The 51,411-nt window shown below is 70.7% G+C and carries 45 protein-coding genes; 25 read left to right on the forward strand and 20 right to left on the reverse strand.

What is annotated here, in order from left to right:
• From VFQ84_RS07765 to VFQ84_RS07775, 3 genes are all read right to left on the reverse strand, one after another.
• Positions 1 to 2,004: M3 family metallopeptidase (locus tag VFQ84_RS07765; RefSeq protein ID WP_325130912.1), on the reverse strand; the 2,004-nt coding region annotated here is incomplete at its 3' end.
• A 39-nt stretch (positions 2,005 to 2,043) separates the two neighbouring features.
• A complete protein-coding gene (locus VFQ84_RS07770; protein ID WP_325130915.1) occupies positions 2,044 to 2,517 on the reverse strand; it encodes a protease inhibitor I42 family protein in 474 nt (157 codons plus the stop codon).
• Complete coding sequence (locus VFQ84_RS07775) at positions 2,514 to 3,932, reverse strand: coniferyl aldehyde dehydrogenase (RefSeq protein WP_325130917.1); 1,419 nt, start codon at positions 3,930 to 3,932, stop codon at positions 2,514 to 2,516. The genes VFQ84_RS07770 and VFQ84_RS07775 overlap by 4 nt, the downstream gene beginning before the upstream one ends.
• Positions 3,933 to 3,992: 60 nt before the next feature.
• Between VFQ84_RS07775 and VFQ84_RS07780 the strand changes: the two genes are divergently transcribed.
• Together VFQ84_RS07780 and VFQ84_RS07785 are read left to right on the forward strand one after the other, a co-directional pair.
• Entirely contained in the window at positions 3,993 to 4,523 is a 531-nt protein-coding gene (locus VFQ84_RS07780) for a gamma carbonic anhydrase family protein (protein ID WP_325130918.1), read from the forward strand.
• A gap of 119 nt (positions 4,524 to 4,642) precedes the next feature.
• A complete protein-coding gene (locus tag VFQ84_RS07785) occupies positions 4,643 to 5,026 on the forward strand; it encodes a hypothetical protein (RefSeq protein WP_325130920.1) in 384 nt (127 codons plus the stop codon).
• Between the two features lie 15 nt (positions 5,027 to 5,041).
• Here the strand turns inward: VFQ84_RS07785 and VFQ84_RS07790 are convergent, their stop codons facing one another.
• The 4 genes from VFQ84_RS07790 to hemB are packed head-to-tail and all read right to left on the reverse strand — an operon-like array spanning position 5,042 to position 7,931.
• Positions 5,042 to 5,866 carry a transglutaminase domain-containing protein gene (locus VFQ84_RS07790; RefSeq protein WP_325130922.1) on the reverse strand — a complete coding sequence of 275 codons (825 nt, stop codon included), beginning with the start codon at positions 5,864 to 5,866 and terminating at the stop codon, positions 5,042 to 5,044.
• Positions 5,863 to 6,093, reverse strand: a complete 231-nt coding sequence (locus VFQ84_RS07795; RefSeq protein ID WP_325130924.1) for a DUF350 domain-containing protein — start codon at positions 6,091 to 6,093, stop codon at positions 5,863 to 5,865. The genes VFQ84_RS07790 and VFQ84_RS07795 overlap by 4 nt, the downstream gene beginning before the upstream one ends.
• A gap of 4 nt (positions 6,094 to 6,097) precedes the next feature.
• Complete coding sequence (aroE, locus tag VFQ84_RS07800; RefSeq protein ID WP_325130926.1) at positions 6,098 to 6,940, reverse strand: shikimate dehydrogenase; 843 nt, start codon at positions 6,938 to 6,940, stop codon at positions 6,098 to 6,100.
• Between the two features lies 1 nt (position 6,941).
• Entirely contained in the window at positions 6,942 to 7,931 is a 990-nt protein-coding gene (gene hemB / locus VFQ84_RS07805) for a porphobilinogen synthase (protein ID WP_325130928.1), read from the reverse strand.
• 67 nt (positions 7,932 to 7,998) lie between these two features.
• Between hemB and VFQ84_RS07810 the strand changes: the two genes are divergently transcribed.
• The 4 genes from VFQ84_RS07810 (at position 7,999) to VFQ84_RS07825 (ending at position 13,862) form a co-directional block, all read left to right on the forward strand.
• Positions 7,999 to 8,829, forward strand: coding sequence for an ABC transporter permease (locus tag VFQ84_RS07810; RefSeq protein ID WP_325130930.1), 831 nt, complete (start codon positions 7,999 to 8,001; stop codon positions 8,827 to 8,829).
• Entirely contained in the window at positions 8,826 to 10,328 is a 1,503-nt protein-coding gene (locus VFQ84_RS07815; protein WP_325130932.1) for an ABC transporter ATP-binding protein, read from the forward strand. The genes VFQ84_RS07810 and VFQ84_RS07815 overlap by 4 nt, the downstream gene beginning before the upstream one ends.
• 81 nt (positions 10,329 to 10,409) lie before the next feature.
• Positions 10,410 to 13,004, forward strand: coding sequence for a bifunctional diguanylate cyclase/phosphodiesterase (locus tag VFQ84_RS07820; protein ID WP_325130934.1), 2,595 nt, complete (start codon positions 10,410 to 10,412; stop codon positions 13,002 to 13,004).
• A gap of 54 nt (positions 13,005 to 13,058) precedes the next feature.
• A complete protein-coding gene (locus VFQ84_RS07825) occupies positions 13,059 to 13,862 on the forward strand; it encodes a DUF3617 domain-containing protein (RefSeq protein WP_325130938.1) in 804 nt (267 codons plus the stop codon).
• 25 nt (positions 13,863 to 13,887) lie between these two features.
• Here VFQ84_RS07825 and VFQ84_RS07830 read toward each other — a convergent pair whose 3' ends face one another.
• The gene (locus tag VFQ84_RS07830; RefSeq protein ID WP_325130940.1) at positions 13,888 to 14,862 is read right to left on the reverse strand and encodes an NAD-dependent epimerase/dehydratase family protein; all 975 of its coding nucleotides are present in this window, start codon (positions 14,860 to 14,862) and stop codon (positions 13,888 to 13,890) included.
• A 101-nt stretch (positions 14,863 to 14,963) separates the two neighbouring features.
• Positions 14,964 to 15,770 (reverse strand): hypothetical protein, encoded by an 807-nt coding sequence (locus VFQ84_RS07835; protein ID WP_325130942.1) that lies wholly within the window; start codon positions 15,768 to 15,770, stop codon positions 14,964 to 14,966.
• A gap of 43 nt (positions 15,771 to 15,813) precedes the next feature.
• Between VFQ84_RS07835 and VFQ84_RS07840 the strand changes: the two genes are divergently transcribed.
• The 9 genes from VFQ84_RS07840 to rpmG all read left to right on the forward strand — a co-directional run bounded on the left by VFQ84_RS07840 (position 15,814) and on the right by rpmG (position 22,471).
• Positions 15,814 to 17,439, forward strand: coding sequence for a PAS domain-containing protein (locus VFQ84_RS07840; protein ID WP_325130944.1), 1,626 nt, complete (start codon positions 15,814 to 15,816; stop codon positions 17,437 to 17,439).
• A 127-nt stretch (positions 17,440 to 17,566) separates the two neighbouring features.
• Positions 17,567 to 17,992, forward strand: coding sequence for a hypothetical protein (locus VFQ84_RS07845; protein WP_325130947.1), 426 nt, complete (start codon positions 17,567 to 17,569; stop codon positions 17,990 to 17,992).
• A gap of 107 nt (positions 17,993 to 18,099) precedes the next feature.
• On the forward strand, positions 18,100 to 18,747 hold the full coding sequence (rsmG, locus tag VFQ84_RS07850; RefSeq protein WP_325130949.1) for a 16S rRNA (guanine(527)-N(7))-methyltransferase RsmG: 648 nt from the start codon (positions 18,100 to 18,102) through the stop codon (positions 18,745 to 18,747).
• Between the two features lie 82 nt (positions 18,748 to 18,829).
• Positions 18,830 to 19,612: a ParA family protein gene (locus tag VFQ84_RS07855; protein ID WP_325130951.1), complete on the forward strand. Its 783-nt coding sequence runs from the start codon at positions 18,830 to 18,832 to the stop codon at positions 19,610 to 19,612.
• Positions 19,609 to 20,523: a ParB/RepB/Spo0J family partition protein gene (locus VFQ84_RS07860; RefSeq protein WP_325130953.1), complete on the forward strand. Its 915-nt coding sequence runs from the start codon at positions 19,609 to 19,611 to the stop codon at positions 20,521 to 20,523. Before VFQ84_RS07855 ends, VFQ84_RS07860 begins: the two co-directional genes overlap by 4 nt.
• 95 nt (positions 20,524 to 20,618) lie before the next feature.
• The gene (locus tag VFQ84_RS07865) at positions 20,619 to 21,344 is read left to right on the forward strand and encodes a glycosyltransferase family 2 protein (protein ID WP_325130955.1); all 726 of its coding nucleotides are present in this window, start codon (positions 20,619 to 20,621) and stop codon (positions 21,342 to 21,344) included.
• A gap of 4 nt (positions 21,345 to 21,348) precedes the next feature.
• Positions 21,349 to 21,675, forward strand: coding sequence for a lipid-A-disaccharide synthase N-terminal domain-containing protein (locus VFQ84_RS07870; RefSeq protein WP_325130957.1), 327 nt, complete (start codon positions 21,349 to 21,351; stop codon positions 21,673 to 21,675).
• 381 nt (positions 21,676 to 22,056) lie between these two features.
• A complete protein-coding gene (rpmB, locus tag VFQ84_RS07875) occupies positions 22,057 to 22,293 on the forward strand; it encodes a 50S ribosomal protein L28 (protein ID WP_034212687.1) in 237 nt (78 codons plus the stop codon).
• A 13-nt stretch (positions 22,294 to 22,306) separates the two neighbouring features.
• The gene (gene rpmG, locus VFQ84_RS07880) at positions 22,307 to 22,471 is read left to right on the forward strand and encodes a 50S ribosomal protein L33 (RefSeq protein WP_034224346.1); all 165 of its coding nucleotides are present in this window, start codon (positions 22,307 to 22,309) and stop codon (positions 22,469 to 22,471) included.
• Between the two features lie 160 nt (positions 22,472 to 22,631).
• On the opposite strand, the gene VFQ84_RS07885 is transcribed toward rpmG, so the two are convergent.
• The 6 genes from VFQ84_RS07885 to VFQ84_RS07910 all read right to left on the reverse strand — a co-directional run bounded on the left by VFQ84_RS07885 (position 22,632) and on the right by VFQ84_RS07910 (position 30,887).
• The gene (locus VFQ84_RS07885; RefSeq protein WP_325130965.1) at positions 22,632 to 25,715 is read right to left on the reverse strand and encodes an EAL domain-containing protein; all 3,084 of its coding nucleotides are present in this window, start codon (positions 25,713 to 25,715) and stop codon (positions 22,632 to 22,634) included.
• Positions 25,712 to 26,812 carry a sensor histidine kinase gene (locus VFQ84_RS07890; protein ID WP_325130967.1) on the reverse strand — a complete coding sequence of 367 codons (1,101 nt, stop codon included), beginning with the start codon at positions 26,810 to 26,812 and terminating at the stop codon, positions 25,712 to 25,714. Before VFQ84_RS07890 ends, VFQ84_RS07885 begins: the two co-directional genes overlap by 4 nt.
• A gap of 139 nt (positions 26,813 to 26,951) precedes the next feature.
• The gene (locus tag VFQ84_RS07895; protein WP_325130969.1) at positions 26,952 to 27,554 is read right to left on the reverse strand and encodes an exonuclease domain-containing protein; all 603 of its coding nucleotides are present in this window, start codon (positions 27,552 to 27,554) and stop codon (positions 26,952 to 26,954) included.
• 52 nt (positions 27,555 to 27,606) lie between these two features.
• A complete protein-coding gene (locus VFQ84_RS07900; protein WP_325130972.1) occupies positions 27,607 to 29,427 on the reverse strand; it encodes a DUF294 nucleotidyltransferase-like domain-containing protein in 1,821 nt (606 codons plus the stop codon).
• A gap of 87 nt (positions 29,428 to 29,514) precedes the next feature.
• A complete protein-coding gene (locus VFQ84_RS07905) occupies positions 29,515 to 30,399 on the reverse strand; it encodes a sterol desaturase family protein (protein WP_325130974.1) in 885 nt (294 codons plus the stop codon).
• The gene (locus VFQ84_RS07910; RefSeq protein WP_325130976.1) at positions 30,399 to 30,887 is read right to left on the reverse strand and encodes an SRPBCC family protein; all 489 of its coding nucleotides are present in this window, start codon (positions 30,885 to 30,887) and stop codon (positions 30,399 to 30,401) included. The genes VFQ84_RS07905 and VFQ84_RS07910 overlap by 1 nt, the downstream gene beginning before the upstream one ends.
• Positions 30,888 to 31,109: 222 nt before the next feature.
• Between VFQ84_RS07910 and VFQ84_RS07915 the strand changes: the two genes are divergently transcribed.
• Positions 31,110 to 34,565, forward strand: a complete 3,456-nt coding sequence (locus VFQ84_RS07915) for a PAS domain-containing hybrid sensor histidine kinase/response regulator (RefSeq protein ID WP_325130978.1) — start codon at positions 31,110 to 31,112, stop codon at positions 34,563 to 34,565.
• Positions 34,566 to 34,663: 98 nt separating this feature from the next.
• A complete protein-coding gene (locus VFQ84_RS07920) occupies positions 34,664 to 35,323 on the forward strand; it encodes a glutathione S-transferase family protein (RefSeq protein ID WP_325130980.1) in 660 nt (219 codons plus the stop codon).
• Positions 35,324 to 35,377: 54 nt separating this feature from the next.
• Here VFQ84_RS07920 and VFQ84_RS07925 read toward each other — a convergent pair whose 3' ends face one another.
• Positions 35,378 to 35,923 (reverse strand): DUF805 domain-containing protein, encoded by a 546-nt coding sequence (locus VFQ84_RS07925; protein WP_325130982.1) that lies wholly within the window; start codon positions 35,921 to 35,923, stop codon positions 35,378 to 35,380.
• Between the two features lie 250 nt (positions 35,924 to 36,173).
• On the opposite strand from VFQ84_RS07925, the gene VFQ84_RS07930 reads away from it, so the two are divergent.
• From VFQ84_RS07930 to VFQ84_RS07940, 3 genes are all read left to right on the forward strand, one after another.
• Positions 36,174 to 37,235, forward strand: coding sequence for a catalase family peroxidase (locus VFQ84_RS07930; RefSeq protein ID WP_325130983.1), 1,062 nt, complete (start codon positions 36,174 to 36,176; stop codon positions 37,233 to 37,235).
• Positions 37,235 to 37,756, forward strand: a complete 522-nt coding sequence (locus VFQ84_RS07935; RefSeq protein WP_325130985.1) for a cytochrome b — start codon at positions 37,235 to 37,237, stop codon at positions 37,754 to 37,756. Before VFQ84_RS07930 ends, VFQ84_RS07935 begins: the two co-directional genes overlap by 1 nt.
• A gap of 141 nt (positions 37,757 to 37,897) precedes the next feature.
• On the forward strand, positions 37,898 to 38,587 hold the full coding sequence (locus VFQ84_RS07940) for a transposase (protein WP_325130987.1): 690 nt from the start codon (positions 37,898 to 37,900) through the stop codon (positions 38,585 to 38,587).
• Positions 38,588 to 38,609: 22 nt separating this feature from the next.
• On the opposite strand, the gene VFQ84_RS07945 is transcribed toward VFQ84_RS07940, so the two are convergent.
• A complete protein-coding gene (locus tag VFQ84_RS07945) occupies positions 38,610 to 39,251 on the reverse strand; it encodes a response regulator transcription factor (RefSeq protein ID WP_325130989.1) in 642 nt (213 codons plus the stop codon).
• Between the two features lies 1 nt (position 39,252).
• Positions 39,253 to 41,214 (reverse strand): acetate--CoA ligase, encoded by a 1,962-nt coding sequence (acs, locus tag VFQ84_RS07950; protein ID WP_325130991.1) that lies wholly within the window; start codon positions 41,212 to 41,214, stop codon positions 39,253 to 39,255.
• A 217-nt stretch (positions 41,215 to 41,431) separates the two neighbouring features.
• Between acs and VFQ84_RS07955 the strand changes: the two genes are divergently transcribed.
• The 4 genes from VFQ84_RS07955 to VFQ84_RS07970 all read left to right on the forward strand — a co-directional run bounded on the left by VFQ84_RS07955 (position 41,432) and on the right by VFQ84_RS07970 (position 45,234).
• Positions 41,432 to 42,769, forward strand: a complete 1,338-nt coding sequence (locus tag VFQ84_RS07955) for a DcaP family trimeric outer membrane transporter (protein ID WP_325130992.1) — start codon at positions 41,432 to 41,434, stop codon at positions 42,767 to 42,769.
• A gap of 19 nt (positions 42,770 to 42,788) precedes the next feature.
• Positions 42,789 to 43,058, forward strand: coding sequence for a DUF4212 domain-containing protein (locus VFQ84_RS07960; protein WP_325130994.1), 270 nt, complete (start codon positions 42,789 to 42,791; stop codon positions 43,056 to 43,058).
• 3 nt (positions 43,059 to 43,061) lie between these two features.
• Positions 43,062 to 44,834, forward strand: a complete 1,773-nt coding sequence (locus VFQ84_RS07965) for a sodium:solute symporter family protein (protein WP_325130996.1) — start codon at positions 43,062 to 43,064, stop codon at positions 44,832 to 44,834.
• A 106-nt stretch (positions 44,835 to 44,940) separates the two neighbouring features.
• Positions 44,941 to 45,234 carry a hypothetical protein gene (locus tag VFQ84_RS07970; protein ID WP_325130998.1) on the forward strand — a complete coding sequence of 98 codons (294 nt, stop codon included), beginning with the start codon at positions 44,941 to 44,943 and terminating at the stop codon, positions 45,232 to 45,234.
• Between the two features lie 203 nt (positions 45,235 to 45,437).
• On the opposite strand, the gene VFQ84_RS07975 is transcribed toward VFQ84_RS07970, so the two are convergent.
• Both VFQ84_RS07975 and VFQ84_RS07980 read right to left on the reverse strand, forming a co-directional pair.
• Positions 45,438 to 46,985 carry an SDR family oxidoreductase gene (locus VFQ84_RS07975; RefSeq protein ID WP_325130999.1) on the reverse strand — a complete coding sequence of 516 codons (1,548 nt, stop codon included), beginning with the start codon at positions 46,983 to 46,985 and terminating at the stop codon, positions 45,438 to 45,440.
• Between the two features lie 105 nt (positions 46,986 to 47,090).
• Positions 47,091 to 50,510 carry a mechanosensitive ion channel domain-containing protein gene (locus VFQ84_RS07980; protein WP_325131000.1) on the reverse strand — a complete coding sequence of 1,140 codons (3,420 nt, stop codon included), beginning with the start codon at positions 50,508 to 50,510 and terminating at the stop codon, positions 47,091 to 47,093.
• A 75-nt stretch (positions 50,511 to 50,585) separates the two neighbouring features.
• Here VFQ84_RS07980 and mutM point away from each other — a divergent pair, with 75 nt between their 5' ends.
• Positions 50,586 to 51,398 (forward strand): bifunctional DNA-formamidopyrimidine glycosylase/DNA-(apurinic or apyrimidinic site) lyase, encoded by an 813-nt coding sequence (gene mutM, locus VFQ84_RS07985; RefSeq protein ID WP_325131001.1) that lies wholly within the window; start codon positions 50,586 to 50,588, stop codon positions 51,396 to 51,398.
• The last annotated feature ends 13 nt before the right edge of the window (positions 51,399 to 51,411 follow it).

Genomic DNA, 51,411 nt, shown 5'->3' on the forward strand with positions numbered 1-51,411 from the left:
GCCGCCGACGGAGAGGATCTCGCGGCGATAGCGGGCGCCGGTGGTGGCGTCGAACACACCGGCCTCCTCGAAGGCCGCAAACGCGTCGGCGCTGAGCACTTCGGCCCACAGGTAGCTGTAGTAGCCCGCCGCGTAGCCGCCCGAGAAGATGTGGGTGAAGGCATGCGGGCCGCGGTGCCAGGCCGGGGGCGGCAGCACGGCGACTTCGTCGCGCACCTCGCCGACGACCTCGAGCGCGCGCGCGCCGCGGGCCGGGTCGAATTCCAGGTGCAGGCGGAAGTCGAACAGCGCGAACTCCAGCTGCCGCACGAGGAACAGCCCGGCGTGGAAGTGCCGCGCCTGCAGCATCTTCGCGTACAGGTCGTCGGGCAGGCGCTCGCCGGTCTGCCAGTGGCGCGCGAACAGGTCCAGCGCCTCGCGCTGCCAGGCGAAGTTCTCCATGAACTGGCTGGGCAGCTCTACCGCGTCCCACTCCACGCCGCTGATGCCGCCGATGCTGGGCCAGTCCACCTCGGTGAGCAGGTGGTGGATGCCGTGGCCGAACTCGTGGAACAGAGTGATGACGTCGTCGTGCGTCAGCAAGGCAGGCTTGCCTTCACCCGCGGGCCGCTCTTGCGCATCCTGCGCCCGCGGCACTTGGCCATCCCTGGCCGGCGGCGCGAAATTGCAGGTCAGGTACGCCACCGGCTTGAACAGTGACTCGCCGTCGTCCATGCGCGAGCGGCACACGTCCATCCAGGCGCCGCCGCGCTTGCCGGCGCGGGCGTAGTGGTCGAGGTAGACGCCGGCGCGCACGGTGCCGTCGTGGTCGACCACGTCGAAGTAGTGCACGTCGGGATGCCAGGTATCGACGCCGTGGCGCTCGACCAGCTTCACGCCGAACACGCGCTCGGCCACGGTGAACAGCCCCTGCATCACGGCCGGCAGCGGGAAGTAGGGCTTGAGGTCTTCCTCGCTGAAGGCGAAGCGCTGCTCGCGCAGCTTCTCGGCCGCGTAGCCGACATCCCAGGGCTGCAGGTCGGCGATGCCGAGCTCGTTCGCGGCGAAGTCGCGCAGTTCGTCGAGCTCGCGCGCGGCGACCGGCTTCGCCTTGGCCGCGAGCTCGCGCAGGAAGCCCAGCACGCGCGCCGGGGTGCCGGCCATCTTGTCGGCCAGCGACAGGTGCGCGCTGGAGTCGAAGCCCAGCAGCGCCGCGGCCTCGTGGCGCAGCGCCATGATCCGTTCGATGCGCGCGCTGTTGTCGCGGGTGCCGGCCTGCGGGCCCTGGTCGGAGGCGCGCGTGTTGTAGGCGGTGTAGAGCTGCTCGCGCAGCGCACGGTCGTCGGCGAAGGTGAGGATGGCCTGCACCACCGGCCCCTTGAGCGTGGCGAGGTAGCCGTCGACGCCCTTCTCCTTCGCCATCGTGCGCAGCATGTCGCGCGCGGAGTCGGGCAGGCCGGCGAGCTCGGCCTCGGTGACGGGGCGCGTCCACGCGTCGGTGGCGTCGAGCACCGCCTCCTCGAACTCGGTCTCGAGCTTGCTCAGCTGGGTCTGGATGTCCTTGAAGCGCGAGCGTGCCGGCTCTTCCAGCGCCACGCCCGAGAGCCGGAAGCCGCGCAGGCTGTCCTCGACCACGGTGCGGCGCGCGCGATCCATGGCGTCGAAGCCCGGCGCCTCGCGCACGGCCTTCACTGCTTCGTAGAGGTCGCGGTCCTGGCCCAGCTCGGTGCCGTGCTCGGTCAGCTTTTCCAGCGCGGCCGAGTACGCGGCGCGCAGTTCGGGCGAATCCTTCACGCCGTGCAGGTGCGAGACCGGCGCGAAGCAGCGGCCGAGCCGTTCTTCCCAGCGCTCCAGCGGCGCCATCAGGCGGGCGAAATCGCGCGCCTGCGGGTCGGCGACCAGGCGCGCGACCTCGGCGCGGAAACCGGCGAGCACCTCGTCGATCGCCGGATTGACGTGTTCCGGCGTGATGGCGGAGAAGGCGGGCAGTTCGCCCGCGGCAAGCAGGGGGTTTTGAGTGTCCATGCAGTTCCAGATGGTGTTTCGGGCCGGCGATTCCAAGCGTCAGCCGGCCGGCGTGACGGTCACATCGAGGGTGAAATGGCTCCAGGCCGTGGACTCGGGGTCCCAGGCGCGGCCATAGAACAGGTAGAAAAAGGCGCGGCCCGGCGCGGCGGCGCGGAAGCAGAAGCTGGCCATCGTGCCGGTGCCGACCGGCGGCGCGGGCTCGCCGGGCTTCACCAGCGGCTCCCGCACGATGCCTTCGCACGGGACGGATTCGAACACGGCGCCGAAGGCGTCGCGCCGCTGCCATTCGGCGCCGGTGCTGTAGTTGGCGTCCAGGTCCACGCGCAGCACGGTGCCCACCGGCAAGGCCATCGCGCGACCGCTGTCGGAGATGGCGAGGCGCAGGGGCGTCGCGGCGGCGGCGGCCGGCGCCTCGGCGGCAAGCGGCGAGGCGGTGGCGACCGGCGCCAGCGCCGCACCGGCCGCGAACGCCAGCCCCGACACCGCGACCAGGGCGAGGCGCACGCTCATCGCGTGAACAGCTTCACCACGAAATCGGCGAGCTTGCCGAACGGCGGGTCGAACACCGACATGCCGTTGAGGCGGGACTGGTACAGCACCGGCATGGATTTGCTGAAGGCCAGGAAGCCCGCATGCCCGTGATAATGGCCCATGCCGCTGGGACCCACGCCGCCGACCGGCAGCGAGTGCTGGCCGAACTGGATCAGGCAGTCGTTCACGCAGACGCCGCCGGCGACCACGGCGTCGAGCGTGCGCCGCAGGCGCGCCCGGTTCCGGTCGAAGGGATAGAAGGCCAGCGGCCGGTCGCGGCCGTTGATGTAGGCGATGGCCGCGTCATGGTCGTCGTAGGACTTCACGGGCAGCAGCGGGCCGAAGATTTCTTCCTGCATCACCCGCGCCTCGTCCGGCGGATCGAGCAGCACGGTGGGCGGGATCACTTCCACGCCCGGCGGCGGCGGCTCGGCGTCGGGGCGGTACTGGATCACCGACACGCCGCGGTCGCGGGCGTCGTCGATCCAGTCGCGCAGGCGGTCGGCCTGGCGGTGGTTCACCACCGCGGTGTAGTCGGGGTTGGCGGCCAGCGTGGGATAGCGGCGGCGCACGCTGGCCAGGTAGGCACGCACGAACTCGTCGCGCTGGTCGCGCGGCACCAGCACGTAGTCGGGCGCGACGCAGGTCTGGCCGGCGTTGAAGCACTTGCCGGCGGCAATGCGGTCGGCCGCCTGCTCGATCGGGTAGCCCGGGGCGACCAGGGCCGGCGACTTGCCGCCCAGCTCCAGGGTCAGCGGGGTCAGGTGGTCGGCAGCGGCCGACATCACGGCGCGGCCGACGGCGGTCGAGCCGGTGAACACCAGGTGGTCGAAGGGCAATCGGGTGAAGGCGGCGCCCACCGCGGCATCGCCCTGCACCACGGTGACCCGCTCGGCCGGGAAGGCCTCGGCTAGCAGCCGGGCCAGCAGGGCCGAGGTGCGCGGGGTGTGTTCGGACGGCTTCACCAGCGCGTGGTTGCCGGCGGCAATGGCGTCGGCCAGCGGGATCAGGGCCAGCTGGATCGGGTAGTTCCAGGGCGCGACGATGCCGACCACGCCCAGCGGCTGGTGGCGGATTTCGCCGCGGGCAGGCAGGAAGGCCAGGTTCAGGCCGCGCCGCTCGGGACGCATCCAGCCGCGCAGCTTGCTGCGCAAGTACTTGATTTCATCGAGGGTGACCATGACGTCGGCGGCCAGGGTCTCGTGCCGGGAGCGCCGGCCGAAGTCGGCCGAGACGGTCTTCACCAGCTCGTCCCGGTGCGACCGGACCACCTCGCCCAGCCGGGCCAGGTCGTCCATGCGCTGCCGGTACGAGGGCGGCTGGCGGCGGTGGGCGGCGCGGACCTGCTCGAGCAGGGGCCGCAGGTCGTGGTCGGGGTGCGCAGGGGTGTCCATGGCCCGCAGTTTATGCCCAACCCGGCAGGGACGGCGCGAAGGCGTGGTTAGAATGGCGCCATGCACATCCGACCCTTCCGGGGCATCGTCCCCACCCTCGGCGCCCGCGCCTACGTCGACCCCGCCGCCTGCGTCATCGGCGACGTCCGCCTGGGCGAGGACAGCTCGGTCTGGCCCGGCTGCGTGGTCCGCGGCGACGTCAACCACATCCGCATCGGCGCCCGCACCAATATCCAGGACGGCACCATCGTCCACGTCACCCACGAAGGCCCGTACACGCGGCCGGGCGGCTGGCCGACCCTGATCGGCGACGACGTCACCATCGGCCACGGCGCCATCATCCACGCCTGCACCATCGGCAACGCGGTCCTGGTCGGCATGGGCGCCACCGTGCTCGACGGCGCCGTGGTCGAACAGCATGGCTTCGTCGGCGCCGGCGCCGTGGTGCCGCCCGGCAAGACCGTGCGCAGCGGCGAGCTCTGGCTGGGCAACCCCGCCAAGCCCGTGCGCCAGCTAAGCGACAAGGAAATCGAGCAGCTGTACTACAGCGCCAAACACTACGTCCGCCTGAAAGACGAATACCTCGCCTGATCGAAAAAGGGGTCAGAGTGAATATTTGTTTGAATCGCAGTGCGGACCGCCGTGATTCAAACAAATATTCACTCTGACCCCTTTTTCGATCCCCGCCCTGCAATCCGGAGGCCGCCCGCATGCGCCATCCCGCCCGCCAACTCGCTGCCCTCGCCCTCGCCCTGCTGCTGGCTTCCGGCAGCGTGCTGGCCAAGCCCTCGAACAAGTGGCGCCTGGAGTTCAGCGGTGCGGCCGAATCGCCGGGCGAGATCGTGCTGCGCATCGCGCCGATCGGGGGCGAGCCGATCGACGTGACCGTGGCGATCGAAGGCAACGACGGCGAGAACCGCATCGCCGGAAAAGTGCGCGATGCGCTCAAGGCCGCGCTGAAGGCGGACTACCGGCTGGAGCGCGACGACGGCGAAGACGTGCTCGTCAAGCGCCGCTGGGGTCGCCCGCTGTTCGAGGTGAGCCTGGCCAGCAGCACCGTCAAGGCCGTGCGGATCCACTTCGACCGCGAGTAATCCGCCGGCCGCGGCTCAGTCGCGGTGGAAGCCCGAACGCAGCGCCCAGGCGCCACCGGTGTAGTCGGTGGTCAGGGGCGTGCCGGTGTTCACCCAGTAGCTCTCGCGATTGAACATCGCCTCGGGCCGGTAGTCGGGCAGCTGGCTGGCCAGCGGCAGCGCGCGGCCGGGGCGCTTGTGGGTGGCCTCGAGCAGGTAGGTGCGGGCGCCATCCATCACCACCACCCAGGCGTGGCCGTCGTCGCGCAGCCGGCCCAGCACCACGCGTGCGTCCAGGCCCAGGCCGATCAGCCAGTCGGCCAGCGCGATGGCATGGTCCTCGCAGTCGCCCTGCGGGTAGAAGAACGCCTCGCGCGAGGTCTGCCAGAGCTCGGGCGCGCCCGGATACTGGTCGTGGTCGTAGGCATAGGTCTTGCGCTGGGCCAGGGACGCCAGCGGCACCCAGGCCTCGACGCCCTCGAACGGCACGTAGCCGACCAGGTAGGCATTGGCGAAGTGGTGGCGGCGGTCCAGCCCGGGCGCCACCGTGGTGACGGTCTGGTCGCCCAGCAGCCAGCCGAAGGACATCCAGGTCTCGGCATGGCCGGCCTCGCGCAGGGACTGGGCGATCTGGCCCTCGTGGATGCGCAGGCCGTTGGCCAGCTCGATCGCGCGGGTTTCCGGCGGCGCGGCGAAGTCCTGGCCCGGGGCGTCGGGCGCGGGGAAGGCCGGCAGCCCTTCGGCCGACGGTCCCGGGCCGTCGACCGGCCCCGGCGGACGGTCGCAGGCGCGCAGCGACATCAGCCCCAGTCCAATCGCCAGCATCCAGGCCCAGGCCGCGCTCGAGCCGCCGCGATTCACCCGCGCAGGCCGAACACCGTGACCAGGGCGACGAACAGCAGGATGGTGGACGCGAAGATCGCGACCGCCAGGTTGCCCTTCTGCAGCTCCTGCTCGATGTCGATGTGCTTGAGCAGCTTGCGGTCGATGAACTGCAGGCCCAGCACCGCCACCACCAGCGCGATCAGCGTCTGGACGATGTTCAGGCCGAGGTTGAAGAAGGTGGCGATCAGGAAGTCGGTGGTCATGGGCTCAGTCGGCGGTGTGGAGGGCGTCGGCGTGGGCGCGGAGCTCGGCGTAGACCTCGTCGGTCTCGGGCCGGTGGCCGTGCCAGAGCGCGAAGCTTTCGGCGGCCTGCTCGACCAGCATGCCCAGGCCGTCGATGCGCGGCTCGCAGCCGGCGGCCTTGGCCCAGGCCAGGAACGGGATCGCCGCCTCGCCATAGCTCAGGTCCACCGCCAGGGCACGCGCCTCGGCCAGGCGGAAGGGCAGCTTCAGCGCTCCGTCGCCGCGGCCCGCCGAGGTGGCGTTGACGATCATGTCGTAGTTGCCCAGGTTCGGCAGGTCGTCGAGGTAGCGCGTGTGCACGCGGTCCGGCTCGCCCAGGGCGTCGGCCAGGGCGTCGGCCTTCTCGGGCGTGCGGTTGACGATCCAGAGCTCCTGGATGCCGGCATCCAGCAGCGCCGGCGCCACGCCGCGGGCGGCGCCGCCGGCGCCGAGCAGCAGCACGCGCCGGGCGCGCAGGTCCTGGCCGTGGCGGCCGGTGAGGTCGCGCACCAAGCCCTCGCCGTCGGTGTTGTCGCCGTGCCAGGCCAGGCCGACGCGGGTCAGCGTGTTCACGGCGCCGGCGCGGCGGGCGCGGGCGCTGAGCTCGCTGCACAGGGCCAGCGCGCGCTCCTTGTGCGGCAGGGTGACGTTGGCGCCGCGGCCGCCGACGGTGGCGAAGGCGCTGACCGCGCTGGCGAAATCCAGCGAGCTGGCGTCGATGGCGACGTACTCCATCGCGATGCCGGCCTGCTTCGCGAAGGCCGCGTGGATCCGCGGCGACAGCGAATGCGATACCGGGTGTCCGAAGACGGCGTAATGCGCGGTCATGTCATTCCTCCTTGAGCCAACGCGCCGCGTCGAGCGCGAAATAGGTCAGCACGCCGTCGGCGCCGGCGCGCTTGATCGACACCAGCGCCTCCAGCATGCAGGCGCGCTCGTCCAGCCAGCCGTTGAGCGCGGCCGCCTTGAGCATCGCGTACTCGCCGCTGACCTGGTAGACGAAGGTCGGCGCGCCGTAGTGGTCCTTCACCCGCCGGACGATGTCCAGGTAGGGCAGGCCCGGCTTGATCATCACCATGTCGGCGCCTTCCTCGAGGTCGAGGCCGACTTCGCGCAGCGCCTCGTCGGAATTGGCCGGGTCCATCTGGTAGGTGTACTTGTTGCCCTTGCCCAGCGCGCCGGCGCTGCCGACCGCATCGCGGAACGGGCCGTAGAAGCTGGAGGCGTACTTGGCGGAATAGGCCAGGATGCGGGTGCTGAGGTGGCCGTGTTCCTCCAGCGCCTCGCGGATGGCGCCAATGCGGCCGTCCATCATGTCGCTGGGCGCCACCACGTCGGCGCCGGCGTCGGCGTGCGAGAGCGCCTGCAGCACCAGCGCCTCGACCGTTTCGTCGTTCACCACGTAGCCGCCCTCGTCCACCAGGCCGTCCTGGCCGTGCGTGGTGTAGGGGTCGAGCGCCACGTCGGTGATCACGCCCAGCTCGGGGAAGCGCTGCTTGAGCGCGCGGATGGCGCGCTGGGCCAGGCCGTTTTCGTCCCAGGCCGCGGCGGCGTCGAGCGACTTGGCCTCGGGCGCGGTGACCGGGAACAGCACGATGGCCGGGATCTTCAGCGCCACCGCCTGCTCGGCCGTGCGCAGCAGCTCGTCGATCGACAGGCGCTCGACGCCCGGCATCGACGCGACCGGCGTCCGCCCCTGCAGCTCGTGGATGAAGACCGGCAGGATCAGGTCGTCGGCGCCGAGCCGGTTTTCGCGCATCAGGCGCCGGGAGAAATCATCGCGGCGCATGCGCCGGGGACGGGTGTACGGGAATGCCATGGAAAGTCTCTGTGCCGTTGGCCTGCCGCCATGATACGCCCGCCGCGCGGCCGCTAAGATGCAGGCCATGTCATCGCGCCCCCCCTTGCCCGTCGCCGTTCGCGCCTGCCTGCTGCTGATCGGGCTGCTGGCGGCCGCCTGCTGGCTGGCCTTGCTGCTGCCCGGCCACGACCCGCACCGGCCCGACTGGAGCGCGCTGTCGGTGCCGCCGACGCTGGCCGGCGGCCACTGGTTCGGTACCGATGCCATCGGCCGCGACATCCTGGCGCGCACCCTGGCCGGCGGCCGGCTGTCGCTGACCGTGGGCGCGCTGGCCACGGTGATGGCCCTGGTGATCGGCCTGGCCTACGGCGCGATCGCGGGCTACGCCGGCGGCCGCGTCGAGCGGGCGATGGTGCGCGTGCTCGACCTGCTCTCGGCCCTGCCCTTCCTGCTGATCGTGATCCTGCTGCTGGCGCTGTTCGGGCGCTCGCTGTGGCTGCTGCTGGCGGCGATCGGCGGCTACGTGTGGATCGACCTGGCGCGCGTGGTGCGCGCCGAAGCGGCACGCCTGCGCGAAGCGCCGTTCGTGCTGGCGGCGCGCGCGGCCGGGGCGCGCTTCGACCAGGTGCTGCGCTGGCACCTGCTGCCCAACCTGATGCCGCTGGCCCTGGTGTACCTGGGCCTGATCCTGCCGCAGGCCATCCTGGTCGAAAGCTTCCTCGGCTTCCTCGGCCTGGGCGTGGACGAACCCGCCGCCAGCTGGGGCAGCCTGCTGCACGAAGGCAGCCAGGAGCTCGACACCGCCCCGTGGTCGCTGCTGTTCCCGGCCGGCTTCCTGGTCGCGACCCTGGCCAGCTTCCAGTTCCTGGGCGACGGCCTGCGCGACTGGCTCGACGTCCGCGGGTCGGCGCGATGACGGCACTGCTTTCACTGCGTGGCCTGCAGGTGGCCGTCGGCGAACGCCGGCTGCTGGGCCCGCTGGACCTGGACCTGGCCGAAGGCGACTGCCTGGGCCTGGTCGGCGAAAGCGGCAGCGGCAAGAGCCTCACCGTGCTGTCGCTGCTGGGGCTGCTGCCGCCGGGTCTGGCCGCGCGCGGCACGCTGGCCTGGCAGGGCCGCGACGTGCCGCTGGGCAGCGGCGTCCACGCCGCGCTGCGCGGCCGCGCCATCGCCTGGATGCCGCAGGACCCGCAGGCCAGCCTGCATCCACTGCGCCGCGTCGGCGCCCCGCTGGTGGAAAGCCTGCGCCTGCTGCGCGGCCTCGACGCCGCCGCCGCACGGCACGAAGCATTGGCCCTGTTCGAACGCCTGCAGCTGCCGACCCCGGCACGCCTGATGGACCGCTACCCGCACCAGCTGTCCGGCGGCCAGCGGCAGCGCGTGCTGCTGGCGCTGGCCCTGGCCGGCGCGCCGAAGCTGCTGCTCGCCGATGAGCCCACCTCCGCCCTGGACCCGCGCCTGGCCCGGGAGTCGCTGCGCCTGGTCGACGAACTGCGGCAGGCGCTGGGCCTGGCCGTGCTGCTGGTCAGCCACGACCTGCCGCTGGTGGCCGCGCACGCGCAGCGGGTCGCGATCCTGCTCCGCGGCGAATGCGTCGAATCCGGCGACGCCGACCGCGTGTTCGCCGCGCCGGCGCACGCCTACACCCGCGAACTGCTGGCCGCCGACCAACTGCCCGCCCCCGCGCCGGCCGCGCCGGGCCCGCGCCTGCTGCAGGTGGACGGGCTCGGCGTGCACTACCCGCGCGCGCCCGCCGCCGCCCTGCAGGACGCCAGCCTCACCCTGCACCGCGGCGAATGCCTGGCCCTGGTCGGCGAAAGCGGCAGCGGCAAGAGCACGCTGGGCCGCGCCCTGCTGCGCCTGGTCGGCCGCGGCACCCGCGGCCGCATCCTGCTCGACGGCGAAGACCTGCTGCAGGCCGGCCCCGGCCGGCTGCGGGCACTGCGGCGGCGCATTGGCGTGGTGTTCCAGGACCCTTACGCCTCGCTGGACCCGCGCCTGCGGGTCGCCGACATCGTCGCCGAGCCCCTGCGCATCCACGGGATGGGCCCCCGCGCCAGCCATCCGGCGCGGGTGGCCGCGCTGCTGGCGGCCGTCGGCCTGGACCCGGCCCTGGCCACCCGCTGGCCGCACCAGCTCTCCGGCGGACAGCGCCAGCGCGTCGCCATTGCCCGCGCCCTGGCCACCGACCCCGACCTGCTGGTCTGCGACGAAGCGGTGTCGGCGCTCGACGCCCACCACCGCGCCGGGGTGCTGGCCCTGCTGGCCCGGCTCAAGCGCGAGCGCGGCCTGGCCCTGCTGTTCATCACCCACGACTTCGGCGCCGCGCGGGCCCTGGCCGAGCGGACCGCGGTGATCGCCGACGGCCGACTGCAGGCCTGCGGGGACACCGCGTCGGTGCTCGGGGCAGCGTGAAGATCGGCTGATACACTCCGGGCATTCCCCCGGGGAGGGGAAGGAAACCCGATGCCGCAAACGCCACTAGCGCCCGAATTCGTGCCCAGCCCCGTCCAGGGGACGGTCCGCGGCGACGAGGCCTCCGCCCTGGCGGCCGAGGTCCAGCGCCTGCGCGTGGACGTCGAGCGCCTGGGCCGGGCCGAGCGCCTGCAGCGCGCCCTGTTCGCCATCTCCGACCTGGCCAGCTCCGACGAGGACACCACCACGGTGCTGCGCGGCCTGCACGAGATCGTCGGCCGGCTGATGTACGCCGAGAACTTCTACATCGTGCGCTACTCGCCGGAAACCGAGTCGATGCGCTTCGTGTACTTCGCCGACAGCCTGGATCCGGTCTGCCCGGACCCCGAGGAGGAGTTCACCGCCGAGAAGATGGCCAACAGCCTGACCCTGGCGCTGATCCGGCACGGCAAGCCGATGCTGGGGCCCTCGAGCGAGGTCCGCCTGCAGCTCGACGTCTCCCGCGACGACGCCCTGGGCCCGGACAGCGAGGACTGGCTGGGCGTGCCGATGGTCGACGACGGCGTGGTCCGCGGCGCGGTGGTGGTGCAGAGCTACGACCCCGAGTGGCGCTACACCGAGGACGACCGCGCCCTGCTGGGCTACGTCGCCCAGCACATCCTCACCGCCCTGGCCCGGCGCGAGGCGCAGGAGGAGCTCGAACGCCGCGTCGACGAACGCACCCGCGAACTGCGCGAGCAGGTCACCGAGCGCGAGCGCAGCGAGAAGCTGCAGGCGGCGCTGTTCCGGATCGCCGAACAGGCCGGGCGCAGCGAGAGCATCGAGGTCTTCTACGCCGAGGTGCACGGCATCGTCAGCGACCTGCTCGACGCCCGCAACTTCTTCATCGCCCTGCTCACCGACGACCAGCGCGAGCTCGATTTCCCCTACTCGGTCGACGAACGCGACCAGAAGCGGCCCCGGCGCCGCCTGGCCCGCGGCCTCACCGAGTACGTGCTCAGCACCGGCGTCCCGCTGCTCGCCGACCGCGACGACGTGCGCGCGCTGGTGGCCAGCGGCCAGGTGCTGTCGTTCGGCACGCCCTCGGTGTGCTGGCTGGGCGTGCCGCTGCACCTCGACGGCCAGGCCGCGGGCGTCATCGCCGTGCAGAGCTACACCCCCGACTACCTCTACACCCGGCGCGACCAGGAGCTGCTGAGCTTCGTCTCGTTCCACATCGCCCAGGCGCTCGAGCGCCGGCGCGCGAACGAGTCGCTGCGCCTGGCCTACGCCGACCTCGAACAGCGCGTCGCCTCCCGCACCCGCGAGCTGGCCGACGCCAACCGCGAGCTGCTTGACCAGATCTCGGTGCGCGAGCGCATGGAGCTCAAGCTCAAGCACGAAGCCTTGCACGACACCCTCACCGGCCTGCCCAACCGCAGCCACCTGCTGGGGCGCATGGGCCAGGCGCTGTCGCGCTACCGCGCCGATGCCCGGCAGCTGTTCGCGGTGCTGTTCCTCGACCTCGACCGCTTCAAGGTGGTCAACGACTCGGTCGGCCACCTGGTCGGCGACGAGCTGCTCAAGGAAGCCGCGCGCCGCATCGGCGGCTGCGTGCGCGACCCGGACATGGTGGCGCGCCTGGGCGGCGACGAGTTCGCGATCGTGCTCGACTTCATCCACACCGCCGACGACGCGGTGGCCGTGGCCGAGCGCGTCATCGTGGCCCTGGCCGAGCCGATGCGCATCGCCGGGAAGGAGCTCTACACCTCGGCCAGCATCGGCATCGCCCTGGTCGACGGCCGCTACCGCCGTCCTGAAGAGCTGCTGCGCGATGCCGACGTCGCCATGTACCGCGCCAAGGCCACCGGCCGCCAGCGCTACGCGATCTTCGACGAACACCTGCACGAGGCGGCGCTGAAGCTGCTCGAGCTCGAGGGCGACCTGCGCCGCGCACTGCAGCGCCAGGAGTTCGAACCCTACTACCAGCCGATCATGAACCTGGCCGACGGCAGCCTGGTCGGCTTCGAGGCGCTGATGCGCTGGCACCATCCGGCGCGCGGCCTGAGCACGCCGGGCGACTTCATCGGCATCGCCGAGGAAACCGGCAGCCTCGAGCACATGGACTGGCAGATCTACGACATGGTCTGCCGCGACACCCGGCGCCTGTCGGCACGCAACGCCTACACCACGCTGAACGTATCGCCCCGGCACCTGCGCGCACCGGACTTCGACCAGCGCCTGCTGGAGCTGATGTCGCGCCACGGCGTGAAGCCCGGCCACCTGCGGCTGGAGGTCACCGAGGGCGCCCTGCTCGAGCAGCCCGAGGAAGTGAACGCCTGCCTGGGCCGCCTGCGCGAGGCCGGCGTGCTCACGCTGCTCGACGACTTCGGCACCGGCTATTCCTCGCTCAGCTACCTGCACCGCTTCCCGCTGCACGGCCTGAAGATCGACCGCAGCTTCGTGGCCGAGCTGCGCAGCGGCGAGAGTGGCGGCAGCACGGCGATCGTGCGTGCGATCCGGCTGTTGGCCGATTCGCTGGGCCTGGAGGTCATCGCCGAGGGCATCGAGACCGAGCAGCAGCGCTACCAGCTGCGCCTGCTCGGCCTGAGCCTGGGCCAGGGCTACTTCTTCGCGCAGCCGGCCTCGGCCGGCGATATCCTCGCCCGCTACGGCCTGGACAACGGCGCCGGCTGACCCCTCGGCCGCCGTCGCGCCAGGCCGGGCCATTCCGCGCACCAGGAGAAGCGCATGCGTTCGAAGTCACTGCAGTACGCCGTTTTTTCGGCCCTCTTGGCCCTGCCGCTGCGCCCGGCCGACGCCAGCAACCCGCACACCGTCGATGGCCAGGACTGCAGCGCCTGGCTGCCGACCGCCCCGCTGTCGGAGCGGGTGCGGCAGGTCCGCGCCTGCGAGAACTTCCAGATCGCCAACGCGATGAAGCTGGCCCAAGAGTTCGATACCGGCAGCAACGGCCTGCCCAGCGACTGGGGCCAGGCGGCCACCTGGTACCGGGAGACCCTGCAGCTGGCCCGCGGCGTGTCGAAGGCGTCGATGGGCGCCCGGCGTGCCGAGGCGGCGCAGCAGCGCCTGTCCGAGATGCTGGTGACGGGCGGTCCCGGCCTGGCGCGCAACCTGGCGGAGGCGCAGCGCCTGATGCCGGCCAACATCAGCCCGGGATACTGGGAGTTCACCACCCGGGCCCAGGTCAACGGCCAGGAGGTCGCGATCGAAGACGGCGGCCGCCAGGCCCTGTGCATCACGGCGGACGACCTGCCCACCACGTCGCCCTTCGCCCTGGCCGCGGTGCACGACAACTACCTTGCGATGGGCTGCGAGATCGAGCAGGTCCGGATGGGCGTGCTCGATGCCGAGGTCAGCGTGGACTGCGAAACTTTCTACGACGACGACTGGGACGAGACCTTCGGCCAGCTCGCCAAGCTCATGGTGAAGTACCAGGGCGAGACGGCCGAAATCGCCATCGTCGCCACCGCCTATCCGGAAGGCGCCCAGACCACCAGCCTGACCACGGCGCGCCGCCTCCGGGCCTGCTGAGCCCCGCGGCCAGGCGGGGCCGCGGCTAACGCGAGAGCATGCCCTCGGCGCGCAGCCAGGCGATGGTGTCGGCCAGCAGCGCCGGCAGCGGGGTGCTGCGGTAGCCCAGCTCGCGTTCGGCCTTGCCCGAGTCCACCACCAGGTCGTGGCAGGTGAAGGCGACCGCGGCCGGCGTGAGGTCGGGCCGCTTGCGGGTGAGGCGCGAGACCAGGTCCATCGTGCGGGCCAGGCCGCGCAGCAGCCAGGCCGGCATCGGCTTGCTCGGCGTGGGCTTGTCCAGCTGGCGACCGATCTCCGTCACCAGGGCCTGGAAGCTGGCGTGCTCGCCGCCCACCAGCCAGGTCTCGTCGCGCGCCGGCTGGCGCCAGGCACGGACCTGCGCGCGGGCGATTTCGCGAACGTCGGCGAAGGCGCCCGAACCGGGCGGCGCGCCCGGCAGCTTGCCGGCGTCGACCAGGCGGATCAGGTTCGACCAGTTGTTGCGGTCGCCCGGCCCGAGGATGTGCGAGGGCTGGAAGATCAGGAACGGCAGCCCGGATTCGCGCACCAGGCGCTCGGCGGCATATTTGGTGCGCTCGTAGTTGATCCAGGACTCGGCGCCGCGCTGCGGCACGTCCTCGCGCAGGGTCTGGTGCACGAGGTGCGAATAGGCCGACACGCTCGAGGTGTGCACGAAGGTGGTGACGCCCGCGGCGCGCGCGGCCTCGAGCAGGCGCCCGGTGCCGCCGACGTTGGTTTCGGTCTGGGCGGCGTCGCCCGGACCCCAGTTGTTGGTGTCGGCCGCGCAGTGGAACACCGCCGACACGCCCGCCATCGCCGCCGCCAGGGCCGCCGCGTCGCCGAGGTCGCCCCGCACCGGCGTCGCGCCCGTCGCCGCCACCGCGGCATCGCCACCGGGGCTGCGCGACAGGCCGCGCACGGTGGCGCCTTCGGCGACCAGTTCGCGCAGCAGGTGTTGGCCAAGGAAGCCGGTGGCGCCGGTGACCAGGACGGTGGGCATGTCGATTCCTTGGCGTGGGGGCACCGGATGGTTACCTGCCTGCCCCGGCTTGGCAAATGCCGGCCGGATAACCTCGTCCGCGAGGCAGGAAGACGCGCACCTCAGTCCGTCACCAGCGGTTCGGTATGGATGGTTTCCTTCGGGTTCCAGTACCAGTGGAAGAATCCATTCTTCAGCTGCAGCAAGGTGTCGGTGCGCAGGCTGTCCTGGTGGAGGTTTCCCCAGCACGCCCGCGCGGAGTTGCGGTTGTTGTGCAGGTCGATGCATTCGTCGTCGGGTCGCGCCGGCTTGGGCGGGATGTAGAGCGCGCTGCCGCGCGGCACCCACAGGTCGGCCAGGCGGATCTTTCCGAGCCGGGGCCAGTAGCGACCCACCGACGTCACCAGCGGCAGCTTCGGATCGACGGACGCGAAGACATGCGGGAAGTCGTGGTGCTCGAGATCGGTGCAGACGACGCTGAGCAATTGGTTGCCCGTGCCCTGATAGGGCGACCAGTGGCCGGCGAACACGCCGTACTCGTACTGGACCTGAGAAAGTTTCTTGACCGGGCTCTCCAGCCGGACTGCCTGTCCCGGCGCCACCAGCGTGATGCCGAACGCCGCGGCCACGGCCGGCGTCGCCCACATCGGGGCGTAGGCGACCGTTTCCGCCACGATGCCCAACTGCTTCTCGATGCCGTAGGGCGGCGTCTTCTTGGTCCCCTTGATGCGGGAAACCACGTATTCATTGCCCATCGCCACGCGCGGGTCGGTGGCGGCGGCCGGGATCAGTTCGGCCTTGCGCGGCAGCGTCTTGCGGTACCGGGGCCGGCCCCCGTCGTTGAAGAAATACGGCGTGCGGTCCAGGTCGACCCCTACCTCGCCCTTTTCCCGGATGAACACCGGGGTCGCGAACTTCATTTCCGCCATGGCCACGCTCTCCCTTGTGCGTCCGTAAAACTATACTTCGGCCATGCCCGCCCACCCGACGCCGCCCAACCACCTGCTGCAGCTGCTGCCGGACGTCGTCGTGCAGACCGACGCGGTCTGGGGGATCACTTACTTGAACCCCGCCTGGGAGAAGGTCACCGGGCATCCCCGGGCCGGCGCGATCGGCCGGTCCCTGCTCGACTTCGTGCATCCCGACGACCGCGGCACGCTGCGCTCGGGCATGCCGGTGTTCCGGCTGCGCTTCGCCGGCGACGACTACCGCTGGGTCCGCCTGCAGCTGCAGGCCGACACCGATGCCGCCGACCGGGTGCTCAGCCGCCAGGGCATGCTGGTCGAGATCACCGAGCTCACCGAGCAGGTGCTGGTCGAAGTGCGGCAGCGCTTCCTGCGCCTGCTCGAGACCATCGACGGCGTGGTCTGGGAGGCCGAGCGCGGCGTCGGCAACACCTTCCTGAGTCCGCAGGTCGAGCGCCTGTTCGGTTACACGGTGGAGGAGTGGCGCGCGGACCCCGGCTTCTGGCGCGCGCACGTGCACCCGGACGACTTCGCCGAGGCGCATGCCATCGACGAAGCCGCGTACAACGCCAGCCACAGCTACGCCTACGAGATGAGCTACCGCCTGGTCGCCAAGGGCGGCAAGGTCGTCTGGGTGCGCGACCTGTGCCGGGTGATCGTGGAGCCCGGCCGGCCGAACCGCATGATCGGCCTGATGATCGACGTGAGCCGGCAGAAGCAGACCGAGCTCGAGCTGGTGCAGTCGGACAACCGCTACGCGCTCGCCACCCGCGGCTCCAACGACGGCATCTGGGACTGGGACCTGCGGACCGACGTGATGCATGCGTCCGCGCGCTTCCACCAGATCCTCGGGCTGGAAGGCACGCCCGGGCAGCATGCCGGCGGCTGGCGCTTCCTCGCGCCGCTGGTCGACCCGGACGATCGTGAGCGCGTCCAGGCGACCTACCAGCGGCATCTGCGCGGCGACACCCCGAACTTCTCGGTCGACTTCCGCGCGCTGCATGCGTCCGGGCGACTGGTGTGGGTGAACTGGCGCGGCGTGGCCCAGGTCGACCAGGGCACGCCGGTGCGCATGGCGGGCTCGCTGAGCGACCTGGCGGAGCGGGGCAGCTCCTACGACTTCCTGACCAGCCTGCCGGGGCGCCCCCTGTTCCGCGATCGGCTCGAGCACGCCATCGCCGTGCAGCAAGGCGCCGCGTCCCGGGATGCGCCGCTGGCGCGACAGGGGGAGTCGACCGCCTTCGCGGTGCTGCTGCTCGACCTGGACCAGTTCAAGGCGGTCAACGACACGCTCGGCCACCACGCCGGCGACCGGCTGCTGCAGCAGGTGGCGCGCCGCCTGGAGGCCAGCGTCCGGCCCGCCGACCTGGTCGCGCGCATGAGCGGTGACGAGTTCAACGTGCTGCTCGAGGCGGTCGACCCCGCCACCGCCCGCGCCCGGGTGAAGCAGATCGCCGCCGCGCTGGCCGCGCCCTACGTGCTCGATGCGCACACCGTGGCGGTCACCGCCAGCATCGGCGTGGTCGTGAGCGAGGCCGGCTTCTCGACCACCGATGACTACCTGCGCGCCGCCGATGCGGCGATGTACCGGGCCAAGAGCGAGCAGCTGGGCGTCCACGTCCTCAACGGCTGAGCCCGGGCCTCCGGCCCCGTGGGCCCGGCCCACCGTCAAGCCCCGTGTGGCCGTATTGTGAAACCAGTCACGTTTCGGAGATTATGCTTGAGCAAAACTTGCTAACCCCCCGGTACCGTTGAAGAACATGAGCCCGCTGCTCCCGCTTCCCCTGCCCCTGGCCTCCGTGGCCTGGCTCACCGGTTTCCGGCGGGTTCCCGACAACTGCGTGGTCACCGTGCACCGCTTCGGTCGCTTCGTCCGAGCCCTGGGCGCGGGCTGGCGCTGGACCGTGCCGGGCCTGGACCAGCTGGGCCAGCCGGTCTGCCTGATCGGCCACCACCTCGACATCCCCGCCGAAGCCGGCGCCCACGCCGAGCTGTACTACCAGATCCTCGACCCGGCCCGGGCCGGCGCCAACCTCGACCACGTGGACGCCCTGGTCACCGACCAGGCCCGCGACGTGCTGGCCACCCTGCCGTCCCCCGCGGTCGAGCAGTTCAAGGCCGAGATCAACCGCCGCATCGGCGCCCTCGGCCTGCGCGTCATCCGCGCCGCCCTCCACGCCGCCTGAAGCCCAAAAAAGGGGTCAGAGTACATATTTGTTTGAAACGTCAGGCCACGCCTGCCGTTTCAAACAAATATGTACTCTGACCCCTTTTTTGCCGCGACAATGGCGGCATGAATCCGCTGACGCACCTGCTTCCCGAACTCGAGGCCGGCCTGGTCGCGCTGGGCCTGCCCGCGCAGCCGCTAGCCGGCCGGCTGCTGGACTACCTGGCGCTGCTGGACCGCTGGAACCGCACCTACAACCTCACCGCCATCCGCGACCCGCGCGAGATGGTCGGCAAGCACCTGCTCGATTCGCTGTCGATGTGGCCCCATGTCCGCGCCGGCAACCTGGCCGACCTGGGCACCGGCCCCGGCCTGCCCGGCATCCCGCTGGCGCTGGCCGTGCCCGGCCTGCAGGTCACCCTGGTCGAAAGCATCAGCAAGAAGACCCGCTTCCTGCGCGAAGCCGTGCGCCAGCTCGGCCTGGACAACGTGCGCGTGCTCGACGCCCGCGCCGAGACCGTCGACGAACCCGGCGCCTACGACCAGGTCACCGCCCGCGCCATGGACACCCTGGCCGGCATCCTGGCGGTCGGCGGCCACCTGCTGGCGCCCGGCGGCCGGCTGCTGGCGATGAAGGGCCAGTACCCCGAGGCCGAACTGGCCGCGCTGCCGCCCGGCTGGCGGCACGAATCGGTGCACAAGCTCGCGGTTCCCGGCCTCGAAGGCGACCGCCACCTGGTCACGATCACCCGCGACCCCCCGCAGGCGGCATAATCCCCCGTTCGGGCCGACGCCCCGCGGACGCCCGATCCGCGCCACCAACCCCCGGTCACGACGACCGGCGCCAGGAGACTGCATGGGCCGCATCATCGCCATTGCCAACCAGAAGGGCGGCGTGGGCAAGACCACCACCGCCGTGAACCTGGCCGCCGCGCTGGCCGCGGTCCCGCGCAAGGTGCTGCTGGTGGACATGGACCCGCAGGGCAACGCCACCATGGCCTCGGGCGTGGACAAGCGCGAGCTGGAGAACTCCAGCTGCGAGGTCCTGCTGGGCGAATGCCCGGCCAGCGCCGCCATCGTCGCCACCCCCGAGAAATACGACCTGCTGCCCGGCAACATCGACCTGACCGCCGCCGAGATCCGGCTGATGGACGAGTCGGCCCGCGAGCAGCGGCTCAAGACCGCCCTGGCCACCGTGCGCGACCAGTACGACTACATCATCGTCGACTGCCCGCCCTCGCTGTCCCTGCTCACCCTAAACGCCCTGGCCGCGGCCGACGGCGTCATCGTGCCGATGCAGTGCGAGTACTTCGCGCTCGAGGGCCTGAGCTCGCTGGTGGACACCATCAACGCCCTCAAGGCCAAGCTCAACCCGGCGCTTGAGATCGAAGGCATCGTCCGGACCATGTTCGACGTGCGCAACAACCTGGCCAACGCCGTGTCGGGTGAACTGACCCAGCATTTCGGCGACAAGGTCTTCCGCTCGATCATCCCGCGCAACGTGCGCCTGGCCGAGGCGCCCAGCCACGGCCAGTCCATCGTCGGGTATGACCGCGCCTCGCGCGGTGGCATCGCCTACCTGGGGCTGGCGGGCGAGATCGTGCGGCGTGAGAAGAAGCTGTTGAAGGAGTCGGCATGAGCACCAAGAAGCGCGGCCTCGGCCGCGGCCTGGAGGCCCTGCTGGGCACGGGCAACAAGGGCGCGGCGCCCGTCGCCGAAGCCGCCGCGGCATCCGGCGAAGGCCTGCGCAGCCTGCCGATCGACCACCTGCAGCCCGGCAAGTACCAGCCGCGCACCGGCATGGACCCGGCCAAGCTCACCGAGCTGGCCGAGTCGATCAAGGCCCAGGGCCTGATCCAGCCGATCGTGGTGCGCGAGATCGGCACCGGCAAGGACGGCCAGCCGCGCTACGAGATCATCGCCGGCGAACGCCGCTGGCGCGCCGCCACCCAGGCCGGCCTGAGCGACGTGCCGGTGGTGCTGCGCGAGGTCGACGACCGCGCCGTCATCGCCATGGCGCTGATCGAGAACATCCAGCGCGAAGACCTCAACCCGCTCGAGGAAGCGCAGGCGCTCAGCCGCCTGATCGACGAATTCAGCCTCACCCACCAGCAGGCCGCCGAGGCCGTGGGCCGCTCGCGCGCCGCGGTGTCGAACCTGCTGCGCCTGCTGGAGCTGCCCGACGGCATCCGCGAGCTGCTCGAAACCAAGCAGCTGGAGATGGGCCACGCCCGCGCCCTGCTCACGCTGGCCCCGCAGGCGGCGCTGTCGCTGGCCCGGGAAGCCGTGGCCGAGGGCTGGTCGGTGCGCGAAGTCGAGCGCCGCGCGCAGCTGCTGGGCAAGGGCCAGATCCCGGCCAAGAAGGCGGCCAAGCCCAACGGCAAGAAGATCGACGCCGACATCGCCGCGCTCGAGCGCGAACTGTCCGAGAAGCTCAGCGCCAAGGTCGCGGTGCAGCACGGCCGCGGCGGCCGCGGCAAGCTGGTGATCAGCTACCACGGCCTGGACACCCTCGACGGCATCCTCGAGCGCCTGCGCGGCGGGCAGTAGCCGCCGCGCCTTGACGCCCGGCAAGGAAGTTTTAACGCGCCGCCAGCGATAATGGCGGCCTGCTCCCGACGGGCGACCCGCCCAAAGCCAGACGCGTGAACCCTCCCGATCTCTCCGTCGTCATCCCCGCCTTTAACGAGTCCGGCAACCTGCCCGGCCTCGTGGACGAAGTCATCGCCGCGCTGCGTGGCCAGGTCGCCTTCGAGCTGATCGTGGTCGACGACCGCAGCACCGACGACACCCTGGCCGTACTCAAGGCCGCCAAGGCCCGCCACCCGGAACTGCGCGTGCTCTGCCACGACACCCAGAGCGGCCAGAGCACGGGCCTGCGCACCGGCATCCGCGCCGCCCGCGGCGCCTGGATCGCCACCCTGGACGGCGACGGCCAGAACGACCCCGCCGACCTGCCCAAGCTGCTGGCCGCCCGCGACGCCGGGCCGGCCGACGTGAAGCTTTACGCCGGCTGGCGCGTGAATCGGCAGGACACCGGCAGCAAGAAGTGGGCCTCGAAGTGGGCCAACGGCATCCGCTCGCGGCTGCTGCACGACGCCACGCCCGACACCGGCTGCGGCACCAAGCTGTTCGAGCGCGCCGTGTTCCTGGAGCTGCCGTGGTTCGACCACATGCACCGCTACCTGCCGGCGCTGATGCAGCGCGCCGGCTGGCGCACGATCAGCGTGCCGGTGAACCACCGCCCGCGCGGCGCCGGGCAGTCCAAGTACACCAACCTGGGCCGCGCCCTGGTCGGCATCCGCGACCTCATCGGCGTGGCCTGGCTGATCAAGCGCAACCGACGCACCGCCGTCCGCGAGCTGGAGTAAGCCCATGAACTCCGAAATCGTATGGCTGGGCTGGTCCGGCCTGCACATCACCCCGTGGAAGCTGATCGGCTACACCGGCGCCCTGATGTTCGGCGGCCGCTGGGTGGTGCAGTTCTTCGCCTCCCGCCGCGCCGGCAAGCCGGTGATCCCCCGGGTGTTCTGGTACATGAGCCTGGTCGGCGCCATGATGACCCTGAGCTACTTCCTGTTCTCGTCCAAGCAGGACTCGGTCGGCGTCCTCCAGAACCTCTTCCCGACCTTCACCGCCGCCTACAGCCTCTGGCTGGACATCAAACACCGCGGCTGGCACCGGGACCGCGCGTCGCACTAGGGGGGCAAAGAGCCTTTCCTTGGGATCAAAGCGGAAAAAACGGATAAGAGCGGATAGAGCAATTAAGTGGTTGAATTAACAGCTTTTTATCTCGCCTCATCCGCTTTTATCCGTTTTTCCCGCTCTGATCCGCGTTCGAGCCTCTAAAACCCCCACCCTCGCCACGGCCCCCTGAAGTTGTAAGTACTTGCCCACGAAGGCATAATGCGCGGCTCGCTCCGCACCTGCCCCACGGCCCCGGCCCCGGAAGTGCGATTCCGGCCCTTGGCGGAGCGTCTGCTTCATCCCGCATCGCATGCGCCTGCCAGGTCCCCGGACCAGCCGCGCGGGGCCGCCGCCGCCCGGGCTATGGGTGGCCAGTCCTGACCCAGGAGTTGCACCATGAGTCGAGTTTGCCAAGTGACCGGCAAGAAAGTGATGACGGGTAACAACGTCTCGCATGCCAACAACAAGACCCGCCGCCGTTTCCTTCCCAACCTGCACGAGCGCCGCTTCTGGGTAGCCTCGGAGAACCGCTGGGTGAAGCTGCGTGTTTCCGCCAACGCCCTGCGCACCATCGACAAGAACGGCATCGACGCCGTGCTCGCCGATCTCCGCGCCCGCGGCGAAAAGATCTGAGGAGGACTGAACCATGGCATCCAAGCGCGACAAGATCCGCCTGACGTCTTCTGCCGGCACCGGTCATTTCTACACGACCGACAAGAACAAGAAGACCACCCCGAACAAGATGGAGATCAAGAAGTACGATCCCGTCGTCCGCAAGCACGTGATGTACAAGGAAGGCAAGATCAAGTAATCCGCAAAGCGGATTACCTGTAGGAGCGCCTTCAGGCGCGAAGCTTCCCGCCGAACGACTTCGCGCCTGAAGGCGCTCCTGCAGGATCAGGAAAACCCGCCCCAGTGGCGGGTTTTTTTTGGCCGCGGCGGATACCGCTCGCCCCGAGCCCGCCCGACGCTCAGCCAGGCACCGGCAGCGGCTGGTTGCCCCGGCGCAGCAGCAGGGTGATCGCGGCAGCGGGCACCGGTCGCGAGAACAGGTAGCCTTGCGCCTCGTCGCAGCGCAGCAGATGCAGCAGTCGCGCCTGCTCTTCGGTCTCGACGCCCTCGGCCACCACCTTGAGCCTGAGCGCATGCGCCAGGGCGATGATGCTCGACACGATCGCCAGTCCTTCCGGGCCTTCGGTCATGCCGACGATGAATGTCCGGTCGATCTTGAGCGAATTCACCGGCAATCGGGCGACATAGGCCAACGAGCAGTAGCCGGTGCCGAAGTCGTCGATGGCGACGGTGACGCCGGCGGCACGGACGGTCTTGAGCGCCAGGATGTTGGCATCGACGTTGTCCATGATCACCGACTCGGTGATCTCGAGCTCGATCTCGGTCGTCGACTTCTCCGCGGCCAGGTCGACGATTTCGTTGGCGAATCCCGGCTTGCGCAACTGCAGCGGTGACACGTTGACCGCCACCCGCGGCGCCACCAGCCCGAGGTTCCACCAGGCCGCCTGGTCGGCCAGGGCCTGGCGCAACGCCCAGTCGCCCACCTCGCCGATCAGGCCGCACTCCTCCAGGACCGGGATGAAGCGCCCCGGCGCCACCAGGCCCTGCTCGGGGTCCTGCCAGCGGATCAAGGCCTCCAGCCCGACGATGCGACGGTCGGTGATGGACACCTTGGGCTGGTAGTGCAGCACGAACTCCCGGCGATCGATCGCCTGCCGCAGCTTGGACTCCAGGCCCAGGGCTTCGGCGGCGCGCGCGTTGAACTCCGGCGCGTAGAAGACCAGCCGCTCCGAGGACATGCGCGCCCGTCGCAGGGCGGCCTCGGCGTTGCGCAGCAGCGCCTCGGCGTCCTCGCCATCGCTGGGGTGGACCGCCACGCCCGCCCGACACCCCATCCTCAGGTCACCGCCGGCCGTCGGATAAGGCGGCGTGAAGCAAGCCTGCACCATCGCGTTGAACTCATGCAGGCAATCCTGGGCGACGTCGGACACGGAAAACTTCAGCGCGAACACATCCTCGCCCAGTCGCGCGACGTCGTCGTTGATGCCGCGAAGCCGGGCCGCGACCTGGCCCAGGATCTGGTCGCCCACCTCCCGTCCCAGGGTCTCGTTCACGCGCCGGAACCGCTCGATGTCCACCAGCATCACCGCGGTGAACCTGTACCCGGCGTCGTGCCGCGCCTGCAGTGAGCGGGTCACCAACTCGCTGAAAAGGCTACGGTTGGGCAGCCCGGTCAGCGCATCGTACTGCGCCAGGTAGCGCAGGCGCTCGGACTTGCCCAGGTGGTCCAGGGCATAGGTGATGTCGCCTGCCAGCTCGGTCAGCAGCGTCATTTCCTCGGCATCGAAGAAGCCCGGCTCCGCCGCGTGCAGCACCAGCACGCCCACCGCTTCGCCGTCCAACGACAGCGGCAGCGCCGCCAGCGAGCGGGTGCCGGCGGCCGCGGCGGCTTCGAGCAAGGCGTGTCCGCCGGCCACCTCGTTGTAGACGACCGGCAGCGACGCGCGGATGGCATCCGCCCAGGGCCCCTCCAGGACACCGGATGCCGCCAGCCCGTCGTTGAGCTCGTCCAGCAGCGAGCCCTGGCCACCGGCGGCCGCACGAACGTCCAGCGTCCCGCTGGCCTTGTCCAGCAGCCCGATCCACGCCTTCAGGAAGTGGCCCGATTCCACCGCGATCCGGCACGACTGGTCCAGCAACTCGACCTTGTCGTTGGCCCTGACGATCAGGTTGTTGATGCCGCTGAGCACCGACAGCACGCGGTTGAGCCGGCGCAGCCGGGCATCGCTTCGAATCAGCGCCTGCTCGGCCCGGTGCCGCTCGGTGATGTCCCGCAGGAAAACCGTGAACAGCCAGCCCTGGGAGGTGCTCATCCGCGAAATGGAAGCCTCGACCGGGAACTCCTCGCCATCGGCCCGCAGCGCGAACACCGTGCGCGCACCCATCCGGCGGCCGTCTTCCTCGCCGCCTGCGAATCGGTCGACCTGGTGGACGTGGGCGTCCCGGAAGCGCTCGGGTATGAACTTCCCGATCGGCTCGTGGAGTGCCTGCTGCCGCGAGCAGCCGAACATCTTCTCGGCGGCGGCGTTGAACAGCACGATCTTCTGCTCGCCGTCGAGCGCGATGATGGCGTCCAGCGCGGACTCCACCAGTCCCGCCAGACGGGCCTCCGTCTGGGCCAGGCCCTCGTACGCCAGGCCGAGCTGGGTGCTTTTCTCCTCCAGCTTGCGGATCAGGGACTCGCTGTACTGCTTGAGCACCGGGTCCTCGAGCTCGGCGACCGTCACGGGTACCGCGGGCCGTTCCTTCGCCGCGGCGCTGGCCAGGGACTCGAGCAGCACCCGCACCGGCGCCGGCTTGGCGATGTAGGCATCGGCACCCGCCGCGCGCGCCAGCGACCGGTCGGCCGGCGAGTTGTAGGTGCTGGTGTAGAGGATGAAAGGCATCGCCGCGAACTGCGGCTGCTTGCGAACCGCCAGGCAAAGCCGGTAGCCGTCCATGCGCGGCATGAGGATGTCGGAGATCACGCCGTCGACGGGCGTCCGCGCCAGCACTTCCAGGGCGTCCTCGCCGTGGCAGGCCTGCAGCGTCCGGTGGCCCTCCGCCGCCAGCTGGGCGGCGAGCAGGCGGAGGTTGGTCGCATTGTCGTCGACGATCAACAGCGTCATCGCGCGACGCATCGGCAGGAATGCCGCCACCTGCCGCCCGAATTCGCGGGTGTCTATCGGCTTGGTGAGGTAGCCGGCGCATCCGGCCTCGCGGGCCTTGTCATCGTCGCCCTTCATCGCGAATGCCGTCAGCGCCACCACCGGCACGGCGCCCAGGCGCTCGTCCCGCTTGAGCTGCCGCGTCAGCGTCAGGCCATCCATGCCGGGCAGGGCAATGTCCATCAGGATCAGGTCCGGCACCCTGTCGGCCAGGTATCGAAGCGCTTCCTCCGCGTCCGCGGCATGGTCCACGGCGTGGCCATCGAGCTCCAGCACACTGGCCGCCAGCCGCAGGTTGGTCGGGTTGTCGTCGACGATCAGGATGCGATGGCTCATTCCGACATCGCCTTCAGCGGCAGGCGCACCGTGAAACGACTGCCTTCGCCGGGCGTGCTGGTCACCTCGATCCGACCCGCCTGGAGCTCCACCAGCCGGCGGGTCAGGGCCAGGCCCAGGCCGGTGCCGGGCCGGCGCCCGGTGTTCTCGGGCTGGAGCCGCTCGAATTCCCCGAACAGGCGCTGGATGTCCTCCGCCGCGATCCCGATGCCGGTGTCTTCCACCGACAGCTCGAGCTCGTTGCCATCCGAGCGCCCAAGCGTGATCGTCACGCGGCCACCGGGGTCGGTGAACTTGACGGCGTTCGACGCCAGGTTGAGCAACACCTGCTTGAATTTCTGCCGGTCCAACCGGACCTGGGGCAGGTCCTCGGCCACGGCCCAGGAGAACGCGATATTCCGCTCCTCCACCGCCGGTGCCAGCACCACGCAGGCTTCCTCGACCGCGTCGGCAAGCGGGAAGACCTCCTCGTGCAATTCCATCCGCCCGGCCTCGATGCGGGAAATATCGAGCAAGTCGTTGACCAGGTGCAGCAGGTGCCGGCCGCTGTTGAGGATGTCGCGAAGGAAATTCTGCTGGCGTTCGTTGAGCGGACCCGCCTTGCCATCCACCAAGAGCTCCGAGAACCCGATGATGCCGTTGAGCGGCGTGCGCAGCTCATGCGACATGTTGGCGAGGAACTGGCTCTTGAGTCGGCTGGCCTGCAGCAGGGACGCCTCGACCCGCTTTCGCTCGGTGACGTCGCGTATCGCGCTGAGCACCATCGGTCCCGCGGCGGTCTGCAGCGGGCTCAGGCTGATCTCGACCGGGAACTCCTCGCCGTCGCCGCGCCGGCCGTAAAGCTCCAGGCCGGCGCCCATGCCCCGGGTCTTGGGCTGGGCGAAGAAGCGATCGCGATGGCTGGCATGCGCAGCCCGGAAGCGCTCGGGCAGCAGGGTCTCGATCGGTTCGCCCAGCAGCTGCTGGCGCGGCCGGCGGAACAAGCGCTCCGCCTGGGAGTTGGCCAAGGCGATCCGGCCGCGCCCATCCATCATGATGACGGCGTCGGGCATGGCTTCGAGCAGGTCGTGCAGGTTCCGGTCCAGGGAGGCCTCCATCGGCTGCTCCTGTTGCGGGAACGCCCCGCGAGGACGTTCAGGTTTGTGAGAATTCGGCGGCTGGGGCCAGTCTACTCGGCTGCTGCCGAATGGGAAGGGCGAATATTCGCAGTGCGGAACGCGACCCGCGGTGGGTCGATCAACCGCGCCCCGCGAGCGCCAGCCAGGCCAGGCCCACCGCGGTGGCGTCGCCCAACGCCGTGTGGCGGCCCAGCACCGGGATGCCCAGCTGGCGGGTGATCTCGTCGAGCGACAGATTGATGTCGCCGCGTGGCTGCTCGAGCCGGCGGTGGTCGAGCCAGGCCTGGGCCAGTTCGACGCGCGCATTCGGCAGCGGGAAGCCGGTGAGCCGGCGCACCGGTGCGTCGAGCATCGCCATGTCGAAGGCGAGGTGGTGGCCGAGCAGCGCGCGTGGGCCCAGCCAGCGCAGGAAGTCCGGCAGCACCGCCTCCAGGCTCGGCGCCTGGGCGACCTCTTCCGGCGTCAGGCGATGGTGGCGGATCGATTCGATGTCGAACCCGCGGCCCGGCTGCACCAGGGTTTCGAAGCGTTCGCTCAGCCGCACCTGCCCGCCGCGCACCGGCACCGCGGCCAGGCTCAGCACGGCATCGCGCGCCGGATCCAGCCCCGTGGTCTCGAGATCCAGCGACACCCACTCGCCCGCCGGCGCCGGCGCGAACAGCAGCCCCCACTCGCCCCCGCGATGCCGCCGCCCCAGCCACCAGCGCCGCAACCTGTTCACTGCAAATGAACCAGGTTCATTTGCCGGGCTAAATGAACCTGGTTCATTTGCTTCAGCCGGTGAGGTGGAAGGATTCGGTGACGTAGGACTTGAAGGCGTTGACGACGCGCAGGGCGTCGCGCAGCAGTTCGCGGTCGAGGCGGCGCAGGCTGGCGACGTCGACGGCGTTGCCCGGTGCGCGGCCGGCGGCCAGGTCGGCCAGCTGTTGCCCGAGGCGCAGGCGCATCAGCACCGCCAGCGCCTGCGGCAGGTCGCGCCCCAGTTCGGCGTCGATGGCGCCGGCCTGCACCAGCGCCGCGCAGCGGTCGAAGCTGTTGCGATGGCCGATGTCGTGCCGGAGCGCCAGCGTGCGCAGCCCGTGCACCAGCGGGAACACGCCGCCGCGCTTGAGGTCGGCGCGGCCGTCCGCCTCGCGCACCTGGCCGCGCCAGGTCAGCGGGTTGCCCTTGCTCAGCGTCGCCTCGGCCAGGTAGCGCAGCAGGATGTTGTCCTTGCCCAAGGCGCGCAGCGCGGGCGTGATGTCATCGAACAGCGCGGCATTGCCCGCGACCGGGCGCGCATCCAGCACGATCGCCAGGTCCAGCGCGGTCTGCCCGTCGGCCACCCGCGACCACTGCGAGATGCGGTCCCGCCACGCCGACTGCGCCAGCCGCCAGTGCGGATGGCTCACCATCACCCCGCCCGGGCAGGGCGGGTAGCCGATGCGCGCCAGCGCCTGCGAGAACGCGTCCATCGCCGCCGGCAGGCCCGGCCAGTCGAAGCCGTCGGCGATCACCAGCGCGTTGTCCTGGTCGGTCTTGAGGATCTGCTCGCGCCGGCCTTCGCTGCCCAGCACCAGCAGGCACAGCTTGTCGCGATGCTGCACCGGCACCACCTGCTCGAACACGCGCGCCATGATCCGGCGGTTGAGCGCGCTCACCAGCTCCATCAGGTAGCTCATCTTCGCGCCCTGGGCGTGCAGCTGGCGCACCAGGTCGGTCATGCCCGAAGACGCGTCGGCGATCTCCTCGATCGACTGCGCCCGCGCCAGCCGCAGGCTGATCAGGTGCGAGCTGCTGGCGTAGTGGGCCAGCACCTCGGCCATGCCCAGGGTGCCCAGCGGCTGCTCGCCCTCGAGCACCACCACGCGCTCGATGTGGTGCTCGGTCATGGTGACGATGGCCTGGAACAGCACGTCGTCGGCACGCACCGCGCGCAGCGGCCGGCTGGCCAGGGCACCGATCGGCGCGGCGGCGTCGAGGCCGCCGGTGGTCAGCGCGTCCAGCAGGTCGGTACGGGTGATGATGCCGGGCCCGGCGGGGTCGCCGGTGACGACCAGGCAGTCGACCCGGTGTTCGCGCAGGGCCAGCGCGGCGGCGCCGATGCCGGTGTGGTCAGGCACCGCAACTACCGGCGCCAGCTGGGCGTCGCGCACGCGGGTGAGCATCATGCGGCCCAGCTCGCCGGGCTGTTGCTGCCCGGCGAGGAGCCTGCGCTTCACCGACAGGGCTTCGTGGAAGTAGGCCGCGAAGCGCGGGTTGTCGGCGACCAGCTGCACGAACACGGTTGCCGGCAGCAGGAAGCACAGCGTGTCGCCGACCGCGACGTAGCGATGCCGTGCCCGCCCGGCGATCACGGCGAAGGCGCCGAACAGGTCGCCCGGCCCGTACTCCGCGAAGCGCGCCTCCCCGCCTGCCGCCCCCGGATCGCTGGCCTGCACGCGCCCCTTCAGGATCACGAAAACGTGCGGCGAGGCCTGGCCGGCCTCGATCAGCCGCGTGCCGTCGGGATGGAAGCCCAGGTCCACGGCCGCCGCCACGCGCGCCTTCTGGCCCGCGTCGAGCAGGTCGAAGGGGGGCGAATCCAGGTCCAGCCCGGGCACCGTGGCGGTCATGGCCGCCAGCCTGCCACGGCCGGCGCGCCGGCGTCAGTACGACCTTGGTGGTGCGCCGCGGCCGCGCGCCGGGCGCGGCCGTTTCGGTCAGGACACCGCGCGCGGCGCCGCCTCGGGCGTGGGCGGCGAGGCCGGCTGCGCCTGCGCCTGCGCATGCGCCCGCTCCGGCGGCCCGAACAGCTGCCCCAGCCGCGATCGCAGCGACTGCGGCCGCGCCGCGTCGCGCAGCATGTCGCGCCATTCGTGGAAAGTGAGCGTGAGCGGGTTGTGCGTGCGCACCGGCTTGACGATGCCGTACTCGCAGGGCACCGCCGGATCCTCTTCGACGAAGCTGCCGAACAGCTTGTCCCAGATAATCAGCACGCCGGCGTAGTTGCGATCGATGTACTTGCCGTTGCGCGCGTGGTGCACGCGGTGGTGCGAGGGCGTGTTGAACACCTTCTCCAGCCAGCCCAGCTTGCCCACCGCCTGCGTGTGCACGAAGAACTGGAAGCCGAGGTTGATCGCCACGACGATCACGATGTGCGCGGGCGAGAACCCGAGGAAGGCCAGCGGCAGCCAGAACACCCACATCCCCGACACCGGGTAGGTCAGGCTCTGGCGGAAGGCGGTGGACAGGTTCAGCCGTTCCGAGGAGTGGTGCACCACGTGCGAGGCCCACATCCAGCGCACGCGGTGGTGGGCGCGATGGAAGAAGTAGTAGAAGAAGTCCTGCGCCACGAACAGCGCCGCGATCGTCCACCCCGTGGTGGGAAGGTCGAACAGGCGGTACTGGTAAACCCACCAGAACAGCCCGATCACCGCCAGCCAGGCCAGCGCGTCGGCCGCCTGGTGCATCAGCGCCAGCGCCGCGTTCGAGAGCGTGTCGCGCAGGCTGTAGTGCGGCACGCCGCGGCGGTGCCAATGCCACGCCTCCCAGCCAATGAAGCCCAGGAAGACGGGCGCCATCGCCAGCAGGATCCACTCGCCCATCAGGGCTTGCCGGGGGCCGGGTCGGGGGTCATCAGGGCACGCGACATGTTCTTGAGGCAGCGGTGCATCGCCCGGGCCATGAACAGCTTCAGCACCAGCGCGGCCACCGGCCACAGCCACTGCCGCTTGAGCGCGAACTCGTAGTCCCAGCGCACGCGCGAGCCGAACTCGTGGCCGGTGATGGTCCAGTTGGCCTCGCCCTGCGTGACCAGCCAGGAGAACGGCGGCCGGAAGCCCGACAGCGTGTAGGCGTGGCGCACCGGCGGGTCGTGGGCGATGACGCGCTCGCTGAGCACGGTGCCATCGGAGTTATGCACCCGGCGCTGGCTGCCCACCGCCAGCGGCGAATGCAGTCGGATGCCGCGCACCGCCGGAATCGGCCCGAAACCGGTGAAGAAGGTCGGGAATCGGTCGGGGTCGGTGGCCATCGCGAAGGCGACTTCGGGGCGGCAGGGCAGGGAGCGTTCGGCGTGGCAGGAAACAGGCATGCGCCGATTTTGACCGTTGCCCGTGGGCGGTGTCCACGCCCCGCGGACCCTACGTCGCGGTATGCCCGGACCGGCCTTCGACTTTGGTCGCGGCCCCGCCCCTGCCGCGCCCCCGGCGCTACACTCCCCCACGCCCCGGCCAAATGCGGCCAAATGAACCTGGTTCATTTGCCGGGACAAGTGAACCAGGTTCATTTGCGGGGCATCGGGGGAAGGGGGCGCGTGATACCGGGCTGGATATTGCTGCTGGTGTCGGTCGGCTACGTCGGGCTGCTGTTCGGCATCGCCTGGTGGGGCGACCGCAAGCCGCTGTACCCGGGCCGCAGCTGGCTGCGGCCGGTGGTCTATTCGCTGGCGCTGGCGGTTTACTGCTCGTCCTGGACCTTCTACGGCGCCGTCGGCACGGCGGCCAAGTCGGGACTGGGCTTCCTGCCGATCTACCTCGGGCCGATCCTGCTGTTCGTGTTCGGCTGGCGCATCCTCGAGCGGCTGGTGCTGGTGGCGCGCGAGCAAAGCACGGTGTCCATCGCCGACTTCCTGGCCGCGCGCTACGGCCGCGCGCAGAGCATCGCCGCCATCGTCACTCTGGTCGCGGTGATCGCCGCCGTTCCCTACATCGCGCTGCAGTTCAAGGCGGTGGCGATGAGCATCGACGTCCTCTCGGGCACGGTGGCCGACCCGACCGTGGCGCGGCACCCGCTGGCCGACCCGGCGCTGTACGTGGCGCTGCTGCTGGCCCTGTTCGCGATCCTGTTCGGCACCCGCGAGATCGACGCCACCGAACACCACCACGGCATGATCCTGGCGGTGGCGCTGGAGTCGCTGGTGAAGCTGGTCGCGTTCGTGGCCGTGGGCGTGTTCGCGCTGGGCCACCTGCCGGGCAGCGAGGACCTGCTGGCGCGGTTCCAGTCGGCGGCGCGCGATTTCGTCGCGCCCGGCATCCCGCAGGGCTTCATGGCGCAGACACTGCTGGCGTTCGCGGCCATCGTCTGCCTGCCGCGGCAGTTCCACGTGGCGGTGGTCGAATGCGGCGACGCCGGCGACGTGCGCAGCGCGCGCTGGCTGTTCAGCGGCTACCTGGCGGTGATCTGCCTGTTCGTGCTGCCGATCACCTCGGCCGGGCAATTCGTGCTGGCCGGCACCGGCGCCTCGCCCGACGCCTACGTGCTGGCGCTGCCGATGGCGCTCGACAACACCGCGATCGCGCTGGCGGCCTACGTCGGCGGCTTTTCGGCCGCCACGGGCATGGTGATCGTGGCCTCGGTGGCGCTGGCGACCATGGTCAGCAACGACCTGGTGATGCCCCTGCTGTGGCGCGACAGCCTCACCGACGTCGGCCAGCGCCAGCACCTGGGCCAGCGCGTGCTGTGGGTGCGGCGCATCGCCATCGTCGCGATCGCGCTGCTGGCCTACGCCTACTACCGGGGCGCCGGCGGCGGCAACAGCCTGGCCGCGTTCGGCCTGCTGGCATTCGCGGCGGTGGGCCAGTTCGCGCCGGCGCTGATCGGCGGCCTGTACTGGCGCGGCGCCAGCCGCCGCGGCGTCATCGCCGGCCTGCTGGCCGGCTTCGCGCTGTGGACCTACACCCTGCTGCTGCCGACGCTGAGCCGCGCCGGCTGGTTCGACACCGCCTGGCTGGTCGACGGCCCGCTGGGCATCCACTGGCTGCGGCCCGAGCAGCTGTTCGGACTGCAGGGCTGGGATGCGCTGACCCACGGCACCTTCTGGTCGCTGTTGGTGAACATCGGCGCGCTGCTGGTGGTGTCGGCGCGGTTCCGGCCCAGCCTGGAGGAGCGCCTGCGCGCCACGCCCTTCCTCGACCCCTACGCACAGCGGCCGCTGGCGACCGCCGGCGGCTGGCAGGGCAACCTGAGCGCCGCCGACCTGCAGCAGCTGGCCGCGCGCATCCTGGGCGAACGCCAGGCCCGTCGCGCCTTCGGCGACTACGGCCTCGCCCAGGGCCACGAGCTGGTGCCGTCGCAGCCCGCGGACCGCGCCCTGATCCAGTTCACCGAGCGCCTGCTGGCCGGCGCCATCGGCGCGGCCTCGGCGCGCCTGACGCTGACCACGGCGCTGCGCGGCTCGGGCATGGAGCTGGGCGAGGTGATGTCGCTGCTGGACGAAGCCAGCCACGAGCTGCGCTTCAACCGCGAGATCCTGTCGGCCACGCTGGAAAACCTGTCGCAGGCCGTGAGCGTGGTCGACCGCGACCTGCGCCTGGTGGCCTGGAACCGCCGCTACCAGCAGCTGTTCGAATACCCCGAGGGCATGCTGTACGTCGGCCGCCCGGTGGCCGACCTGATCCGCTACAACGCCGAGCGCGGCGAGATGGGCAGCGGCGACGCCGACGAGCAGGTGGCCAAGCGCGTGGCCTATCTGCGCGAAGGCTCGCCCTACGTGTTCGAGCGCGTGCGCGCCAACGGCCAGGTGGTGGAGATGCGTGGCCAGCCGCTGCCCGGCGGCGGCTACGTCACGACCTACAGCGACGTGACCGACTACAAGCGCGCCGAGCAGGCCCTGCGCGAAGCCAACGAGACCCTGGAGCAGCGCGTCGAGCAGCGTACGCGCGAAGCCGAGGCCGCCAACCTGTCGAAGACGCGCTTCCTGGCCGCGATCAGCCACGACGTACTGCAGCCGATCAATGCCGCGCGGCTGTTCACCAGCGCCCTGCGCGAGACCGACGAGGCGCCCGAACAGCAGCGCCTGGCCGAGCGCGTGGACGTATCGCTGCGCGACGCCGAGGAGTTGCTGGACGGGCTGCTGGATATCTCGCGGCTCGACGCCGGGTCGCTCAAGCCCGAACTCACCGTGTTCCGGCTCGATGCCCTGCTGGCCAGCCTGAGTGCGCAGTACGCGCCGCTGGCCGCGTCCCGCGGGCTGCGCTTTGGCGTGCACGGCGGGCCGCTGTCGGTGCGCAGTGACCGCCGTCTGCTGCGCCGCGCGCTGCAGAACTTCGTCGCCAACGCGCTGCGCTACACCAAGGCGGGGCGCGTGGTGATCGGCGTGCGCCGTCGCGGCGACGCCGTGGAGGTGCAGGTGTGGGACAGTGGCCCGGGCATCCCGCCGCACCACCTGGCGCAGATCTTCGACGAGTTCCGCCGCTTCGACCATCCCTCGCCCTGGGGCGAGCGCGGCCTGGGCCTGGGCCTGAGCATCTGCCAGCGGGTGTCGCGCATGCTCGACCATCCCATCGGCGTGAGCAGCTGGCCGGGCCGCGGCAGCGTGTTCTCGATCCGGGTGCCGCTGGCCGACACGCCCGCGCCGGCCAAGCCGCCGCGCACCGTCGCGGCGCAGGGTGACCTGGGCGGACTGAAAGTGCTTTGCCTGGACAACGATCGCGAGATCCTGGACGGCATGGAAGCACTGCTGGGCCGCTGGGGTGTCGACGTGCGCGTGGCCGAGACCGTGGCCCACGCCCTGGCCGCCGCCCAGGCCGATCGCCCCGACGTGCTGGTGGCCGACTACCACCTGCACGATGAGCTCGACGGCCTGGGCGCGCTGCAGTCGCTGCGCGCGGTGTGCGGACCGCACACCCCGGCCGTACTCGTGACCGCCGACGGCAGCGATGAGCTCAAGCGTGCGGCGCGCGACCTGGGCATCCCGGTGCTGACCAAGCCGGTGAAGCCGGCCAGCCTTCGCGCGTTCCTGGCGGCGCAGCGACGGGGCGCCTGGGCCTAGGGCCCCGGGGCGATGCGCCGAGGGATCGGCGACCTTGCGGCGCCGGCCCCGGCGCGTGAGACTGCCGGCCACCCCCGGCCACCCGCACGGAGCCACCCATGCCCCTGGTCCTCTACGGCCATCCGTTTTCCTCGTACACGCAGAAGGTGCTGATCGTTCTCTACGAGAACGCCACGCCCTTCGAGCTGCGCACGATCTATGGCGGCCTGCCGGAGCACTTCGCCGACTGGGCCCGGCGCTGGCCGCTTCGCAAGTTCCCGGTGCTGGTGGACGGCGAGCGGCAGGTGGCGGAGTCGAGCATCATCAACGAGTACCTGCAGCTGGCGCACCCGGGGCCAGTGCGCCTGATGCCCGACGACGCAGGCGACCAGCTCGACATGCGCTTCATGGAGCGTTTCTTCGACCTGCACGTCATGGATGCCGCGCAGCATGCGGTGAACGGGGCGCTGTCCGGCGACGAGGCCAAGCGCCGCGATGGCCTCCAGACTTCGATCGGCAAGCTCGAACCCGCTTATGCGTGGCTGGAGGAAAACCTGCCCGAAGCGGACTGGGCCTGCGGCGCGCAGTACACGCTGGCGGACTGCGCGGCGTCGCCGGCGCTGTTCTACGCCGACTGGGTGCATCCGATCCCCGACGCCCTGCCCCGGCTGCGCGCCTACCGGTCGCGGCTGCTGGCGCGGCCCGCCTTCGCGCGTGCCGTGGACGAGGCGCGGCCGTTCCGTTCGCTGTTCCCGCTGGGCGCGCCCGCGCGGGACTGAGGCGCCCGGGCATCGTCGCGGCAGCGGCAAGCCGCCGGCCGCCGCCGGCAGGGGCTAGAGGGATTCGGACGATTCGGCGGTCTGGGTGGGGAAGGTCAGCAGGTAGAGCAGCACCAGGATCCCCGCCACCGGGGCCAGGCTGATCAGCTGCCACCAGACGCTCAGGCCGGCGTCGCGCAGGCGGCGGGTGCAGGCGGCGACCCAGGGCAGGATGACCACCAGCGCGGCCAGCTGCATCGGCAGCGGGTGGCCCAGGGCGTCGGCCAGCAGCTGGGCCAGGGCCTGCACCATCACGACGGCCAGCACGAACCACCAGAAGTCGGCGCGCCCGGTGGTGCCGGTGAAGTCCAGGCCGCGCCGCACGCCCTCGCGCATCGCCGACAGGGCAGGCTGGCTGGGGCCGGGCGCGGCCACCAGCAGGGTCTCGGCCGGCACTTCGAACACGGCGGCCAGGGCGCGAAGGGACTCGGTGGAGACCTTGGCCCCGCCCTCGAGGCGCTGGATGGTCCGCAGGTTCAGGCCGCTGAGTTCGGCCAGCTGCTCCTGCGACCACTGGCGGGCGCTGCGGAGCTGGCGAAGGCGGGCGCTGTCGATGTGCATGGCGAGTCCTCGGTAACGGGGTGGGCGATGCGGCCATCCTGCCGGCGCACCCCGGCCCTGCGTAACGACAGCGACCCGACACGGCCCCGACAGCGCTGCGGCAGCGGCCCCGGCGATGGCGTCGCGACGCCCGGCGGCATTGTCCCCGGGCCGCGGGCGCGGGCGCCAGCGCGGCGGGGCGGATGCCGCGGTTCACCCCGGGCGAACGCGTCCGCTGGCCCAATACCGGCTTCGGACCGCGAGACCTGACATGACCGACGAACTGCCCCCTGCCCCGCCGCGCTGGCGCCCCCTGCTGCCCTTCCTTGGCATCGCCGCCGTGGTGGGCGGACTGGCCGCGGCGCTGGCCTGGACCGCGGGCTGGCTGACGCCGGCACGGATGACCGCCCCCCGGCTGGTGGACACGATCGAGAACGGCAAGCCGTTCGTGGGGTTCCGGCGGGCGCATGCGCGGGGCGTGTGCGTGGCCGGCTATTTCGAGCCGACCGCGGAAGGCGCGACGCTGTCGGCGGCACGCGTGTTCACCCAGCCGCGCACGCCGGCGCTGGGCCGGCTCTCGGTCGGCGGCGGCGACCCCAACGGCCCGGAAGCCATGGCGCGCGTGCGCAGCCTGGCGCTGCAGCTCGACACCGACGATGGCCAGCAGTGGCGGCTGGCGATGAACAGCTTCCCCTTCTTCGCGGTGTCCACGCCGGAGGCGTTCGCCGAACAGATCCTGGCGTCGCGGCCCGACCCGGCGACGGGCAAGCCGGACCCGGCGAAGCAGCAGGCCTTCGTCGCGCGCCACCCCGAGGTCGCCAACTTCATGGCCTGGGCGCAGTCCGCACCGTGGTCGGACAGTTTCGCGAACACGGCCTACCAGGGCATCCACGCCTTCCGGTTCACCAACGCCGCGGGCGAGGCGCGCTTCGTGCGCTGGTCGTTCGTGCCGCAGGCACCGTTCCGGGCGCTGGCGCCCGAGCAGCGGCAGGCCGCCGAGGCCAGCTATCTTGCCGATGAACTGGCCACGCGCCTCGCCCGGGGACCCGTGCGCTGGACGCTCGCGGTGACGCTGGCCGAGGACGGCGATCCGATCGAGGATCCGTCGCAGCCCTGGCCCGAGGCGCGTCCACGCGTGGACGCCGGCACCTTCGTGCTCGAGCGCGCCTATCCCGAGGCCGAGGGCAATTGCCGCGACATCAACTTCGACCCGACGCTGCTGCCCACCGGCATCGCCGCCTCGGGCGACCCGGTGCTGGCCGCGCGCGCCGCGGCCTACGCCGTGTCGTTCAACCGCCGCCAGCGCGAGCGCGCCGCCGGGGAGGCCCACTGATGGACACCAGGACGCACTACGACCGCACCGCACGCTGGCTGCACTGGACGATGGCCGCGATGATCCTGGCGATGATCTTCATCGGCGTGGGCATGGTGGCGTCGCTTGAATCCCGGCCCTGGCTGCTGGCGCTGCACCGGCCGCTGGGATTGCTGGTGTTGGCGCTGGCGACATGGCGGCTGTGGCATCGCTGGCGCCATCCGGCGCCGGCGCTGCCGGATTCGGTCCCGGCGCCGCAGGCGCGCCTGGCGCGCACTTCGCATGTCCTGCTGTACGCGCTGATGTTCACGATGCCGCTGCTGGGCTGGGCGATGTCGTCGGCCGGCGGCTATCCGGTGGCCCTGCCCGGCGGCGCGGTGCTGCCCGCGCTGGCGCCCCAGGACGCCGCGCTCTACACGTTCCTGCGCAGCGCCCATGGCGTACTGGGCTACGCCTTCTTCGGCCTGATCCTGCTGCACCTGTCGGGCGCGCTGTTCCACGCCTGGGTCCGCCGCGACGGCGTCTTCGAATCCATGAAATAACCTGAACAAGCCGTACCGGGTTCAATTTCTTTCTAGTTGAGACAAGCCGAGGGGCGCGCTCCGACACGCCCGCCGGAGTTCGCCGACTTGTCGTCGCCAGGCACGCAGGTAGCGTGGGGCTTCCCCGCCGCCCCGTCCGTCATGGCCCGCGCACCTCGGTTCGACATTCCTGGTCTTCCCCAACACCTCGTGCAGCGCGGCGTCGACCGCATGGTCTGCTTCGCGAGGCCATGGGATTACCAGCGCTATCTGGACGAGCTGCGGACATCGGCAGAATTGACCGGCTGCGAGGTGCATGCCTACGTGCTGATGAGCAACCACGTGCACTTGCTGGTGACGCCGCCGGAGACCGGCGCGACCAGCCGCATGATGCAGCGTCTCGGGCGGCGGTACGTGGGCTACTTCAATACCTGCCATGTGCGCACCGGGCCACTCTGGGAGGGCCGGTTCCGGTCCTGCCCGGTGCAAACCGATGGGTACCTGCTGCGGTGCCAGCGCTATATCGAACTCAACCCTGTGCGCGCCGGCATGGTGGCGACGCCCCTGGCCTACCGCTGGTCCAGCCACAGCCACTTCGCCAGCGGTGAAGCGAACCCCTTGCTGACCGCGCATCCCACCTATCTCGCGCTGGCGCCGGATGCGGCGCGCAGGCGCGAGGTCTACGCGGCCCTGGTCGGCGGCGACACCCACCGCACGGAACTGGAGGAGCTGCGCGTGCACCTTCGGCAGGGACGCCCTTGGGGCAATGCCCGGTTCCGGCATCAGATCGAGAATTTGCTGGGACGGCGGGCAGCGACGCGGCCGCCGGGGCGCCCGTCTCAAACAGAATGAAATTGAACCCGGTACCGCTTGTTCAGATTTCCAGGCGGCCGGCGAGGAGGATGGCTTGGGTGCGGTTGTTGGCGCCCAGCTTGCGCATGATGGCGGTCATGTGGGCCTTCACCGTTGCCTCGGAGACGCCGAGGGCGTGGGCGATCTGCTTGTTCAGCAGGCCGGTGCCGAGCATGCCGAGCACGCGGAACTGCTGGGGCGTGAGCTCGCGGATCCGGGCGGCGATGTCGGCCTCTTCGGGCGCCAGGCCGTCGCCTTGCTCCGCCTGCGGCGGCGACCACTCGCCACCGTCGAGCACGGCCGAGATCGCGGCGCGGATGGTCGCCGGATCCGACGACTTGGGGATGAAGCCGGCCGCGCCGTGGTCCAGCGCGCGCCGCACCACGCTGGCCTCTTCGCGCGCCGAGACCACGATGATCGGCAGCTGGGGCTGGCTGCCGCGCAGGTGGACGAGCGCACTGAAGCCGTTCGCGCCCGGCATGTTCAGGTCCATCAGCAGCAGGTCGGCATCGGGATGCGATTCGGCGCTGGCGAACAGCGCGTCGGCGCTGTCGGACTCGACCAGGCGCGCGTCCGGCAGCAGCCTGGCCACCGCGCCCTTGAGCGCCTCGCGGAACAGCGGATGGTCGTCGGCCACCAGGATGGTCGGGGTGGCCGCGGTCACGTCAGCGCCCTTGCCGCTCGTTGACCAGGCTGTCGACCACGCCCGGATCGGCCAGCGTGGAGGTGTCGCCCAGGCCCGCGCGGTCGACACCGTCGGGACCCGCCTCGGCGATCTTGCGCAGGATGCGGCGCATGATCTTGCCGCTGCGGGTCTTGGGCAGGCCCGGCGCCCACTGCAGCCAGTCGGGCGCGGCGATCGGGCCGATGTCCTTGCGCACGTGCGCCACCAGCTCCTTGCGCAGCGCCTCGGTGGGCTCGATGCCGGCCTTGAGCGTCACGTAGGCGTAGATGCCCTGCCCCTTGATGTCGTGCGGCGCGCCGACCACGGCCGCCTCGGCCACCGCCGGGTGCCCGACCAGCGCACTTTCGACTTCCGCCGTGCCCATGCGATGTCCGGAGACATTGATGACGTCGTCGACGCGGCCGGTGATCCAGTAGTAGCCATCTTCGTCGCGCCGGCAGCCGTCGCCGGTGAAATACGTGCCCGGATACGTCTTGAAGTAGGTGTCGATGAAACGCTGGTGGTCGCCGTACACCGTGCGCATCTGGCCCGGCCAGGAGTCGAGCAGCACCAGGTTGCCCTCGGTGGCGCCCTCGAGCCGCTTGCCCTCGGCATCCACCAGCGCCGGCTGCACGCCGAAGAACGGCAGCGTGGCCGACCCCGGCTTGGTGGCCACGGCGCCCGGCAGCGGCGAGATCAGGATGCCGCCGGTCTCGGTCTGCCACCAGGTATCGACGATCGGGCAGCGCTCGTCGCCGACCACGCGGTGGTACCACTCCCAGGCCTCGGGATTGATCGGCTCGCCGACGGTGCCCAGCAGGCGGATCGACTGGCGCGAGCTGCGCTTCACCGGCGCGTCGCCCTCGCGCATCAGCGCGCGGATGGCGGTGGGCGCGGTGTAGAAGATGGTGACCTGGTGCTTGTCCACCGCCTCCCAGAAACGGCCGGTGTCGGGATAGCTCGGTACGCCTTCGAACATCACGGTGGTGGCGCCGTTGGCCAGCGGCCCGTACACCACGTAGCTGTGGCCGGTGACCCAGCCGACGTCGGCGGTGCACCAGAACACGTCGTCTTCCTTCAGGTCGAATACGCACTCGTGCGTGTAGCTGGCCCAGGTGAGGTAGCCGCCGGTGCTGTGCAGCACGCCCTTGGGCTTGCCGGTGCTGCCGGAGGTGTAGAGGATGAACAGCGGGTCCTCGGCGTCCATCGCCGGGGCGTCGTGGGTGGCCGGCTGCGACGCCACCACCGCGTCGTACCAGCGGTCGCGCGGCATCTGCATCGGCACGCCGCCGCCGGTGTGGCGCACCACCAGCACGGTCTCGACGGTGTTCGTACCGGGCTTGCGCAGGGCCTCATCCACATTCGCCTTGAGCGGGATCGCCTTGCCGCCGCGCAGGCCTTCGTCGGCGGTGATGACCAGCTTGCTGGCGCAGTCAGCGATGCGGTTGGCGATGGAATCGGGCGAGAACCCGCCGAACACCACCGAGTGGATCGCGCCGATGCGCGCGCAGGCCAGCATCGCCACCGCGGCCTCGGGGATCATCGGCAGGTACAGCGTGACGCGGTCGCCCTTGGCCACGCCCAGCGCGGTCAGCGCGTTCGCCAGCCGGCAGACCTCGGCGTGCAGTTCGCGATAGCTGATCCGGCGCGAGGGCGTCTTCGGGTCGTCGGCTTCCCAGATGATCGCGGTCTTGTCGCCGCGCTCGGCCAGGTGCCGGTCCAGGCAGTTCACGCTGACGTTGAGCTGGCCGTCGGCATACCAGCGGATGTGGAAGTCATCGAGCGCGAAGCTGGTGTCCTTGGCGCGGGTGTAGGGCCGCGACCAGTGCAGGCGGCGGCCGACCTGGCTCCAGAACGCCTCGGGGTCGCGCAGCGACTCGGCGTAGAGGCGGTCGTAGTCGGCGCGCTTGAGCGCGGCGGCGGCTTCGAAACCGGCGGGGACGGGATGGATGCGTTCGGACATAAGGACTCCTGCGGCTCGGGCCGCGCGCTGCCTGGCCAAGATTAACCGCAAGCGGGCCGAATGGTTGCGCCATTCTGGGCCGCCGCCGCCCGCGCCCAATTAGACCTTGGTCTAGGACCGCCCGTTCTTCGACCAATGGCGAATGGTGGCGCCCCCCGGCCGGACACAGACTCGGCCCGCCATCGTGGCCAACGGTCCGAATTCCGGGAGGGGAAGGATGAACCGATCCAAGCAGACGAAACGATCTGCGCTCGCGCTTGCCATCTTGCTGGCGATCGCCGCGCCGACCCACGCCCTGGCGCAGGACGCCAGCCCGCAAACGCTCGAGGCGCGCATCGCCCAGCTCGAACAGATGGTGCAGGTGCTCAAGTCGGAGCTCGACGCCCAGAAGGCCGCCGACGCCGACGCCGCCGCGAAGCTGGCCGCCGCGCCGCCACCGGCCAACCCGATCCAGGCCACCACGGTGATGCCCGCCGCCGCGCCGGGCACGAAGTTCAGCTTCGGCGGCTTCATCAAGCTCGACGCCATGCTGACCAACACCGACTCGGGCGAGATCGCCGACGGCAGCACCGGCCGCCTGTTCTACGTGCCCAGCACGATCCCCGTCGGCGGCGCCGACGAGGGCACCGACCTGGACATGCATGCGCAGTTCTCGCGGCTGTGGTTTGGCGCCGACTCCGAGATCGCCGGCCGCAAGGTCAAGGCCTACCTCGAGATGGACCTGTTCGGCGGCGCGCTCGGCAACGAGATCTCCACCAACACCTACGGCGTCACCATCCGCCACGCCTACGTGAGCTGGGGCAACTGGCTGGCCGGCCAGACCTGGTCGAACTTCCAGGACGTGGCCGCCCTGCCCGACGCGATCGACTTCGTCGGCCCGACGGAAGGCACGATCTTCGTTCGCGACGCCCAGGTGCGCTACACGCGCGGGCCCTGGTCCGTGTCGCTGGAGAACCCGGAGACCACGGTCGCCGCGTTCGGCACCGGCGCGCGCTTCAACAGCGACGACAACAACGTCCCCGACGTGACCCTTCGCTACCTGCACAAGGGCGACTGGGGCCACTTCACCGTCGCCGGCCTGGCGCGGCAGCTCAAGTTCGAAACCCCGACCAGCAGCGAGTCGGAGAGCGCGTTCGCGGTCAGCGTCTCGGGCAAGTGGAACCTGGGCGCCAGCGACGACATCCGCTACATGCTCAGCGGCGGCAACGGCCTGGGGCGCTACCTGGCCTTCGGCCTGGGCCCGGATGCGATGCAGGCGTCGGACGGGTCGCTCGAGGCCCTGGACGCCACCGCGGGCTTCGTGGCCTGGCGCCACGTGTTCAGCCCCCAGTGGCGCTCGAACGTCTTCTACTCGGTCGCCCGGTTCGACAACGACACCGCGCTCACCGGGCTCGGCGTCACCGAGTCGGCCCAGTCCATCCACGCCAACCTGATCTACAGCCCGTTCCCGAAGCTCGACGTCGGCGCGGAGCTGATCTTCGGCGAGCGCGAGCTGGAAAGCGGCGCCACGGGCGAGATGAATCGCCTGCACATGCACGTGAAATACAACTTCTGACCGCGCCGGGAGGCCGAGAATGAACAGTCCTGTCACCGAAGACCGGCGCAAGGAGTACTGGCGCCGGACCCTGCGGATCACCGCCATCCTCATGGCGATCTGGTTCGTCGTCACCTACGTGGTCATCTGGTTCGCGGTCCCGCTGAACCAGTTCACCTTCCTCGGCTTCCCGTTCGCCTTCTACATGGGCGCGCAGGGTTCGCTGGTCGTCTATGTCGTGCTGATCGTCTTCTATGCCTGGTACATGAACCGGCTGGACGGCGAATTCGGCGTTTCCGAGGAGGGTTGAGCCATGGCAGGTGACTTCGTCAGCCGTTTGCCCAAGATCTATGGCATGTACACCGGTGGCTTCCTGTTCTTCGTGATCGCCCTGGCGGTCGCGGAGCAGATGGGGCTGCCCAACGCCTGGATCGGCTATGTGTTCATGGCCGCCACCATCGGCTTGTACGCGATGATCGGCATCATGAGCCGCACCGCCGAGACCGACGAGTACTACGTCGCGGGCCGGCGCGTGCCCGCGCTTTACAACGGCATGGCCACGGGCGCCGACTGGATGTCGGCGGCCAGCTTCATCGGCATGGCCGGCACGCTCTACGCCCAGGGCTATGACGGCCTGGCCTTCGTGATGGGCTGGACCGGCGGCTACGTGCTGGTGGCGCTGTTCCTGGCGCCCTACCTGCGCAAGTTCGGGCAGTACACCATCCCGGACTTCCTGGGCGCGCGCTATGGCGGCAACCTGCCGCGCAGCATCGGCATTGTCTGCGCCATCGTCGCCAGCTTCACCTACGTGATCGCGCAGATCTACGGCGCCGGCATCATCACCAGCCGGTTCCTGGGCATCGACCTGGCCACCGGCGTGTGGGTGGGCCTGATGGGCGTGCTGGTGTGCTCGCTGCTGGGCGGCATGCGTGCGGTGACGTGGACGCAGGTGGCGCAGTACATCGTGCTGATCATCGCCTACCTGGTGCCGGTGGTCTGGCTGTCCCTGAAGGTCACCGGCAACCCGGTGCCGCAGCTGGCCTACGGCGAAGTGCTGCAGCAGATCGGCCAGCTCGAGCAGCAGCTGGGCGTCACCGCCGGGCACACCACCCCGTTCGTGAAGAACGACATGGTCAACTTCCTGGCCCTGACCTTCTGCCTGATGGTGGGCACCGCGGCGCTGCCGCACGTGCTGATGCGCTTCTTCACCACGCCCAGCGTCAAGGAGGCCCGCAAGTCGGTGGGCTGGTCGCTGTTCTTCATCTTCCTGCTCTACTTCACCGCGCCGGCGTACGCGGCCTTCGCCAAGCTCGAGGTCTATTCCAACGTCATCGGGCAGTCGATCGCCACGCTGCCGGCCTGGGTCGCCTCGTGGACGCAGGTGGGCCTGGTGGCCGTCTGCGACGCCGCGGATGCCATGACCACGGTGAAGGGCTGCCTGGTGAACGGCAACGGCGACGGCATCCTGCAGCTGGCCGAGCTGATGCTCAACGCCGATGCGATCGTGCTGGCCACGCCGGAAATCGCCGGCCTGCCCTATGTCATCGCCGGCCTGGTGGCCGCGGGCGGCCTGGCGGCGGCGCTGTCGACCGCCGACGGCCTGCTGCTGACGATCTCGAACGCGCTGTCGCACGACGTGTACTACAAGATGGTGAATCCGAACGCCTCGGCCAAGAAGCGGCTGACCATCGCCCGCATCCTGCTGCTGGGCGTGGCGGCGGTCGCGGCCTACGCGGCCTCGCACGCACCGGCCACCATCCTGTCGATCGTCGCGTGGGCGTTCTCGATCGCGGCGGCCTCGTTCTTCCCCGCGCTGGTGCTGGGTATCTTCTGGAAGCGGGCGAACAAGGCGGGCGCGGTGGCGGGCATGCTGGTGGGCTTCGGCCTGACGCTCTACTACCTGATCAACGTCAAGTTCCTGGGCATGACGCCCTGGTTCGGCATCAAGGACGTGTCGGCCGGCATCTTCGGCATCCCGCTGGGCTTCCTCACCATCTGGGCCGTGAGCCTGATGACCAAGGAGCCGTCGCAGGAGACCAAGGACATGGTCGAGGACCTGCGCTACCCGAAGCTCGCCAAGGGCTGAGGTTCGATCGCCGCGGCCTTCCTCCCCGTTGGCCGCGGCATCCCCCGGCGCCGGTGCCCCCAGGCACCGGCGCCTTTTTGGTTCCGACCTTGTCTAGAATCGAGCCATGCTGACGACCTACACGCTGCTGCAATACCTGCTGGCCGTGCTGATGTGGACCCTGATCGGGCGCGGCGTCCTGCGGCTGATGATCCCGGGCGACCCGATGAAGAACCCGGTCTACAAACTCTTCAGCTGGGCCCTGTGGCCGGTACTGGCGCCGCTGCGCGCGACCCTGGGCCGCGTCGTGCCGGAATCGCACCTGGGCTGGTACGCCTTCGCCCTGCTGCTGGCGTTGCGCTTCGGCCTTTACTTCCTGTTCTACGGGCAGGGCTGGCTGGTGTTGCCGGCGGCGGGCTGAGTCTTGGCGAGCTCGGTTTAAAGGGCTTTTAACACGGATAAGAGCGGATAAAAGACGATAAAGGCGGATAGAGCGAAGAGGGTTTAAGAGCCAAGAAGCAAAATCGCCAAGAAGCCCAAAAGAGGCCAAAAAAAGCCAATCCAAATTATTGCGTTATCCGCTTTTATCGTCTTTTATCCGCTCTTATCCGTGTCAAAAACGCTCTACCAGTCGGTAGGCCGGTAGTCCTTCAGGAACTGCCCCCAGACGTGGTTGCCGGTGTTGAAGCCGTCGATGATGGGGTCGACGATGCGGGCGGCGCCGTCGACGATGTCGAGTGGCGGGTGGAAGCGTTCCTCGCGGGTCTTGCGCTCGGCGATTTCCAGCGGATCCTCGTCGGTCACCCAGCCGGTGTCGACGGCGTTCATGTGGATGCCGTCGCCGTGGTAATCCGCGGCCGAAGTGCGCGTCATCATGTTCAGCGCGGCCTTGGCCATGTTGGTGTGCGGGTGCCGGGTGGTCTTGAAGTTGCGGTAGAACTGGCCCTCCATCGCCGAGACGTTGACGATGTGCTTGTCGCGCTCGGGCGTGCGCAGCATCAGCGGCTTCAGGCGGGCGTTGATCAGGAAGGGCGCGATGGCGTTCACCAGCTGCACTTCCAGCAGTTCCACCGACGGCACCTCGTGCATCTGCAGGCGCCAGGAATTGCGGCCGCGCAGGTCGACCTGCTGCAGGTCGGCGTCCAGGCGGCCTTCCGGGAACAGGTGCTGCTGGCCCAGCAGCTCCTCGGCCAGCAGCGGCACCTGCGAGAGTTCCGCGGCACGCACCAGGCCCGGCGCCTCGGCACCGTGCACCAGGGCGTTGCCGTCGGGGACGATGTCGTAGCCGCGCAGGCCTTCGTAGCTGCCCAGCAGCTTGCGCACGTGCTCGGGCATGTCGCCGTGGGCGGCGGTTTCGCCGGCGATCATGTGGGCGTAGAACGCGGGCGGGCGGCGCACGGTCTGGCAGGCGTTGTTGATGATGAAGTCGAGCCGGTCGCGCGTGGCCAGCAGGGTCTGGCAGAAGGCCTCGACGCTGGGCGTGTGGCGCAGGTCCAGGCCGAAGACCTCGAGCCGGTGGCCCCACTCGGCGAAGTCCGGCTCCTCGGCGTAGCGCGCGGCCGAATCGCGCGGGAAGCGCGTGGTGACGATCAGCGAGGCGCCGGCGCGCAGCAGCTTCAGGCCGGCCTGGTAGCCGATCTTGACGCGGCCACCGGTGAGCAGCGCGACGCGGCCGGTGAGGTCGGCGGTCTCGGTGCGCTTGTGGAAATTGAAGTCGGCGCAGGCCGGGCACATCTGGTCGTAGAAGTGGTGGATGCGCGTGTACTTTTCCTTGCACACGTAGCAGTGCTGCGGCTCGATGGTCTCGCGCGCGACGGTATCGGTGATGTCGTCGACCGGCTTCTGCGACGGTGGGAAATAGTTCGGCGTGGTGAACACCGGCTTGCTGCGCAGCTCGCGGATGCCGGTGGCGTTGAGCAGCGCGTCGTCGTGGGTGTTCTTCGCCCGCACCTGGGCGCGCTTCTTCTCGCGCCGCAGCTTGCGGTGGTCGATCGGGTCGGGGTTGTGGAAGCGGTGCACGGCTGCCTTGAGCCGCTTCTGCTCGGGCATCGGCAGCGCCTCGAGCACCTCGCGGTTCGCGGCCACGGCCTCCAGCAGCGCCGCGGCGGCCCGCAGGCGCTCGATCAGGTCATCGCCGGCCAGGACGGGCGGCAGGGGCGTTTCTGGATTCATGGCCACGCACGGCAAAAATGGGCCGGCATTGTCCCCCAAAAGCAGGGGCCAGCGTGAATCTCCGTGCAACACGGATAGCCATGCGGGCCCCTTCCGTTGGCGCGGTCAGGCGTCGGGGACGCCGCGCGGTTCCTGCGGCCCGCCGCCCGGGGCGCGGCCCGTGCGCGGCGCGATGTCCTTGGGCGCCGGCAGGTCGCGGACGTGGATGTCGAGTTGCGGGTAGGCGAAGGCGATGCCGTTGGCCTGGAACAGCTCGATCAGGCGCATGTTGATCTCGTTGCGCACCGCCAGCCGGTCGGTCATGGCCGCCACGAACACCCGCAGTTCGAAGTCCAGCGTGCTGGCGCCGAACTCCAGCAGCCAGCTGCGCGGCGGCCAGTCCTGCAGCACGCGTGCGTTCTCGTTGGCCGCCTGCAGCAGCAGCTTGTGCACCAGGGCCGGATCGGTGCCGTAGTCCACGCCCACCTTGAGGGTGATGCGGGTGGTTTCGTCGCTCAGCGTCCAGTTCACCAGCTGGCCGGTGATGAAGGCCTTGTTCGGGACCACGATTTCCTTGTTGTCGAAGTCCAGGATGGTCGTGGCCCGGGTGCGGATGCGCGTCACGGTGCCGTCGAGGTTGTTCACCGTGATCACGTCGCCGACCCGGAACGGGCGTTCGAACAGCAGGATCAGGCCCGACACGAAGTTGGCGAAGATCTCCTGCAGGCCGAAGCCCAGGCCCACCGTCAGCGCCGCCGCCATCCACTGCAGCTGGCCCCAGTGCAGGCCCAGCAGCCCCAGGCCCAGCACGATGCCCACCAGCACGATCGCGTAGCGCGCGACGCTGGTGATGGCGTAGCGCGAGGCCGCGTCGATGTTGGCGCGCGAGCGCAGGCCGATCTCCAGCAGGCCCGGCAGGTTGCGTGCCGCCACGAAGGTCAGGGCCAGCGCCAGCAGGCCCAGCAGCGCCGCCATCAGCGTCACCGCCACCTGCACCGAGCTGCCGTCCTCGGCGGTTTCGCTGACGTGCCAGAGCGCGATTTCATCAAAGCGTGCAAACGCCGGCAGCACGTCGGCCCACACCCAGGCCAGGCCCAGCACCAGCAGGGTCAGCTTGAACGCGCGCAGCAGGCGGCGGCTCTGCGCATTGACGGTCTCGAGCGTGATCTCCTGCTCGAGGTCAGCGGGCACCGCCTCGCCGCCGTCCTCGGCGTCGGCGCCGCCTTCGGCCGCGGCCTGCGCGGCCGCCTCGCGCTTGAGGTCCTGGCGATGCAGGGCCAGCCGGCGTTCACCAAGCAGGAACCAGCGCGCCAGCAGGCCGTGCAGCACCGCCACCGCCGCCACCATGCCCACGCTGGCGAACTGCGCCTCGAGCACGATCGCCGACGAGTACACGTAGCCATCGAGCGCCAGCAGGGCCATCGCCACCATGCCGGCGGGCAGCAGCCCGCGCAGCACCCGGCGCGTGCCGGACGGCTCCGGATCGTGTCCACGCATGTGCCAGAGCCGCGCCGGGCGCAGCAGGTCCCACAGCACCCAGGCCGAGAACAGGCTGGCGACCACGATCGCCGCCCGCCCCGGCACCGAGATCGCCAGTTCCTGGTTGCGGATGAAGGCCAACGCGACCACGAAGTAGGTCGGCAGCAGCACCAGCTGCAGGTGCGGCAGCCAGCGCGCCAGCGCCTCGCGGCGGGTCTTGGTCCAGCGGAAGTGCGCGTGCGCCAGCCCGCGCTCGCGCACCATCCAGGCCAGGAAGCCCAGCGTGAACGCGGGCAGCGCCACGGCCTGCAGGGCCAGGCCCAGCGAGTCGCTGTACTTGCCGCTGTCGCCCACGCCCTGCAGCAGCTTGCCCACCGCGAACAGCGCGACCGCGCCGGGCAGCGCGCCGGCCACGGTCCAGGCCAGGCTTTCGAAAGTGCGGCGATAGCGGTCCTGGCGGACCTGGCGTACCGCCTGGGCCAGGGCCTCGAGGCGCTCGGGCGCGCGAAGCCGCAGGACCACCAGCGCCATCACCAGCGCCAGCGCGCCGAGCCAGGCCAGCGGCCGCTCGCCGAAGTCGCGCTGCACGAGCAGGGCCGTGGTGGCGAAGCGCGAGGGCTTCACCAGGTCCTGGGCACCGGCCGGTACCGTGGCGAGCCAGGCGGCGCCCACCGGCGGATGGCTGCGGATCCACAGCAGCTGGCGGTCGAGCGTGGTGCGCAGCGCGGTGTTCGCGTCCAGGCGGGCCTGCAGGCTGCGCTCGGACTGCTCGAGCGCGGTGACGTGTCGCCAGATCAGCGGTTCGAGGCGGTTGGCGAGGTCGCGGCGCTGTTCCAGCAGGTCGGGCAGCGGGTCCTGCGCCGCTTCGGCGGCCTGCGGCGCGTCCTCCTCGCTGCCGGGCGCCTGCCGGCGCAGCGTGCGCACGGCGCCGGGGAGGTCGGCGAGGTCGCGCTGCAGTTCGCCCAGCGTGATCAGGCGCAGGCGCAGTTCGCCCAGGGCCTCGCGCACCTGGTCGAGGCGATCGTTGAGCCGGGCCTCGGGCTCGAGCCGGCGCAGTTCGGCCCACAGCCAGGTGCCGACCTGCTCGCTCTGGCCGCCCAGCTCCAGGCGCGTGCGCGCGTCCTGCAGTCCGGCGAGGTCGCGTGCCAGCGCCTCCTCTTCGCCCGCCAGCGCGATGCGCTGGCGGGCCAGGCCTTCATTGGTCTCGACCAGCTCCTGGCCCAGCGCGCGATTGACGGCGGCGGCCTGGGCGACCGCGGGGTCTTCGGTCACCAGGGCCTCGGCCTGCGCGGTGAGGTTTTCGGCCAGCACCGCCAGTTCCTCGCGGCCCAGGTCGGCGATGCGTTTCTGCAGCACGGCCAGGCGCGGCTCGCGCACCGCCAGGCGATGGCGCAGCGCGCGCAGCTCGAGCTCCTGCAGGCGCTGGCGGGTCGCGGCCAGGTCCTGCTGGGCCTGGCGCAGCGCGAGGTCGGCGGTGAGCTTGCGGCGCTCGGCGTCGTTGCGTCGCGCGCGGGCTTCGGTGAGTTCCTCGGGCTCGCTTCCCGACGGCGCCGCCGGCTGCGCCAGCTCGTCCAGGCGCTGCTGGATCGCGGCCATTTCCTGGCCGGTGCGCGCGGGCTGGGCATAACCGGCCGCCATCTCGCTGGTCAGCGTGGCGATCTGGCTGCGCAGCTGTTCCGCCGCCAGCCGCTCCTGTTCCAGCGCGACCTCGAGCATCTCGACGTCGGCGCGGGCCGGCAGGCGCGCCTGCCATTCGCGCAGCGAGGCCTCGCGGTCCACCTCCAGCTGCGCCGACAGCTCGCGGCTGCGGGCGGGGGCATTGGCGGCCTCGGCGCGCAGTCCGGCCAGGCGTTCGACGAGCGCGGCGGCCTCCTGGTCGGCGGCGGCGGCGGCGTCGAGCGCGTCCTGGGCCGCCTTCGCCTGCGGGTCGTCCAGGCCTTCGGCCGCGCTGCGCAGCAGCCCGGCAGGCCCCGTGGGCGTGGCCGCCACGGGCAGCGGCGCCGCCAACGCCACGAGCAGGAGGGTCGCCAGCAGGCGGGACGAGGCAGGCAGGGGGAAGGGGCGCATCGGCCTAGGCTAGCCCTGCCCTCCTGAACCGGCAATTCGCGCGGGCCTCGCCCGGCCGCGAACTACAATGCCGCCATGCCCGAACTGCCCGAAGTCGAGACCACCCGCCGCGGCCTGGCCCCCCACGTCGAGGGCCGCCGCATCACCGGCGTGGTGCTGCGGCGCCCCGACCTGCGCTGGCCGATCCCGCCCGAGGTGGCGCGCGAGCTGCCCGGCCAGGCGGTGCAGGCGGTGCGCCGGCGTGCCAAGTACCTGCTGATCGACACGGCGCCCGGCAGCGCCGTGCTGCACCTGGGCATGTCCGGCATGCTGCGGGTGCTGCCGGCGCACACCCCGGTCGAAACCCATGACCACGTCGACCTGGCCCTGGACTCGGGCCGGGTGCTGCGCTTCACCGACCCGCGCCGCTTCGGCTGCCTGCTCTGGCAGCCGGCCGGCGAAACCCACGACCTGCTGGCCCACCTGGGCCCCGAGCCGCTGTCGGACGCCTTCGACGGCGACTATCTGTTCGAACGCAGCCGCGGCCGCAAGGCGCCGGTGAAGGCCTTCCTGATGGACCAGGCGATCGTGGTCGGCGTGGGCAACATCTACGCGGCCGAGAGCCTGTTCCGGGCCGGCATTGCGCCCGGGCGGGCCGCCGGCGCGGTCAGCCGCGAGCGCTACGCCCGCCTGGCCGCGGCGGTGAAGGCCATCCTGGCGCACGCCATCACCCGCGGCGGCACCACCCTGCGCGACTTCCTGAGCCCGGACGGAGCGCCGGGCTATTTCGAACAGGAGCTGTTCGTCTACGGCCGCGAGGGCGAGCCCTGCAAGGCCTGCGGGCGGGCGATCAAGGACGGGCGGATGGGCAATCGCGCTACCGCCTGGTGTTCCCGCTGCCAGCGGTGAAGGGCTTCGCGCC

This window comes from Arenimonas sp. (genome assembly GCF_035721105.1).
In the GTDB taxonomy this organism is placed as follows: domain Bacteria; phylum Pseudomonadota; class Gammaproteobacteria; order Xanthomonadales; family Xanthomonadaceae; genus Arenimonas.

Excerpts from the sequence above, each read along its gene's own strand:
- VFQ84_RS07770 (WP_325130915.1), bottom strand. The coding sequence starts at position 2,517 with ATGAGCGTGCGCCTCGCCCTGGTCGCGGTGTCGGGGCTGGCGTTCGCG.
- VFQ84_RS07775 (WP_325130917.1), bottom strand. The coding sequence starts at position 3,932 with ATGGACACCCCTGCGCACCCCGACCACGACCTGCGGCCCCTGCTCGAG.
- VFQ84_RS07780 (WP_325130918.1), top strand. The coding sequence starts at position 3,993 with ATGCACATCCGACCCTTCCGGGGCATCGTCCCCACCCTCGGCGCCCGC.
- VFQ84_RS07785 (WP_325130920.1), top strand. The coding sequence starts at position 4,643 with ATGCGCCATCCCGCCCGCCAACTCGCTGCCCTCGCCCTCGCCCTGCTG.
- VFQ84_RS07795 (WP_325130924.1), bottom strand. The coding sequence starts at position 6,093 with ATGACCACCGACTTCCTGATCGCCACCTTCTTCAACCTCGGCCTGAAC.
- aroE (WP_325130926.1), bottom strand. The coding sequence starts at position 6,940 with ATGACCGCGCATTACGCCGTCTTCGGACACCCGGTATCGCATTCGCTG.
- hemB (WP_325130928.1), bottom strand. The coding sequence starts at position 7,931 with ATGGCATTCCCGTACACCCGTCCCCGGCGCATGCGCCGCGATGATTTC.
- VFQ84_RS07810 (WP_325130930.1), top strand. The coding sequence starts at position 7,999 with ATGTCATCGCGCCCCCCCTTGCCCGTCGCCGTTCGCGCCTGCCTGCTG.
- VFQ84_RS07815 (WP_325130932.1), top strand. The coding sequence starts at position 8,826 with ATGACGGCACTGCTTTCACTGCGTGGCCTGCAGGTGGCCGTCGGCGAA.
- VFQ84_RS07825 (WP_325130938.1), top strand. The coding sequence starts at position 13,059 with ATGCGTTCGAAGTCACTGCAGTACGCCGTTTTTTCGGCCCTCTTGGCC.
- VFQ84_RS07830 (WP_325130940.1), bottom strand. The coding sequence starts at position 14,862 with ATGCCCACCGTCCTGGTCACCGGCGCCACCGGCTTCCTTGGCCAACAC.
- VFQ84_RS07835 (WP_325130942.1), bottom strand. The coding sequence starts at position 15,770 with ATGGCGGAAATGAAGTTCGCGACCCCGGTGTTCATCCGGGAAAAGGGC.
- VFQ84_RS07840 (WP_325130944.1), top strand. The coding sequence starts at position 15,814 with ATGCCCGCCCACCCGACGCCGCCCAACCACCTGCTGCAGCTGCTGCCG.
- VFQ84_RS07845 (WP_325130947.1), top strand. The coding sequence starts at position 17,567 with ATGAGCCCGCTGCTCCCGCTTCCCCTGCCCCTGGCCTCCGTGGCCTGG.
- rsmG (WP_325130949.1), top strand. The coding sequence starts at position 18,100 with ATGAATCCGCTGACGCACCTGCTTCCCGAACTCGAGGCCGGCCTGGTC.
- VFQ84_RS07855 (WP_325130951.1), top strand. The coding sequence starts at position 18,830 with ATGGGCCGCATCATCGCCATTGCCAACCAGAAGGGCGGCGTGGGCAAG.
- VFQ84_RS07860 (WP_325130953.1), top strand. The coding sequence starts at position 19,609 with ATGAGCACCAAGAAGCGCGGCCTCGGCCGCGGCCTGGAGGCCCTGCTG.
- VFQ84_RS07870 (WP_325130957.1), top strand. The coding sequence starts at position 21,349 with ATGAACTCCGAAATCGTATGGCTGGGCTGGTCCGGCCTGCACATCACC.
- rpmB (WP_034212687.1), top strand. The coding sequence starts at position 22,057 with ATGAGTCGAGTTTGCCAAGTGACCGGCAAGAAAGTGATGACGGGTAAC.
- rpmG (WP_034224346.1), top strand. The coding sequence starts at position 22,307 with ATGGCATCCAAGCGCGACAAGATCCGCCTGACGTCTTCTGCCGGCACC.
- VFQ84_RS07885 (WP_325130965.1), bottom strand. The coding sequence starts at position 25,715 with ATGAGCCATCGCATCCTGATCGTCGACGACAACCCGACCAACCTGCGG.
- VFQ84_RS07890 (WP_325130967.1), bottom strand. The coding sequence starts at position 26,812 with ATGGAGGCCTCCCTGGACCGGAACCTGCACGACCTGCTCGAAGCCATG.
- VFQ84_RS07900 (WP_325130972.1), bottom strand. The coding sequence starts at position 29,427 with ATGACCGCCACGGTGCCCGGGCTGGACCTGGATTCGCCCCCCTTCGAC.
- VFQ84_RS07905 (WP_325130974.1), bottom strand. The coding sequence starts at position 30,399 with ATGGGCGAGTGGATCCTGCTGGCGATGGCGCCCGTCTTCCTGGGCTTC.
- VFQ84_RS07910 (WP_325130976.1), bottom strand. The coding sequence starts at position 30,887 with ATGCCTGTTTCCTGCCACGCCGAACGCTCCCTGCCCTGCCGCCCCGAA.
- VFQ84_RS07920 (WP_325130980.1), top strand. The coding sequence starts at position 34,664 with ATGCCCCTGGTCCTCTACGGCCATCCGTTTTCCTCGTACACGCAGAAG.
- VFQ84_RS07925 (WP_325130982.1), bottom strand. The coding sequence starts at position 35,923 with ATGCACATCGACAGCGCCCGCCTTCGCCAGCTCCGCAGCGCCCGCCAG.
- VFQ84_RS07930 (WP_325130983.1), top strand. The coding sequence starts at position 36,174 with ATGACCGACGAACTGCCCCCTGCCCCGCCGCGCTGGCGCCCCCTGCTG.
- VFQ84_RS07935 (WP_325130985.1), top strand. The coding sequence starts at position 37,235 with ATGGACACCAGGACGCACTACGACCGCACCGCACGCTGGCTGCACTGG.
- VFQ84_RS07940 (WP_325130987.1), top strand. The coding sequence starts at position 37,898 with ATGGCCCGCGCACCTCGGTTCGACATTCCTGGTCTTCCCCAACACCTC.
- acs (WP_325130991.1), bottom strand. The coding sequence starts at position 41,214 with ATGTCCGAACGCATCCATCCCGTCCCCGCCGGTTTCGAAGCCGCCGCC.
- VFQ84_RS07955 (WP_325130992.1), top strand. The coding sequence starts at position 41,432 with ATGAACCGATCCAAGCAGACGAAACGATCTGCGCTCGCGCTTGCCATC.
- VFQ84_RS07960 (WP_325130994.1), top strand. The coding sequence starts at position 42,789 with ATGAACAGTCCTGTCACCGAAGACCGGCGCAAGGAGTACTGGCGCCGG.
- VFQ84_RS07965 (WP_325130996.1), top strand. The coding sequence starts at position 43,062 with ATGGCAGGTGACTTCGTCAGCCGTTTGCCCAAGATCTATGGCATGTAC.
- VFQ84_RS07970 (WP_325130998.1), top strand. The coding sequence starts at position 44,941 with ATGCTGACGACCTACACGCTGCTGCAATACCTGCTGGCCGTGCTGATG.
- VFQ84_RS07975 (WP_325130999.1), bottom strand. The coding sequence starts at position 46,985 with ATGAATCCAGAAACGCCCCTGCCGCCCGTCCTGGCCGGCGATGACCTG.
- VFQ84_RS07980 (WP_325131000.1), bottom strand. The coding sequence starts at position 50,510 with ATGCGCCCCTTCCCCCTGCCTGCCTCGTCCCGCCTGCTGGCGACCCTC.
- mutM (WP_325131001.1), top strand. The coding sequence starts at position 50,586 with ATGCCCGAACTGCCCGAAGTCGAGACCACCCGCCGCGGCCTGGCCCCC.